The 57,671-nt window shown below is 37.5% G+C and carries 41 protein-coding genes (1 of these 41 cut by a window edge); 23 read left to right on the top strand and 18 right to left on the bottom strand.

Annotation, left to right across the window (positions count from 1 at the left end; all coding sequences use genetic code 11):
* Nucleotides 1-231: 231 nt before the first annotated feature.
* Entirely contained in the window at nt 232-2,166 is a 1,935-nt protein-coding gene (locus Q0976_RS04605) for an alkaline phosphatase D family protein (protein ID WP_299491461.1), read from the bottom strand.
* A 920-nt stretch (nt 2,167-3,086) separates the two neighbouring features.
* Between Q0976_RS04605 and Q0976_RS04600 the strand changes: the two genes are divergently transcribed.
* The 10 genes from Q0976_RS04600 (at nt 3,087) to Q0976_RS04555 (ending at nt 18,097) form a co-directional block, all read left to right on the top strand.
* Nucleotides 3,087-4,628: an aspartate aminotransferase family protein gene (locus tag Q0976_RS04600; RefSeq protein WP_299491459.1), complete on the top strand. Its 1,542-nt coding sequence runs from the start codon at nt 3,087-3,089 to the stop codon at nt 4,626-4,628.
* Between the two features lie 34 nt (nt 4,629-4,662).
* Nucleotides 4,663-6,039, top strand: a complete 1,377-nt coding sequence (locus tag Q0976_RS04595) for a SidA/IucD/PvdA family monooxygenase (protein WP_299491455.1) — start codon at nt 4,663-4,665, stop codon at nt 6,037-6,039.
* Complete coding sequence (locus Q0976_RS04590; RefSeq protein WP_299491453.1) at nt 6,036-7,211, top strand: MFS transporter; 1,176 nt, start codon at nt 6,036-6,038, stop codon at nt 7,209-7,211. The genes Q0976_RS04595 and Q0976_RS04590 overlap by 4 nt, the downstream gene beginning before the upstream one ends.
* Before the next feature lie 53 nt (nt 7,212-7,264).
* Entirely contained in the window at nt 7,265-7,831 is a 567-nt protein-coding gene (locus tag Q0976_RS04585; protein ID WP_299491450.1) for a GNAT family N-acetyltransferase, read from the top strand.
* Nucleotides 7,828-9,660, top strand: a complete 1,833-nt coding sequence (locus tag Q0976_RS04580) for an IucA/IucC family protein (protein WP_299491448.1) — start codon at nt 7,828-7,830, stop codon at nt 9,658-9,660. Before Q0976_RS04585 ends, Q0976_RS04580 begins: the two co-directional genes overlap by 4 nt.
* 80 nt (nt 9,661-9,740) lie before the next feature.
* A complete protein-coding gene (locus Q0976_RS04575) occupies nt 9,741-12,152 on the top strand; it encodes a GNAT family N-acetyltransferase (RefSeq protein WP_299491446.1) in 2,412 nt (803 codons plus the stop codon).
* Nucleotides 12,153-12,225: 73 nt separating this feature from the next.
* Nucleotides 12,226-12,972, top strand: a complete 747-nt coding sequence (locus Q0976_RS04570) for a siderophore ferric iron reductase (protein WP_299491443.1) — start codon at nt 12,226-12,228, stop codon at nt 12,970-12,972.
* A gap of 277 nt (nt 12,973-13,249) precedes the next feature.
* Nucleotides 13,250-14,335: a heparan-alpha-glucosaminide N-acetyltransferase domain-containing protein gene (locus Q0976_RS04565; RefSeq protein WP_299491441.1), complete on the top strand. Its 1,086-nt coding sequence runs from the start codon at nt 13,250-13,252 to the stop codon at nt 14,333-14,335.
* Between the two features lie 204 nt (nt 14,336-14,539).
* Complete coding sequence (locus Q0976_RS04560; protein ID WP_299491439.1) at nt 14,540-16,792, top strand: TonB-dependent siderophore receptor; 2,253 nt, start codon at nt 14,540-14,542, stop codon at nt 16,790-16,792.
* Between the two features lie 195 nt (nt 16,793-16,987).
* The gene (locus Q0976_RS04555; RefSeq protein ID WP_299491437.1) at nt 16,988-18,097 is read left to right on the top strand and encodes a PepSY-associated TM helix domain-containing protein; all 1,110 of its coding nucleotides are present in this window, start codon (nt 16,988-16,990) and stop codon (nt 18,095-18,097) included.
* Nucleotides 18,098-18,127: 30 nt separating this feature from the next.
* On the opposite strand, the gene Q0976_RS04550 is transcribed toward Q0976_RS04555, so the two are convergent.
* The 4 genes from Q0976_RS04550 to Q0976_RS04540 form a co-directional block, all read right to left on the bottom strand.
* The gene (locus Q0976_RS04550) at nt 18,128-18,544 is read right to left on the bottom strand and encodes an SET domain-containing protein-lysine N-methyltransferase (protein ID WP_299491435.1); all 417 of its coding nucleotides are present in this window, start codon (nt 18,542-18,544) and stop codon (nt 18,128-18,130) included.
* A 465-nt stretch (nt 18,545-19,009) separates the two neighbouring features.
* Entirely contained in the window at nt 19,010-19,402 is a 393-nt protein-coding gene (locus tag Q0976_RS24175) for an SET domain-containing protein (protein ID WP_366525066.1), read from the bottom strand.
* Nucleotides 19,403-19,420: 18 nt separating this feature from the next.
* The gene (locus tag Q0976_RS04545; protein ID WP_299491434.1) at nt 19,421-19,828 is read right to left on the bottom strand and encodes a hypothetical protein; all 408 of its coding nucleotides are present in this window, start codon (nt 19,826-19,828) and stop codon (nt 19,421-19,423) included.
* A gap of 294 nt (nt 19,829-20,122) precedes the next feature.
* Nucleotides 20,123-22,123, bottom strand: a complete 2,001-nt coding sequence (locus Q0976_RS04540) for a PKD domain-containing protein (protein ID WP_299491432.1) — start codon at nt 22,121-22,123, stop codon at nt 20,123-20,125.
* Nucleotides 22,124-22,400: 277 nt separating this feature from the next.
* Between Q0976_RS04540 and Q0976_RS04535 the strand changes: the two genes are divergently transcribed.
* Together Q0976_RS04535 and Q0976_RS04530 are read left to right on the top strand one after the other, a co-directional pair.
* A complete protein-coding gene (locus Q0976_RS04535; protein WP_299491499.1) occupies nt 22,401-23,711 on the top strand; it encodes an ATP-binding protein in 1,311 nt (436 codons plus the stop codon).
* Between the two features lie 59 nt (nt 23,712-23,770).
* Nucleotides 23,771-24,301, top strand: coding sequence for a response regulator (locus tag Q0976_RS04530; RefSeq protein ID WP_299491496.1), 531 nt, complete (start codon nt 23,771-23,773; stop codon nt 24,299-24,301).
* 559 nt (nt 24,302-24,860) lie between these two features.
* Here the strand turns inward: Q0976_RS04530 and mnmD are convergent.
* The 4 genes from mnmD to Q0976_RS04510 form a co-directional block, all read right to left on the bottom strand.
* A complete protein-coding gene (mnmD, locus tag Q0976_RS04525; protein ID WP_299491429.1) occupies nt 24,861-25,544 on the bottom strand; it encodes a tRNA (5-methylaminomethyl-2-thiouridine)(34)-methyltransferase MnmD in 684 nt (227 codons plus the stop codon).
* A 315-nt stretch (nt 25,545-25,859) separates the two neighbouring features.
* Nucleotides 25,860-28,055 carry a hypothetical protein gene (locus Q0976_RS04520; protein WP_299491426.1) on the bottom strand — a complete coding sequence of 732 codons (2,196 nt, stop codon included), beginning with the start codon at nt 28,053-28,055 and terminating at the stop codon, nt 25,860-25,862.
* Nucleotides 28,048-28,551 (bottom strand): CesT family type III secretion system chaperone, encoded by a 504-nt coding sequence (locus tag Q0976_RS04515; protein WP_299491424.1) that lies wholly within the window; start codon nt 28,549-28,551, stop codon nt 28,048-28,050. Before Q0976_RS04515 ends, Q0976_RS04520 begins: the two co-directional genes overlap by 8 nt.
* Nucleotides 28,552-28,830: 279 nt before the next feature.
* A complete protein-coding gene (locus Q0976_RS04510; protein WP_299491422.1) occupies nt 28,831-29,700 on the bottom strand; it encodes an SMP-30/gluconolactonase/LRE family protein in 870 nt (289 codons plus the stop codon).
* Between the two features lie 110 nt (nt 29,701-29,810).
* Here Q0976_RS04510 and Q0976_RS04505 point away from each other — a divergent pair, with 110 nt between their 5' ends.
* From Q0976_RS04505 to Q0976_RS04495, 3 genes are all read left to right on the top strand, one after another.
* Nucleotides 29,811-31,061 (top strand): MFS transporter, encoded by a 1,251-nt coding sequence (locus Q0976_RS04505; protein WP_299491420.1) that lies wholly within the window; start codon nt 29,811-29,813, stop codon nt 31,059-31,061.
* A gap of 242 nt (nt 31,062-31,303) precedes the next feature.
* Nucleotides 31,304-32,524 carry an MFS transporter gene (locus Q0976_RS04500; RefSeq protein WP_299491493.1) on the top strand — a complete coding sequence of 407 codons (1,221 nt, stop codon included), beginning with the start codon at nt 31,304-31,306 and terminating at the stop codon, nt 32,522-32,524.
* A gap of 120 nt (nt 32,525-32,644) precedes the next feature.
* Complete coding sequence (locus tag Q0976_RS04495) at nt 32,645-33,592, top strand: DMT family transporter (protein WP_299491417.1); 948 nt, start codon at nt 32,645-32,647, stop codon at nt 33,590-33,592.
* Nucleotides 33,593-33,678: 86 nt separating this feature from the next.
* Here the strand turns inward: Q0976_RS04495 and Q0976_RS04490 are convergent, their stop codons facing one another.
* The 3 genes from Q0976_RS04490 to Q0976_RS04480 form a co-directional block, all read right to left on the bottom strand.
* Entirely contained in the window at nt 33,679-35,751 is a 2,073-nt protein-coding gene (locus Q0976_RS04490) for a bifunctional 2',3'-cyclic-nucleotide 2'-phosphodiesterase/3'-nucleotidase (RefSeq protein WP_299491414.1), read from the bottom strand.
* A 235-nt stretch (nt 35,752-35,986) separates the two neighbouring features.
* A complete protein-coding gene (locus Q0976_RS04485) occupies nt 35,987-36,451 on the bottom strand; it encodes a hypothetical protein (RefSeq protein ID WP_299491412.1) in 465 nt (154 codons plus the stop codon).
* A gap of 296 nt (nt 36,452-36,747) precedes the next feature.
* Nucleotides 36,748-38,721 carry a TonB-dependent receptor gene (locus Q0976_RS04480; RefSeq protein WP_299491410.1) on the bottom strand — a complete coding sequence of 658 codons (1,974 nt, stop codon included), beginning with the start codon at nt 38,719-38,721 and terminating at the stop codon, nt 36,748-36,750.
* Nucleotides 38,722-39,099: 378 nt separating this feature from the next.
* Between Q0976_RS04480 and Q0976_RS04475 the strand changes: the two genes are divergently transcribed.
* Together Q0976_RS04475 and Q0976_RS04470 are read left to right on the top strand one after the other, a co-directional pair.
* On the top strand, nt 39,100-40,293 hold the full coding sequence (locus Q0976_RS04475; RefSeq protein ID WP_299491407.1) for a DUF3103 family protein: 1,194 nt from the start codon (nt 39,100-39,102) through the stop codon (nt 40,291-40,293).
* A gap of 380 nt (nt 40,294-40,673) precedes the next feature.
* Nucleotides 40,674-41,984: a polysaccharide biosynthesis C-terminal domain-containing protein gene (locus tag Q0976_RS04470; protein WP_299491405.1), complete on the top strand. Its 1,311-nt coding sequence runs from the start codon at nt 40,674-40,676 to the stop codon at nt 41,982-41,984.
* Nucleotides 41,985-42,027: 43 nt separating this feature from the next.
* Here the strand turns inward: Q0976_RS04470 and Q0976_RS04465 are convergent, their stop codons facing one another.
* Entirely contained in the window at nt 42,028-42,768 is a 741-nt protein-coding gene (locus Q0976_RS04465) for an SDR family oxidoreductase (RefSeq protein ID WP_299491403.1), read from the bottom strand.
* 184 nt (nt 42,769-42,952) lie between these two features.
* Here Q0976_RS04465 and Q0976_RS04460 point away from each other — a divergent pair, with 184 nt between their 5' ends.
* Both Q0976_RS04460 and Q0976_RS04455 read left to right on the top strand, forming a co-directional pair.
* Nucleotides 42,953-43,780, top strand: a complete 828-nt coding sequence (locus Q0976_RS04460) for a LysR family transcriptional regulator (RefSeq protein ID WP_299491400.1) — start codon at nt 42,953-42,955, stop codon at nt 43,778-43,780.
* 156 nt (nt 43,781-43,936) lie between these two features.
* Entirely contained in the window at nt 43,937-44,914 is a 978-nt protein-coding gene (locus Q0976_RS04455; RefSeq protein WP_299491397.1) for a hypothetical protein, read from the top strand.
* An 18-nt stretch (nt 44,915-44,932) separates the two neighbouring features.
* Here the strand turns inward: Q0976_RS04455 and Q0976_RS04450 are convergent, their stop codons facing one another.
* Nucleotides 44,933-45,661 (bottom strand): sulfite exporter TauE/SafE family protein, encoded by a 729-nt coding sequence (locus Q0976_RS04450; protein ID WP_299491395.1) that lies wholly within the window; start codon nt 45,659-45,661, stop codon nt 44,933-44,935.
* 310 nt (nt 45,662-45,971) lie between these two features.
* Here Q0976_RS04450 and Q0976_RS04445 point away from each other — a divergent pair, with 310 nt between their 5' ends.
* The gene (locus tag Q0976_RS04445; protein WP_299491393.1) at nt 45,972-48,236 is read left to right on the top strand and encodes a jacalin-like lectin; all 2,265 of its coding nucleotides are present in this window, start codon (nt 45,972-45,974) and stop codon (nt 48,234-48,236) included.
* An 88-nt stretch (nt 48,237-48,324) separates the two neighbouring features.
* Here Q0976_RS04445 and metJ read toward each other — a convergent pair whose 3' ends face one another.
* Nucleotides 48,325-48,639: a met regulon transcriptional regulator MetJ gene (gene metJ, locus Q0976_RS04440; protein WP_299491490.1), complete on the bottom strand. Its 315-nt coding sequence runs from the start codon at nt 48,637-48,639 to the stop codon at nt 48,325-48,327.
* A gap of 208 nt (nt 48,640-48,847) precedes the next feature.
* Between metJ and metB the strand changes: the two genes are divergently transcribed.
* Both metB and Q0976_RS04430 read left to right on the top strand, forming a co-directional pair.
* Entirely contained in the window at nt 48,848-50,008 is a 1,161-nt protein-coding gene (gene metB, locus Q0976_RS04435) for a cystathionine gamma-synthase (protein WP_299491390.1), read from the top strand.
* Nucleotides 50,009-50,134: 126 nt separating this feature from the next.
* On the top strand, nt 50,135-52,531 hold the full coding sequence (locus Q0976_RS04430) for a bifunctional aspartate kinase/homoserine dehydrogenase II (RefSeq protein ID WP_299491388.1): 2,397 nt from the start codon (nt 50,135-50,137) through the stop codon (nt 52,529-52,531).
* A 7-nt stretch (nt 52,532-52,538) separates the two neighbouring features.
* Here the strand turns inward: Q0976_RS04430 and Q0976_RS04425 are convergent, their stop codons facing one another.
* The 3 genes from Q0976_RS04425 to yegQ form a co-directional block, all read right to left on the bottom strand.
* Nucleotides 52,539-54,095: an APC family permease gene (locus tag Q0976_RS04425; RefSeq protein WP_299491386.1), complete on the bottom strand. Its 1,557-nt coding sequence runs from the start codon at nt 54,093-54,095 to the stop codon at nt 52,539-52,541.
* A 187-nt stretch (nt 54,096-54,282) separates the two neighbouring features.
* A complete protein-coding gene (locus Q0976_RS04420; RefSeq protein WP_299491383.1) occupies nt 54,283-54,534 on the bottom strand; it encodes a YfhL family 4Fe-4S dicluster ferredoxin in 252 nt (83 codons plus the stop codon).
* A gap of 2 nt (nt 54,535-54,536) precedes the next feature.
* The gene (gene yegQ, locus Q0976_RS04415) at nt 54,537-55,937 is read right to left on the bottom strand and encodes a tRNA 5-hydroxyuridine modification protein YegQ (RefSeq protein ID WP_299491381.1); all 1,401 of its coding nucleotides are present in this window, start codon (nt 55,935-55,937) and stop codon (nt 54,537-54,539) included.
* Nucleotides 55,938-56,558: 621 nt separating this feature from the next.
* Between yegQ and Q0976_RS04410 the strand changes: the two genes are divergently transcribed.
* A protein-coding gene (locus Q0976_RS04410) for a hypothetical protein (RefSeq protein ID WP_299491379.1) crosses the window boundary here: on the top strand, nt 56,559-57,671 show its 5' portion. It continues 1,188 nt past the right edge of the window; only the first 1,113 of its 2,301 coding nucleotides appear in the window; the start codon lies at nt 56,559-56,561; the stop codon falls past the right edge of the window.

Below are 57,671 nucleotides of genomic sequence, written 5' to 3'. Positions count from 1 at the left end.
ACCCCGTGTCGATTTCCCGCGACGAAAAAGTAAATACAGCGGCATATTATAGCAAAGTATTGTTATTGTTTACAACTGGTATATCGCCGTATTTTAGGGCGTTTAGGGCTTTTTATCCGTTTTTGAAGCAATAACTGCGCCAATTGAATGTTTATTATTCATTAATGGCTTAATGTTTAACTGTGAATGTTTTACCTTGATTTATACTGCTCGTTTGAAAATTGAATAATCTTAAAGAAGATCTTTCATTTCTTTTCGATGTTGACGGGGAGGATGGAAATCTGTCGTGCTCATATCGCTATGTAAGACAGAGATCTGAGTGGGAGAGCCTTTATCATTGAGGGCTAAATATCCTATACCGCTATTATTCACTAATCTTTGACTTGAATGACCATTAGGTCTTCGCCCACGAATCGATAGACGTTTACGCTTGGTGAGTAAGTTTAATGGAGAGAAATGTCCATATAACCAGCCGTTTAACTTATCAAAGGCACTCAGTAATCTATCGGGGAATTGATTTTTTATTCCACTACAAGTGATTTGATAAATATCTGGCCCACCTTTGCGAAATCGTAAGTGGATATCATAACTAAACGAATAATGTACATCGCCAGATAAAATAATAAATTGCTCTGGGGTTTTCTTATGCTGAAAGATACTTAATAAACTATTTGCTGTACCGGGATGGGCCATCCAGTTTTCAGCATCAACTAAGAGGGAGCCTCCGCATAACGTTGCCATTCGTTGGACTGCTTCAATGAGTTTCACACCAAACATAGGGGCGGCAGAGATAATGATGACTTTTGATTGATTTAATAATTCCTGCTGCAGATCCATGAGGGCCTCCCAGTCCATGAGTCCTGAAGGTTTTCCTAAGTTAGATTCACTGCGCCAGCGACGAGTGCGTGTATCGAGTACAATTAATTTGGGGGAGGTATTTAAGGTATAATGCCAATTTTCGAACTTTAACAATGTGTGTATCAAGTTATCTTGATATTCACTGTTTGGCTTCTCAAAATATTGATTGAGAAGCGGGATTATCTCTGCTTGGAATTTGTCAGGTGCATTTCCTAAGCCTTGAAATAAGGTATATCCAATAAGGGCATTACCAATAATGCGTTTCGAGAAAGCATGTTCATAAGCGGCGAGTTCCCATTTTGCGGTTAGATTCCAGTCATCGGTAACATCATGATCATCAAATATCATATAAGTAGGCAAATGGGCTAATAATCGGCGTACATTAGGCAGTCCTTTAATGAATTGTTTAATGTGTTTGAGTTCTTCTGCCCAGCGCTGTTGGTTAATAGGAAATAAACCTGTATTTTCTTCAGGAATATCGATAAAGCGCCAAAGTTCTGGTGACCATGTGAGCATGTATAAGCCAATAATTTCAGCTAGGCTGATAAGGTGGTTTTCGGCTATTGACGAGGTAAAAATGGGATGATTAATATACCAACGAGTGATGGCTGTTTTCGCTTTATATTGTGTGTTAGGTAATAATTGACTGTGGCGTTGATACATATCACAAGGGTTATATCGAAAATAGCTGCTATTCGGCACAGTGCCTTCGGTGAATGCTTCTTCATTGAGACCTAATATTTTGATAACTTTACCAATTGCAAAAAGCATGGGGCCGGCAATATCATCAACATAGACTTGATCGCCACTGAGCATTAAAAGTGCAGGTCGTTTATTTGCTGTTTGGTTATTTGCAATATGCTTATCGGCTCTTACAAGGCCATCATCACTGAAATGATGGGGATTACGGCAAGAGCCATGCAATAAATTATCAATATTAGGTTTAATCACAAATTGTGGCGTCTCGGTATTTGCATATAATAAATCGGCGATGCTGTTAAAAAGAGGGCCAAGTTCGTTATCGATTAATTTGTAACCAATTAAGACCTGCTGTGGAAGCAGCTTATTTTCATTGATTGTAATGAGGTATTGATAGGCATGCTGACCGAGTTGAATGCAATAAATTTCATCATCACAGAGTGTTCGATTAAAGGGGGTGTTGTCTAATTGTAATTGCAGTTGGTTTAATGGTATTTTGCTGACAAACCATAGAGTAAAGTGCGTTTCGTCACAATGGCGTAAAATGGGACCTGCCAATATAAGAGGGAGTTGATTGACGATATCTGTCTTCTTATTGGCTACAAGCATGGATCTACACACCCTTTTTATTCAAATTAATTCAATGGAAAGAATAAACAACTCTCCTTCTTTTTTAAAGAAAAAGAATATATACCTTTTGTATTATGACTTAAGTATATATGTAACGAATTGATTTTATTCTTTGTTTTGGTTTTTAAAGTGCTTTAACGCGTTTCTATCAGTGATGATGTGTTTGTGGACAGATGTCATCTAAAAGGGGAGGGGGAGTTTTGCTACTATTAAGTGATGTATAAGTAAGTGATAAATTTGTCAATAAGAGTGATTAAGATTGTCATATTTATTCTAACGCAGAATTAGACTCATTGCGCTTTACGAATAAAGGTCAGATTTTTTGAGGCGGGTATAGAGCATGCCTAGAGTGACGCTTTTTCACACATCCTGAAACCAGATATTGATTTTGCAGTATTACATGGACAAGCCTGCTGGCTTAAAAAGACAGATCTTAGCAGTTAATTTACATTTTTATTATCTTTTAGATATATTACGACGATACCAATAAAGTCTCATTGTTAGGGTGATCCTTACGATTTTTTACTTTTTATTCTTTCTCATAAAACCTTATTTTTTATTTAAAAATATTTATTTAATTTCAGTTAATTAAGTTTGACCTGTCTGCTATTTGAACTCAGTTTAGAGTTGATGCCGTGGTTTTTTTGTGAATTGTGAATGTTTTTTTTATGAATAGGATTGCAAATGATAATGGTTATCATTATAGTTAGCGTTTTCTTTGATTCTTTAGACTAAAGGTGTAGTTGGGAGCGTACAGAATCGTAAGGCGTGAACGATTGACTTTTAAGCATATTAATGAATAAAAGTGATTGTATTGAGTGTTATAAAATAGCTGATCCTAGTATTGGGATCCTTATTTCAATTTGACTGTTTTAATGTCGTTTAAGGGTAGAATAATAATGAGTAATACTGAAACATCCGTTGCTATTAATGTCCAGCCAGCAATGATCAATCACGAAGACAATCGTCAGTATATTTTTAATAGTGATAACTTAGCGGAATATGAAAAGGGCATATTACAAGGTCTATCATTAATTAATAAGCAATTGACTCATCTAGATGGTCCATTTACAGGGATTTTACCTCATGAATTAGCGCCTAAGTTTGACAATATTAATTTAGACATGCCATTTGAAAATATCTCTGATGCATTAAACGAATTAGAAAATGTTTATTTAAATGACGCTGTTTATTTTAATCACCCTAAATATATAGCTCATTTAAATTGTCCTATTGTTTACCCTGCTATTTTAGCTGAATTAATTTTATCTTCCATTAACTCTTCTCTGGATACTTGGGATCAAAGTGCAGGCGGCACGTTAATTGAACAAACATTATTAGACTGGACGGCTAAACGTATTGGTTTTGGTACTAATGGTGACGGTATCTTTACCAGTGGTGGGACCCAATCAAATTTAATGGCCATGTTGCTTGCGCGTGATGCATTTTGTTCTAATAGAGAGCCAGGTTATGAAATCAAAGAGCGTGGATTACCCAGTGATGCAAATAAATTCAGAATTTTTACGTCTGAAAGCAGTCACTTTAGTGTGCAAAAATCAGCGGCTATTTTAGGGTTAGGCTATGATGCCGTAGTATCCATTCCTGTTGATAACAAGTTCAAAATGGATACGAGAGTATTAGAAAGCCGTATTATTGATACATTAAAACAAGGTCTTATTCCTATTGCTGTCGTTGCCACAACGGGAACCACAGATTTTGGCAGTATTGATCCCATCAATCAAATTGCAGACTTATGTGAAAAATATGGTTTATGGATGCACGCTGATGCAGCCTATGGTTGTGGTTTATTAGTCACAGAAAATCATAGTCATTTATTAAATGGTATTGAAAGAGCAGACTCGGTCACTGTTGATTTTCATAAATCATTTTTTCAACCAGTGAGTTGTGGTGCGTTTTTTGTTAAAGATAAATCGAATTTATCGGTAGTGACTCATCATGCGGAATACTTAAACCCGCTAAGTCAGCAATTAGAAGGTACTCCGAACTTAGTTAATAAAAGTATTCAAACGACGCGCCGATTTGATTCTTTGAAGTTATGGTTAACCATGCGCATTATGGGTCCAAATAAAATAGGGGCTATTTTTGAACAAGTGATGGACATGGCTCAGCAAGCTTATGTGTTATATGAAGCTGATAGCAATATCGATGTGATCCATCAACCTGAAATCAGTACCTTAGTATTTCGCTATATTCCAGATCATGATGTATCACCTGAGAAAATCGATCGGGCAAATGAGCATATTCGTAAAGCCATATTCCGATCGGGTGAAGCTGTTGTTGCCAGTACTCAAGTGCACGGTCGACGTTATTTAAAATTTACCTTATTAAATCCGAGTACAAGGTTGTCGGATTTAGAAGATATTTTATTGTTAATTAAAGAACATGGTCGTCACTTCTTTAATTTACATGTACAAGCATGATTTTTTCTAATTATAAGAAAAATATAAGGAATACATGATGCAAGATCCTATTTATGATTTTATTGCCATTGGTTTAGGTCCGTTCAATTTAGGATTAGCGTGCCTTTCTGAGCCTATTGAAGATTTAAGTGGATTATTTTTAGATAAAAATGAAAGTTTTGATTGGCATCCAGGCATGATGATAGAGGGCGCCCACTTACAAACGCCTTTTATGGCTGATTTGGTTACTCTTGCTGATCCAACGAATCCTTTAAGTTTTCTTAATTACATAAAAAAACAAGGCAGAATGTATTCTTTTTATATTAAAGAAAGCTTTTTCTTAATGCGTCAAGAATATAATCATTATTGTCAATGGGCGACACAAGAATTGTCAAATGTACGATTTAATACCTGTGTGAATAAAGTGTCTTTTGATGAAGATGAGCAGCTTTATTTGCTAGAGGCAAATAATACAAAGACGAAAGAAATCATACTTTATAAGACAAAAAAATTAGTGCTAGGAACAGGGCCAGCCCCTTATGTTCCAGATGCTTGCGATAGTGTGATGCATGCTGCTAGTCACTCTTCTACGTATATGGAAGATAAGGCTAAATTACAGCAGCAAGAGTCGATTACCATTGTTGGCAGTGGACAAAGTGCAGCGGAAATTTTTTATGATCTACTGCAAGATATCGATACTTTTGGTTATCAATTGAACTGGGTAACGCGCGCGCCGCGTTATTATCCACTTGAATACTCAAAGTTAACTTTAGAAATGACTTCACCTGAATATGTTGATTACTTTCATGACTTACCGATGAAAAAACGCGATGAGCTAATGAAAAATCAAAAGCATTTGTATAAAGGAATTAATAGCTGTTTGATTAATGATATTTATGATCTTTTGTATATTAAACGCTTATCGGGTGAAGTGAATGTCAATATGCTCACCAATGCTAATCTTATTGGTGCAAAAATGGATGAACATCATGGCCATATTCAGCTTGAATTTCATCAAGAAGAGCAAGATAAGCATTATCATCTTTTGACGCAAGGGTTGGTTTTATCTACGGGCTACGCTTATCGATTGCCCGATTTTCTTGAAGGGATCACCCATCGTATTAAATGGGATCAACATGGCCGCTTTGATGTTAATCGTAATTACAGTATCGACCATCAGGGGCAGGATATTTTTGTTCAAAATGCCGAATTACATACTCATGGATTTGTCACGCCAGATTTAGGTATGGCAGCATATCGTAATTCCTATTTACTTCGTGAGATTACAGGTGTTGAACATTATAAAGTTGAGAGTCAAATTGCGTTTCAACAATTTAATACGCCGACATCGCCAATTAGCCCTTTTAAAAGTATGAGCGCCGAGCAAGATAGTTCAGCGACATTCATCTCTGCTGAGTCTGCTTTAACATGAATTTAAAATCTGCTTTAATTTTATTGACTTTGGTATCGGTTATTGCTGATACCATGTTATTACCTTTCTATCCGCAGTTTTTTGCTCGAGTATTTAATGTTGAGAGTAGTGAACATGTGGGGATATATATCGCTACTTGTTGTTTTACGGTTATGCTTGCTTTTCCAATTTGGGCAAGAGTAGCTAAGAAAATCAATGAATTGCATCTTTGGGTGTACACCCAAATTGCAGCCGCGATATTAGGGGTTGCTTGTTTTTATACTACAGATTTATTGGTTTTTTGGATTGTTTCTCAAACCATGCTTATCTTTAAAGCCAGCTACTTATTGATGTACCCATTTATTTTACGTTTGGAGGAGAAAAGCAACCATCTTAATTTAATTGGTATTTTTTCTGCATTGGTCCATCTTGGTGCGATTGGTGGTGCTGTGGTGGGGGGATTCATGCTAGAAATATTTGAGCCCCAAGATGTGTATTTAATTATGGCATCAACCGATATTTTACAAGTGATTGTATGTTTAGTCGTCATTCAGACAAGAAATGTTCCCTTTAAGGCTGAGGTTATTACGTCTGCTGAAAATCAATCGACGGGTCGATCAAAAAGTTTTGTTTATAAGATTGGTGTTATATCTGCATTATTTTATTTCAGTGCCTATACTATAAGCCCTTTCTTTTCATCTTACTGGAAGGAGGTGAGTCAAATTGATAATGATTTACTTGCCGGTATTGTTTATTCCATTCCAGGTTGGGTTGCACTATTTGTTTTGTACTATAACCATATGAATGGCCAGAGTAAATCACATTTAAAAGTCTGTTTTTTATCTTTGATGGCCGGCAGTATCGGACTTGCTTTGCAAGGAATAGAATTAAGTTGGTTAGTGATTTTTGGTCGAATTATTTTTGGCATATCATTGTTTCAAGTGACAGTACGATTAGAAGTGATTCTTTTTGAAATGAGTACACCAGATGCTTATGCATCCGATTTTAGTAAGGTTTACTTCATGCAAAATATTGGTTTAATTTTCTCGTCATTTATTTCAGGACTATTGGTTTTAGGGGATCAGTTGACCTTACCATTTTATGTGTCGAGTTTGGGCTTTTTAATAACACTGATTGTTCTCATGTCATTATTTAAATCAGAATATTATAACGAAAAAACTGTGGTGCTGTAGTTAGCAGTATTTGAATAGTTAACGAAATCGTTATTTAACATAGGTTATTTAAGATGAAGCATTATTCTCAACCTTTTAAAGGTATTGGTCGATTTTGTATTCAACTCATACAGTTTCCTGAAGATTTAGTGCATATTTATGAGTGGATTAATTTGCCATATGCTGAATTTTGGGGATTACAAGGAAAAAGTAAAAATCAAGTGGTAGAGGAGTATGCAAATATTATTGAGAGTGGCACTCAGGTCTTTATTGGGTGGCTAGATAATGAACCTCAGTTTTTGATTGAAGTTTATGATCCTAGAAATGATCCGCTAAGTCAGCATTATTCTGTATGTGATGGTGATATTGGGTTACATATTCTAGTTGCTCCACCCAATAAGTATGTTAAAAATTTTACTTTTTGTGTGTTTTGTTGCGTGCTTGAGTTTTTATTTAACCATTTTCAGGCCGTAAGAGTGGTTATTGAGCCTGATCACCGTAATAAAAAAATGCATAAATTAAGCGTTCGAGTTGGTTTCAGTTTTAATGACATTATTTACTTGAAGCATAAAAAATCTTATTTAGGCTTCTGCTCAAAAGAAATATTTTATCAGAAATTATCAATGGAAAATCTATTATGAACCAATTAACTAAGCAATTTTCATCGCATAATGATGCTGATTATGCTTTAAGTGCAATAGATCAAGAGACTTGGAAATTAGTTAATCGATTACATGTGAAAAAATGTATAGCAGAATTGGCTCATGAGCAAATTATTACTCCATGTTTATTATCTGAAGAGTCTTCACGTTTAGATGCATGGGCAGATTATCGTCTAGATGCAGATGAACCTAATGTGAGTTACCTTTTTAAAGCTAAAAAATTAACTTTAGAACATTGGTTTATTGATACACATTCCATCGAAAAAAGAATAAATGATGAGGTAGTCTCTTTAGATTCATTACTGTTTGTGGTCGAATTCCGAGAAAGTTTAGGCATTTCTGAAGTCAATCTGGCGACCTATATGGAAGAGATTAGTAGTACATTATACAGCAGTGCTTATAAATATACTCAGCCTAGATTATCATCTGCAGAGCTTGTGCATGCGGATTTACAACAAATAGAATCATCGATGAATGAAGGACATCCTTCTTTTATTGCAAATAATGGTCGCATAGGCTTTGATGCCGTTGATTATCATCAATATGCTCCTGAAGCTGGAGAAGAAGTTGCTTTAATTTATCTTGCAGCAAAAATTAATAAAGTTTTTTTCTCATCTTTAAAGGATTTAGATTACCAAACCTTGATTCATAATGAGCTTGATATAGATACAATTGATAAATTTGAAAAAAAATTAGTTGAGTTAGGCCATTCAATGAGTGATTATATGTTAATCCCAGTACATCCTTGGCAATGGTATAATAAAATTGTTAATGTATTTTCAGCTGACTTAGCTGAGGGGAGTTTAATCTATTTGGGGCGAAGTTCTGATAAATATCTTGCTCAACAATCTATTCGAACAATGTATAATAATACGGCACCTCATCGAAATTATATCAAAACAGCATTATCTATTTTGAATATGGGATATATTCGTGGTTTGTTTTCCCATGATATGGCTAATTTACCTAAAATCAATGATTGGTTATATAACCTAATTAATCATGATGAATTTTTAAAAACAACCAATTTTCATATGTTAAGAGAAGTGGCTGCTGTTGGTTATAAAAGTTGTGTGTATGATTATCAGTTCAAAGATTCAAATCCCTATAAAAAAATGCTGTCAGCATTGTGGAGAGAAAGTCCAGCGCATTTAATCGAGTCGAATGAGAAATCATTAACTATGGCTGCATTACTTCATGTTGATGTGAAAGGAGTTGCCTTATTACCATTGATGATAGAAGACTCTCCATTAAATCAAGAAGAATGGTTAATTCAGTATTTAAATGTTTATTTAACTCCCTTATTGCATTGTTTTTATGCTCACAACCTTGTGTTTATGCCTCATGGGGAAAACATTATTTTAGTGATGAAAGATAATGTGCCTGTGAAATGTATTATGAAAGATACAGGGGAAGAGGCTTATTTATTAAATTCAGATTTAGTGTTGGATCACCCAGTGAGTAAATTAGCGATTACTTTACCAACTGAATTAGAATTATTATCTATTTTTATAGATGTTTTTGATGGTTTCTTTAGACATTTAACAGTCATTTTATTTGAACATATGGGTATTAAAGATGATTATTTCTGGTCTCTTGTAGCAAATTGTGTTCGTGAATATCAATCTCTATTTCCTGAATTTTCAGAAAGATTTGAGAAACATGATTTGTTTAAAGATGATTTTTCATTATCTTGCTTAAACCGGCTGCAATTGCGAAATAACTTTGAAATGGTCAGCTTAACGGATCCTGCTGATGCATTGCAGTTTCAAGGTAAATTAATAAATCCATTATCGAAATTCAAGTAAATACCTGTTTTTATAAATAAATTAAATTCCACGTGGTTTACTTATTGTGAGCCATTGTGCATTATTATTAAGGGGATAAAATGGCACAGTTAAAAACTCATTATTTTCGAAATGTCGAAGGTATTGGGCAAATTGAAATCCGTGATTTGCACGTGCCAGAGGATTTAAGTTCAGTTCATCAATGGGTTAATTTACCCTATGCCAAATTTTGGGGAATGCAGGGACAAAGCTTAAATCAAGTCATTAAAGAGTATGATATAAAACCGGATCAATCTTGCCAGGTTTATATGGGGTGTGTAGATAATACCCCTAAATTTTTAATTGAACTATATGATCCTAAAGAAGATGTTCTTGGGCAGCATTATGATGTTTACAGTGGTGATATTGGTATGCACATTCTTATTGCTCCTGCTGATACACCTATCTCTGGCTTTACATTTGAAATTTTTTGTTCTGTGATGGATTGTATTTTTTCGACTTTTAATGCCAATAGAGTTGTGGTTGAGCCTAATCAGGATAATAAAAAAATATTACGTTTAAATAAAAAAGCAGGTTTCAATCATGAACGTTTGATCCAATTACCGGATAAAAAAGCTTATTTAGGTTTTTGTACTCGAGAACAATTTGAGCATGCAATTGATATTCAGTTAGCTAATAAACGTCAACTGACTGACATTAATAAATTCCAATGTTATCCAGAACAGGTCGTTAGTGCTATTAAACCGAGTGTATGGGCGTTAGTTAATCGTTTACATATAAAAAAATGCATTGCTGAATTGGCTCATGAGAAAGTCATTACACCTGTTTTAGTGTCAGATGCAACTCAAGCGACAGGTGTTTGGGGAAGTTATGAGCTGAGCGCTGATCAAGTAGGGATAAGTTATTTCTTTAAAGCACAAACGTTAGCGTTATCACATTGGTTAATTGATGAGAATTCCATTGAGAAACGCATTAATGATGAAGTATCTGAGTTAGATTCTTTGTTATTTATTATTGAGTTTTGTCGAAGCTTGAATATTGACTCAGATAAGTTACCGACTTATATGGAAGAAATTAGCAGCACCTTATGTGGTAGTGCATATAAATATACTAAAAATGCGTTAACTTCTCATGAATTAACCCAGGCTGATTTTCAACAGGTTGAGACAGCCATGAATGAAGGTCATCCTTCTTTTATTGCCAATAATGGCCGAATTGGGTTTGATGCTATTGATTATCGTGCCTATGCCCCCGAAGCTGCAGCCCCTGTTCAATTAATTTATTTAGCGGCTCATAAGCGTCGCGCTCACTTTTCATCTGCTCATGATTTGGATTATGAGACATTATTAAAAGAGGAAATGGATCGCGCCATGCTGGATAATTTTAATCAAATTATCCTTGATAAAGGACATAATCCTGATGACTATTTATTGATCCCCGTACATCCTTGGCAATGGTATAACAAGCTTACAACTGTGTTTTCGCCTGATATTGCCTGTGGTGATTTAATTTGCTTGGGGTTCGGCGATGATGCTTATTTAGCTCAGCAATCTATTCGTACTTTTTTTAATATTAGTCATAGCAAGAAGCGATATGTTAAAACGGCACTGTCAGTATTGAATATGGGCTTTATGCGTGGATTATCAGCTTATTATATGCGTACAACGCCTGCCATTAATGATTGGGTGAACGACTTAGTGAGTCAAGATGATTATCTACAATCAAAAAGGTTTCGTATTTTAAGGGAAGTGGCTGCAGTGGGTTATCGTAACCCTTATTATGAGAATGAGGCCATTAAAGATAGCCCTTATAAAAAAATGTTAGCAGCTTTATGGCGTGAAAATCCAACGCTTGGGTTAAACGATAATCAACGTTTAATGACCATGGCATCCTTACTGCACATCGATCCTAATGGAGATGCTTTGTTGCCAGCATTAATTGCTTCTTCGGGCATATCGACTGATGAATGGTTAACGCATTATTTTGATGTATATCTTACACCGTTATTACATTGTTTTTATCAGTACAGTTTAGTGTTTATGCCTCATGGTGAAAACTTGATATTACAATTTGAAAATAATGTGCCACATAAGGCCATTATGAAAGACATTGGTGAGGAAGTGTGTCTATTTGATACCGATATTGAATTGGATAAAAATGTAAAGCGTATTGCGACTGAAGCATCTGAAGATATGGAAATTTCTTTTATGTTTACTGATGTTTTTGATGGTTTTTTTCGTTTTATGTCTGCAATTTTAGTTGAGCAGTTAAATTATTCGGAACAAGTCTTTTGGCGTTTGGTGGCTGAATGTATTCACCGTTATCAAATGGACCATCCTGAGCTTGCCGCTAAGTTCAAACAATATGATATTTTTTGCGACAGCTTTGATCTTTGTTGTTTAAATCGTCTGCAATTGCATAATAATAAGCAAATGGTTGATTTAGAAAATCCGATAGACAGCTTGCAATTTCACGGCAAACTTAATAATCCAATTGCGGCATTTAAACCATAAACCATTATATAGAAAGGCGGCTCATTTTTTGATTCGCCTTGTTGGTAGCTGGATTGATATAGGAAAAATATATTTGAGTTCTATAGATGCGTTAGCTCGATTATCACCTCAATTACATGGTGCCTTGTGTTATCAAATTCCTAGCCAAAAAGATGTGTTGTTATCTGCTCATGTGGATGTTTGGCCACTGCGTCAATTGTATCAATTACACCTTGAACAATATCCCCAAGCAGGAAAAGTGTATGCAGCGACACGTACTTGGAGTTTAATGTATTGGCAACCGGTATTTTTAAGTGTGTTGAGCGTGCATGGGATCAAGATGGCACCTAAGTTAGACACGCTGAAACAACATGTACAAAATGGCAGTATTTATGGATATTTTTTAAGCCATGATGATATGGACGTTGGTCATCAAGATGCATTAATACAAATAGCTGGCAAAAGACTAAAAGCTTTGTGTGAAGGTTATTACCAAGCATTATCAAGCGTCGCTAAAATGCCTAAGCGAAATGCTTTTCGCTTACTTGCTGATAGTGTGTTATCTGCATTAAGTCGACTTGTAAGCATTTTACCCGTCACCAATCAGCAAGTGTTGGCTTGGTCTAAGTCTTGGCTTGAGGCATTAGGTTTGTCTTCACAAAGCCGATTAATGTTGATTGATATTAACGCGAAACAGCAGATCCTAGGGCTCGATCGTATTGCTTGCTGTATGCATTATTTACGAGATCCGAAGGATCTGTGTCGAACGTGCCCTAAACAATGTAAGGACACGCGTAAAGAGCGTATTAAATCTCATTACCTTAATGAGCTTATAGCGTAATGAACTTATATCTTATTGGGTTGAACAACAATAAATTTAATAAATAGGATTCATTTATTTTAAATTTTTTATTTTGAATGTCTTACTTTATATCAAAAAAATAACATTTTCATTTAAGTCGTCGTAGCGCATTTTTATATTTAAAAAATGTGTGCTAAGTCGTTGCCATAAATCATAGTGTAAAGACATGTTATTTGTGTCAGATATTTTCGGTATATAGATGTGAAGTAAATAATAAGAAGTATGGATATATTAATTATAAAATTAAGGAATAATAATGGAAATTGAGCAGAATCGATTACAGGCTATTGATGTTGCTAGAGGGTTGAGTGTGGTCGTCATGGTTATGGTACACACGTTGTGGATGTATGGGGATGTTGCAACACAAGGTGGAACAGTATTTGGTACGATTATTCATATTTTGGGTAAAGGGACGGCGGCTTTTTTAGTGGCTATGGGAATTTCTTATATATTGTCACGAGATCAATCAGTACTTGGTACATTAAAGCGTGGAGTCTATACCTTAGGGTTAGGGTATATGATGAACGCGCTTAAGTTTATTGTACCTATAAGTGTGTTTAATAGCATGCCTGAAAATTTTATTGCAGCATATTCATGGTCCTCACCACTGTCTTTATCTCAGTTAAATTATTTATTGTTTACGGGGGATATATTACAACTGGCAGGTTTCTCGCTTATTTTTATTGCTTTGATTGGTCATTTTATTAAAAATAAATGGGGCATTTTTGTACTTGCTTTGATGATGATATTTTCAAGTAAAGTGCTGAGTGGTTTGAGGCTTGATATATCCGGGGTTGATTATTTGCTCGATTTGCTGTGGGGGAACCAATATAACGTGTATTTCCCGTTATTTCCTTGGATGGCATGTGTGCTTTTTGGGTTGTTTATCGGTATGGCTTATAAAGAAAAAAACTATGATCAAGTTTTTTTGTATCAAAGCTTAGGCTTGTCTGGTGTGTGCATGATGCTCCTAGGGGCAGCTTTATGTTTTTATGATTTTGACTATCATTTTGCAGACTTTTTTCATTTAGGGCCAGGTGGGGCCATCTATTTAATCGGCTTCACGGCTGTTGCCTATTGGGGAATTGATTGGGTTATTCGGCATACAAAACCGAATCGATTTTATACATTACTGCAATACTGTTCACAAAGAGTGACGTCAATGTACATTATTCAATGGGTATTAATCTGTTGGGGGATGGGGGTATTTGGTTATCAAACGTTTTCAACTTTAGGTGTCATTGCACTTATGTTACTGTTTCTTTTGGTAACTTTATTAATTCAATACCTTAAAGATAAATTGCCTCAGCGGCATTATTGGTTCAGACGAAAAGCGGTATGATGTGGTTAATGTGCATGACAAGTTAATCGCCTTATTTCTGTTGTAATAAGTGATTTAATATTTACATTTTTTATTCTTTGTTTTTTATTTACGACTAAAGTATAAAAAATGTTATCAATCTTATTGCGAACGATTATCATTTGTAATATTATTGCTGCGTAATTCAGCATGTCGCAAATAATAATAAATTTAAGGTAAATAAAAATGTCTGCAGTAGATCATGGGGTCAGATTAACCAAATTAATGATCGCAATGAGTTTTTTTTGGGGGAGCAGCGTTATTGCCCAAGAGTCCGCATTAGAAAAAGAAGATGAAATTGAAATTATTACGGTTAACTCAACAGGGTTAATTGCTTATGATAGTGCGGGTGCATCAAAGTCTGATGTACCGATTATAGAAACACCCGCCTCTGTTTCTGTTATTACGGAGCAGAGAATGACTGACCTTGGTTCGCAGACAGTACAAGATGCCTTAGGGTATGTGGCAGGGCTATATAATGGGACATATGGTTATGATAGTCGAGGGGATTGGTCGACTATTCGTGGGGCGGCTCCAACCACTTACCTTGATGGCTTAAAGCTCATGTTTGGTAATTATAATAATACGCGCATGAATCCTTTCAGTTTAAGTCGAATTGAGGTAATAAAAGGACCGGCTTCGGTTTTATATGGTCAAGGCACCACAGGTGGTATTATTAATTTAGCCAGTAAGTTACCTGAAGTTGAAACCAGTGGACAAATTCAAGCGGAAGTGGGTAATAACGATCGTTATCAGTTGGCTGGCGATGTCACCGGTTCTTTAAACAGCGATGATTCAGTACTGTACCGCATGATTGGGCTGGTTCGTGATAGTGGAACACAAATTGACCATGTTGATGATAATGCTGTTATTTTATCCCCTTCGATGACTTTTTATATGGGAGATGCGACTGAATTGACATTATTGGGGAATTATCAAAAGTATGAAACGGGCTCTACAGGCCAGTTTTACCCCCATGAAGGTACGATTGTTCCCGTCAATGATATTACTTATGGCGATATTATGATTGGCAAAAGCCAGGGGGATTTATCCAGTACCACTTTTATTAGTGAGCCTGAATTTGATCGCTATGATACAGAGTCTTACTCGTTAACGGCAATGTTTAAGCATGAGTTCAATGATGTACTTAGTTTGCAAAGTTCGATGCGTTATATGGATAGTCAAGCCGATTATGACAGCATGTATTCGTTGTTTTCGCCGTCGCCGGCATTAGCAATGGATAATTCAAGTTTGCCTCGTACGGCATATGCCAGTGATGCGACGTCAAAAGCCTTTACTTCGGATACGCGTTTGTATGCCATTTTCGATACTGGTGTGATTGAGCATGAAGTTGTTTTTGGCTTTGATTATCAGAATGTTGAATATACCAATGTTTATGACTATGGCTATGGGGGGACGATTGACCCTTATGCGCCTGATTACAGTGACTTTAATGCGGCGACGGATATCACATGGTGGTCTCAAGATATTCCTTCAAAAGATGAAGCGAAGCAAACAGGGATATATTTACAAGATTCAATGAAAATTGCCGAGCGCATCATTGTGTCAGGGGCGTTACGTTATGATTATGTTGAACAAAAATCACTTTCTTATGACTTCGGGACTGGGACTGTTAATCAAACTGGTTGGGCTGATCAAGAAGCAGTTACCGGCCGTTTGGGTGTGATGTATTTGTTTGAAAACGGTATTTCACCTTATCTTAGTTATAGCCAGTCCTTTGAGCCCGTGAATGGTCAAGATCCCAGTGGATTAGCCCTTAAACCTGTAGAGGGTGAGCAGTATGAAGTTGGCGTAAAATATCAACCTCGTGGTACCGAACATCTTATTACCTTAAGTGCCTATGATATTGATCAAAAAAATCATATTGTTAATGGTGACGGCACAACACCGACTCAGGAAGATCAAATTGGTAAGGTGAATATTAAAGGCGTGGAGCTTGAAGCCCAGCTTGCATGGGAGCAAGTGGATATTTATGCCAGCTATGCCTTGACCGATTCTGAAGTGAAACAAGGCACTGATGATGAAGTTGGGCGTCCATTGGAGTCTACTCCTGATAGTCAAGCTGCTATTTGGGCAACGTATCGTCCTGCACAAATAGAAGGTTTTAAAATGGGTGCTGGTGTGCGTTATGTGGGTCATACCGATTTTTTATTACAAACCCGTGATACCGATGCTATGGTGGAAAATTATTTGGCAACTGAGGATGCAAGTTTGATTTTTAATGAGGGCGTTGCTTATCAAACTGATAGTTATACTTTATTTGACTTCATGATCGGCTATCAATATGACGATTACAGTATTGCATTGAATGTGAAAAATGTGACCGATAAAGAAGTGATCACCACTTGTATGAGTCGTGGTGATTGTTTTTATGGTCAAGGTCGAACGGTGATTGCGACATTAACCTATGATTTTTAGATATCATTTTACAGCGGGGTTTTTCAATTAAAATAACAAATAAAACAGTGGGTTAATTTATTTTGTTCGCATAAAGTGTCTAACGTATATTGTTAGACACTTTTTTGCATTTTCAGAGAGCGTTTATTGAAGTGCTATATCGCGTACGATGAATGCTTGTAAGAGACTAAAAGGATCAATGAGAGGCTGGGTAAGATGAGTAAGAAAAAGCTCTTTAAGTTACATTCATGGTTAGCTTTAGTGGCTATGATCCCTATTTTGGTGATCAGTTTGACGGGCAGTATTATTGTGTTTAAGCCTGAAATTGATGCTTGGTTGATGCCTGATAGTGTTTCATTGACGCAAGTCGCTTCTAAACGTCAAAGTTTAAATAGTCTCATTGATAACATTCATACTCAGTTACCGGGCTATGAACTGGGTACTTGGGAAGTCTTTGATGATAAAAAAACCGCTGATGCCGTGTATGTCATTAAGCAGGGTACCTTTGACTGGTTTAAAGTCTATTTAAACCCATACACCGGAATGGTGTTGAGTCAGCCTGAGGCATTAGATCATTATTTAACTGATTGGTTGGTTGAGTTACATTACACTTTTCTGTTAAAAGATGCGGGTGTGTTTGTCGGCTTGCTATCGGCAATTATCCTATTGTTTCTTGGTATTTCTGGGATTGTTATTTATCGTCAATTTTGGAAACGCTTTTTTACGTTACGTTGGGATAAACAGATGCGCGTATTTTTCAGTGATTTCCACAAAATGGTGGGAATTACAGCTTCTCCTGTATTGATTATTTTAGCGGTGACGGGAGGCTATTGGAACTTGGCTGAATTTGTTCATGAAGTGACTCATACAGCAGAAGAAAAAAGTTTTGTTTTGCAAGATAAGCGTTATAGTGACGGGATTTCTTTTGATGACTTATACATTAATACGATGGATAAAATTGACGGGTTCAAGTTAACTTATTTAGTCTTTCCCTATGAACCTGAAATGAATATTTCTTTTAGGGGGTGGGTACCCACAGGCAATCCTTTGATGAGTGATTATTCTAGTGGGGCAAACTATGATCGCATCAGTGGTGAGTTCATGATGAAGTGGGATATTCGTACTTCAGGTGTAGGGGCTAAAATTTTGGACAGCTTTATTCATTTACACTTTGGTTCTTTTGCTGGACTGACTTCTCGTGTGATATGGTCTATTTTAGGTGCAATGCCATTATTGTTATCTTTTACAGGTTTTTACCTCTGGTATACCCGTAGAGCTAAGCGTAATATATCTAAACGAAACCGCCAAGCTTTGAGCTACACTTAAGGTCAAGCAATGACTCAATTACAGGTTGAGTCATTGGCATTGCTTAGTGAATTGATTATCTTGCAAGTAGCGGTATTCATCTGGAAGGGGAATACCTTTTTCTTTGCATGCTTGAAGAAAGTTTATTGTGATTTCTTCATTAATGGTAATGGCTTTTTTAGCGATAAGGTAAACAATTTTTCCTTTTAGAACCAGCATGCAATTGGGATCATTTGAGTGATTAATATATTGGCTATTTTTAAGTCGGTAATAAGGATGGAAGCTGATTTCATGAAAAGGGAGCATGTCATCTTCAAACAATCCTCTGAGTGAATGATGATATAAAACTGGACCAAAATTAAACCCTTTGAGTAAGTCTATGCGAGCAAAGAGCCCCTCTTGTAAAGGTGATTTCGTTTTTTTTATAAGAACGCCATAATCGACATTTAAAATGTGCTTTTTATGCATAAAAGATAATAGATAAAGTTTGAATAAAGTATAAATTACTCTTCAGTTGAGCTTAGGGAAAATAAATAGTATGTCAAATTATGTCAAAATTTACATATATTGAAAAATATCAATCCTATTATTGTTGTTCATAAAGTATAACCGTATATTTACAAACAAGTTGACTCATAATATGAAATATACCTTAACTGTTTCTTTGTTTTTAGTTTGTATTATTTATGTTTGTGCATTGTTTGTATTTAGTGTTGCTCTCAGGCTTGTTACTGTGGTCTGAGCACAAAGTGGAAAAGTTGAGTGCGACAGAATATTGATTTAGCTATATGAGGCACTTTAATTGTTAATTCAAATAGGTGGACTCCTCACTTAATCCAAATGATATTTTTGAGTAACAATGGGTAAAATGACCTTAGTAATATTCGGCCTATTTTATTGCAAGAGATGTTCATTTCAGCATGTACAGCTAAATCAATTGTCCTTAATCAAAAGGTATTTTTGGGGGAGTGGTATTCCAATTGTGGCGCAAGCTTGATGGTAGTTTAAAGTGAGTTCTTCATTCTCGCCTATAGCATGTGAAGAGATGAGGTGTACTGAAGTGCTCCTCATGATAAAATGGCAGCTTGGATTTGTATCATGATTGATATATCTGACATTTTTTAATCTAACATAAGGGTCGATATCGATGTTATAATTGTTACATAGAATGTGAGGGTATTGGTTTTTAAAAGAGCGATGAAGTAGGGCAGGGCCATAATCAAACAATGCTGAGACATAAATATTATTGAATAATCCTTGCCCATGGATGGGAGAACTTCGTTTGGACACGACATGAGCATCATTGAGTAATAGGAAGGCATTCATATAAATAATGAATACTCATTACTCGTTTACTGATTTTTGTTTTAGGTGTTTATATTTTTCAGGAATTGGGATATTGATTTCTTTACAAGAAAGAGGAAAATTTAATGTGATTTCTTCATTTACCTGCAATGGTTTTGATGAGATTAAATGAACCATCTTTCCTTTTTTCATCAATATACAGCTTGGTGTGTCGGCATGATTGATATATTCAAAATTTTTGATTCGATGGAAAGGCTCTAGGCTCACATCATGTTTTAAATAGATATCATCTTCAAATAAGCAACTAATTGTTCGGTGATAGAGTACGGGGCCAAAATCAAAACCCGCAAGTAAATTTATTCTACAGAATAACCTTTCTTCATCATGGCTTATTTGTTTTTTTTCAATAACGCCATAGTTAGTGTTTAATATGTGTTTTTTAAACATAAGGGAATAATTAATGTGTCAGTCAATATGATATTCAATAATGTAAGTTAAAATAAACTTAATGTAGAGTTTGTTTGTATTTCAAAATATTTCAAACATGATTGTTTTTGATTTTTTTTCTGCTTTGAATTGATAAATAATGTTTTTTTATTATTTGTTTCCTTATTCATTATCAATAAATATTTTATTATTTGTTACATCTGTTTGTATTTAATTTATATTTGATAATTGTGCTATATAAGTGTTTCGGTTTTTTTGTGAAGATGTGACCCAAAAAAGTCATGCTTACTCTGTCTATTGACATAACCATAGATTATTACTGTGTTGGTAAACTATATCGTCACTTTGAGCATCAATGAATGTGGGTTCTTGCTCTGAACAGATGATGTTGTCAGTGATTTGAGTATCATTGGTTCCTTCATATAATCTAACAAAATCAATATGACCATACCCATTGGTAGTGTTTCCCTTAATCACGTTATTGTTAGCAGTTTGGGGTTCATTTTTTCCTTTAGCAATGCTGATAGCAGTCCAATAGTCGCTTAAAGGATGTTGTTGCATGTGATTGAAGCGTATAGTTGAATGATGGGCAGACAACATCATTGCAAATTGATTTTGACTCCCAGTGGCTTCTAGGGTGTTATTTTCAAATAAAATGTGATGTATTTGCTCACCTTGTTTACTTGTTCCAGGACCGATATTAACGATGATATCAGTGTTGGCTTTGAAAATATTATGGCGTAGTAATACCCAAGCTGTGGGGTAGTTGTCAGCAGATTGAACGGGATTGATATTGCAGTCGGAGATGATGGCACAATCACCTTGGTTGTGAAGTTTTAGTGCATGCTTATTATTGGAGGGGGTTTTTAAACTATTGTGCGAGATAACCGATTTGTAAGCTAAAGGAATACGTAATACATGTTCGGCCTTTTGAGTGATAGCGTCTTCCATTTCGTTCCCCATTATCATATGCCTGTGAGCGGGGAGGTAGGCAAGGTTACCACCACTTTTACATTGATTATTGATGGCTAATTGATAAAGTGCCACTTTGTAGGTTTGCCATTGTGTCTGCCAGAGTTCAAATGAGACTGGGGTCAGCTTATCACCTGTATGCCAGTTTGGGGTGATAGGAATATGACATTGATTTGAATAGTCATTCGTGCTCTTAGCCGCGCCCATTTGTTTAAAGTGAGAATTGAAAATACCAATGAGATCATGAGGCTGTTGTTGCCCATAGGTGCTGCCAGCGATGGCAGTATCAAATTTTTGGATCTGAAGTCGGTTGAACGTCATGGCATTGTTGCTGCCTTTGAGGCTAATTGCCCTATTTCGATCGCCACAGAGATGAGTCAATGAAAGATCACTAACATTGATATTATGGGTACTATCTGGAAAAACCAGTAAACCTTGATAACTGGCTGCACCGATGAAGTCAAGTTGAGGGGCATTATCACATAAAGTTTGATTATTATTTTCTTTCTCACATGTGCCGTAGGCGCCAATACTGCTGCCATGAGCTTCACCCAACATCAGGGGGCCAGTAAAAATAAAGCGTTCCCCTCGATGAAATAATAGCCTTATATTGGGGGTGAAAAAGGCGTTAATTTGCTCTGTCGTGAGTAGTTGTTCTTCATGCTCCTCAAGCGCAGAGAGACAGCTCCATTGTTGTTGATAATCGATATACTCAAATGTGTCGCTATGTGGCATATTCAGTACATATTCTTTGTAAGGGTTCCAGACTCGCAGTTGTTTTTGTTGGTTCGCTTGAAAGGGGTTGTTAAGGAGTATTTCAGTTAGGGAACTGGCGTTCAGTTGTACTTGCTGAGCGCCAAATGGGCAAGCTTCAAACTGATTATTCATTGATAAACAAATAGTATTGTTGCCAGGATAAATATCATTGGGATCTTGCACTTGGATCAAGATAGTTTTTATTACAGGAGTAAATGCACCTGTTGGGCTAGATACGGTTAAATCAACTTGATATTGCCCTGGTGATTCAAATAAGTGGGCAGTAATAAAGCCCTCATCAAGATTTTTAGCGTGATTATTTGTGGACCAATATGCTTGATTGTTATCATTAAACTGCCAATGGTAATGGACTTCACTAAAGGGATCTAGCTGCACTTGATTGAGAGCCACTTGTGATGCATCAAAATGGACATTGAAAGGTGCGACGCCGACCGTATTTGAAGTGTGTAAGTTAATTTGGACCTCATTTGTTGAGGCAGCAAAGGAGATTGCCAGAAAAAAGGATGTTATGGGTAATACAGATAAAAAGAATAGTAATGATTTCATGGGTCACTTCCTGTGTCATTTTACCCATTTATCGATGAGATAGAATGAATTTTCTCATCGAGAACATATCGTCATGTATTTTAAGTAGAGGTAAAAACTGGGTTAGAGCAGTAATTCACTCGTGTGTATCCTGTATAAATTATAGCTTAAAAGTGTTAAAAATCTGCCTGCTCGTCGATTTGTTGATAAATCCCTCATTTATTGTCTAACAAATGATATTCTTTGATTTATTGAGTGATAATCACCGTTGTTTTTTTAGATAGGATTTTTTGTGAGTTTGAGGCCATTATTACATCCCCAAAAGGTGTTTGATCAACTGATTATATTGCGAACACTGGGTTTAATCTTGAAAGTGGGGTTAACTTTTTTTGCATCGAGTACTTTTGGTTTGTCATTAGATAGGCCGGAACTCATTTGGATTTTATCGATTGAGGCCTTGTATTTATTGAGTCAGTTATTGCTCAGAAAAGGTGGCCAGTTTCGCTCTAAGACAATTTTCATGAGTTTATTATTTGATACCTTATTTTGGATTGCATGGTTATTTTTTTCTGGTGGTGCAACCAATGCTTTTATTTCATTGTTATTATTACCAATAGCTGTTGCTGCTGTGCTTTTACCTCGATGGGCTGCTTGGCGTCTTACTTTTGTGTCAACTTTAGCTTATACGCTAATGATTTTTTTTGAGCCCGAAAGAGCGATGCAAACTCAAGGGATGAACATGAGCTCTCATTATTGGGGTATGTGGTTTAATTTTGTTATTTCATCTTTAGTATTAACAACCAGTGTTGTCTTTATTGCTCAGAGGAATCGAGAAAAAGAAGCTGAATTAAGTGTGATGCGTGAGGCGCAATTACGTCAAGAGAAATTATTAGCTTTAGGGATGGCTTCCGCGCAAATGGCTCACCAACTCGCGACGCCTTTATCAAGTTTACATTTGTTAGCTGATGAAGTCAGTGATGCTTTACCTAACAAATCAATGGTTATCGATGAGATGAAAGTGGCATTAGGGCGCTGTGAAAACATACTAGCGGATTTACGGATGGCAACAGAATCTATTCGTCAGCAAAAAAGTGTGATTTTTAGTGTTGATGAACTTATTACACGTTTGCAGCAGCAATTACTGCTATGGTTACCCCAGCTTAGACTGAATATGGCATTAGGTGAAGAGGTTAACCTTCAGGATAATTTTAATGCTGATACGTGTTTACTGCCTGTATTGGTGGCATTAGTAGAAAATGCAGCGCACGCCAGTCAGAGCAAAGGCGATGATAAGATACAACAAACTGACAGTGTTAAATGTCTAGAGAGTCAAGGTGACGATGAAGCAACACAATGTGTCAATTTAACGATTTCATTTTTAGTGAAAGAGCAGGTTTTATCGATTGCCATTAGGGACTTTGGTGAGGGGATACCTGTGACCTTATTAGCGCAATTAGGGCATAAGATATTAAAAAGTCATCAAGGTATGGGGATTGCTTTATTGTTGAGTCATGCCAGTATTGAACGTTTAGGGGGGAGGTTATTGTTGTCGAATCATCCTGAGGGCGGGGCGGTGGCTGAAGTACAATTGCCTATAATGAGGTGCTAAGTTCAGATTGGGTAGTATATTAATGGTAGAGGTAAGGTGACGCAAAAAGTATGAGTGAGATACCAAGATTATTAATCATAGAAGATGATGGGCCTTTCGCTGCAACCTTGATGCGTCGGTTGAGCCAAAATGGTTTTGAATGTCAAACATGTCATTGCGCCAGTCAGGGATTATTGCAAGCACGTCAATTTAAGCCCACGCATATTTTGCTTGATATGAAACTGGAAAATGATAATGGCTTGAAATTAATCTCTCCTTTAAGGCAATATTTGCCGCAAGTGGTGATGGTGCTGCTGACAGGGTATGCGAGCATTGCTACGGCCGTTGAAGCCATTAGGCAAGGTGCAGATAATTATTTGGCTAAACCCGTTGATACACAAACCCTATTGAGCACTTTATTGCAAGATCCCATGCCTTTAACGCCTAATATTGTAGAAGAAGCACCACTGAACCCCAAAAGGCTGGAATGGGAGCACATTCAGCAGGTGTTGAATGCCAATAATGGTAATGTGTCAGCTACAGCCAGACAATTGGGTATGCACCGACGGACTCTACAGCGCAAACTAGAACGTAAACCTCAAGCTTGTTAATGTTGGGATTTTGAGTGAACCTATAAGTTAAGCATCACAGGATTAGCACCATAGGGTTAAAGCTTATCGAAGAAGCAACTTTCCATTGAATCCCAAAAGGCTGGAATGGGAGCACATTCAGCGGGTGTTGAATGCAACTCTTTATTCCTAAGAAGGGTAATGTGTCAGCTACAGCTAGACCGCTTGATATGGGGTGGGGCATGCATAGACGGACTCTACAATGTAAATTAGAACGTAAACCTCAAGCGTGTTGATGGTTGGGAGTTTGAGTGAACCTATAAGTTAAGCATCATAGGGTTAACTGGTTTTTTCTGCTTATGTTGTTTTTTTACGTCCTCAGAGGATTAGCACCATAGAGTTAAAGCTTATCGAAGAAGCTACTCTTCATAGAATCCCAAAAGGCTGGAATGGGAGCACATTCAGCGGGTGTTGAATGCAACTCTTTATACCTAAGAAGAGTCATTTGTCGGCAACAGCCAGACCGCTTGATATGGGTTGAGGCATGCATAGGCGGACTCTATAACGTAAATTAGAACGTAAACCTCAAGCGTGTTGAATGTTATTCTTTCCAAGCTCGGGTCATTTCACGACGCCCCAACGCGCCAGGATAGGCTTTCACTTTGAAACCTGCCGCTTTTAAATTGCGTTTAAATTGGCCATTGGCGCAATAAGACACTAACATTCCCTTTTTTTCCATTATCTTGAAAATGTTATCAAAGTTATTTTGTGTCCACAGCTCAGGTTGCTTACTGGGTGCAAAGGCGTCGTAATAGATTAAATTGAAATCATTTTGAGATGTTTTAAAGTTTTGCAACTCTCCATGAACTTTATGTAAGGTAAATCTGGGTATTATCTCGATATCACGATTCCATGGTGCACTGTGTAATAAATCAAATAAATGAGCAAGCTCAGGGGAGAGCCGATGTTTATAATTAAGTTGTTTGATGATATCCACTGAAAGTGGGTAGGCTTCGATACTGGTGTATTGAATGGGGCGTTCAATTTTTCCGCGGCTGTTTATTGCTTTTTGCAATGTCAAAATCGCGTTCATGCCTGAGCCAAAACCTAACTCTAATATATTCACTTGCTTAAAATGTGTGTCGAGGGCGTTAAAACCTGCATCAATATACACATGTTGAGATTCACTTATCGCACCATTATGGGCATGATAACTGTCATCAAACAGAGAGCTCATTAAGGTGTGAGAGCCATCTTTGGTTAATTGGACTGTTATTTCATTCATATCGCTTAAGGGGGAGGATTAATATCGAATCGATTTTAGCAAAACTAAAAAGAAAACTCACTTAACGGCACCTTTGAGTATCAAGCAGGTGCGGGCCATAGAGGAATGGTATGGATAGTAAGGTGCACGTTGAGCCTGTTAGGCTCAACGTGCTAGGTTTTAATTAATACTCTTTTTCAATGAGTTGTTGGGGGGGATCCATTTTAAAAGGCTTGCTTAGCAAGCCTTAATAGATGAGCTGAGCTTTTTCTATAGCTTGGTTTAATTGCATGAATAATCGATGTTTTTGATAACGATTAGGTTGTTTTAGTACCTTTATTCATGAATCGTGCTGTCAAGACTGATAGTGCTGCGGGTTGATGAGTCCTCACTGGGTTCGAAGTTGATACGGGGTCGCCTGGGCGATATTCCTGAATTGTCAAAATGGATTCGCTTAGCTAATTGCTCTCGTTTCATTTTCTCAATAGCTAGTTGAGTAATACCTGATTTATAGTTTCCATAATCACCTAAATTACCATACATTTCATCATTACTATTATTATGGTTTACATTACTTAGCCCAAAACTAATCATCGGCGCTTTTGATTCTTTTTTGGGTGGAGTCGGGTTTTTGTCTGAATAAAGATTGTCTGTTGCATACAACATTTGCATAAAAGGATTACAATGGCCTTTTAAGTTCCATATTAAGTTTCTGCCTTCATCAAAACCTGGAGCAGCAAGACCTGCGAGACGATAGGTTTTTCCTGCACTCAGGGGGACATCCCACCCAAGTACTTGTTTGGTGGCTTGCCCTAATAATCTGAGCCCATATTGAGTGGATAATGTATCGTGTTTATGGTTTAGCTGAATAATTTCAGTTTCTTTGGATTTAAGATAATTATAATGCATGCCGACGTATTTTTGTACGCCTTTGCCCATTTGTTCAGAGTTCGAACATACTGCTTTTGTTTCAGTTTTTAATGCTGCGGCTTGGGCCATTAACCCCCCTCTGGAGTGGCCAACATGGCTAAGCTTGATAGGTTGATCTGAAGATTTATTATAAGTATCAACGATATTTTTTAAAATATTACCCAAAGCGACAGCTTGCTTGATACTCGGTGGGACACCGCCAAACCAGTTTGCTGCATTACTGGCAGTTTGTTCGATACCAAATTTATTTTCTAAGAAATATATTTTCGCATTCAAGGTCTTTTGTATGCTAGCGGGCTCTTTTCTTTGTTTATTGAGAGAGCGCAAGTCTTTCTTCATCTTGTCTAAAAGTTGCTTATTTTTTTCTTGCTGTTTTATTTCTTCGAGAGTAGGTAATAGTTTTTTAAATGCTTTTAATTCGCCTTTTACGATGTCAAGCTTTGCTGAGTGATCTGATATCTCCTTTTCAATTTGTTTTTTGGGGATAGTATTATCTTTATCCTTCAGCGTATCATGCAATTCTTTTATAACCTGCTTTAGATCGGTTATTTCTTTTTCTAATGGGTAGTTTCGATTGAGGGCATTTTTTAAGTTAGCGATGTTTGTTTCTAGTTTTGTGATTTGGTCATCGATAAGTGCTAATTTTTTATCAATAGGATCAAGAAGTGCTTCTTGTTTTTCTAACTGTTTAATAACATGCTCTTGATTTGAATATTGATTATTACCTATACTTGTACCGCCATGAGAAACAATAAGCTCTTTATTTTTTGTATCATAAAGTAAGGCAAAAGTGTTGCCAGTATTTTCATCAATAAATTGACCACGAGTATCGAGCAATTTAGTTATTTCAATAGGGAGCGCTTTTATAATGGCTTGCAGTTCTTTAGGTGCTCCTTGTTGATTATCTATTGTTACTGGAATGAAGTTCCATTGTTGTTTTTGCTTTAACTCTAGTTGTTGAGTACTTTTTTGTAATTTTTCAATTTGTTGCTCAGGGAGCCCGAAGGATTTATGATTGGTAGCCAAATGTTCAGTACCACCGGATAAAGCTTGTTGATTGGACAGTAGGTAAGGTTCTCCATGGCCAACATATTGCATTGCAGCGGCGTAACGTAGGTTATCTTTTGCTAATTGTTTATCGCCAATTTCTGGTTTTAAGCACCTATCCATGGTGATATTAACCAGTTCTTTTGGAGTGGCGCTGAAACAGTTTGCTACTTTGTTAGCTAGCAGTGTTATACCTGTGCAAATGGCCCTAAGTAGTGGCTTTAACAATAAAGGTAATGGTATCATTGAATATGTATATTTAGCTGTATCTTTTAACCCTTCTTTAGTGGCGAAACAAGCGTAAGTTTTCTCTTTAAGATAACGAGAAAGTGTCATATCTTCATTGTTATTCGCTGTATTTTCTTTACCTATTTTATCAAACCATGCCAGATCTTCAGTGGATAAATCTGACGTAATGATATCTGTAGACGGATTTGACTCTAGGGGGGGAGATGTCAATGGATTGTGTGGAAGTGGGGGGGGTAATACAAAGCTAGTCATTGATATTCCAAAAAATAGTGAATTTAATTTATTTAATCGTTTTTTATCAAACAATTTTTAGAGCAGAGGCTAAATTCATCGGCGTTGATGCTTCTCTGAGGGGGGGCTGAAAAGGAAATTCAGTATCAAGTTTTTGGAGTTGATTACTGAGTCCTAAATGTTCACGAATTTGGGCTAACGCATAACGTGCTTTACCCAGTAAGCCTTCAATATCATTGGGTGTGAGTTGTGCGATATTGTAAAAATGGCAAAGCAATACAAGTTGTTTATCATCATCAATAGAAAGATTGCCATTTAGCGTCATTGGCTGTTCTTTATTGAGTTTTAGTATGTTTTCATATAATTGGTATTGTTCATTTTTGTCGTCTGGGATCGGACAGATTGGGGTTGCAACGAAAAATTGTTCACTGTCATCTAATACTTGAATCATGGTTAATTCATTATCGCTAAAAGGATAGATGAGTGTGTTATCGTCAAATACAAGTTTTGTATCATATTGTTTATTAAAACGATTAACCCATTCATGTAGGATGTTTTTAGCATTTAGCATTTGAAATCTCAGACCTATTGGTATTAAATTTTAGTGATGATTTCATATCACTTTAATTGGTTAATTAAAGTTAATCTTCATTAAAAGCGATAATTTATCGTTTTTATTATTTATTTTTATATTTTATTTTTTTCTTAAATTTATACAGTGAGTTATGCTGTTTTCTTTAAAGGTGCGTTGGTTAAGTCTATTTAGTTAATGTTTGGCTTATGTTTGTATTTAGTTGGTTTTGATAAAGGTGGGTTATACGAAATAAGAGGGTAATTTAAGGTCAGTAGACTACATAAAAAATCGATGTTCAATTATTCCAGGTGTGTCAACTCGCATTTTAAAAAGACAACCTGAATTGGGATATTGTGTTAACTCAGTTTTAGGCCTTTCACCTGCACTGGTAATGAATAAGGTTTTTAAATCTTCACCACCAAAGGCCACCATGGATGGGCAATGCACTGGAGTGGGAATTTCTTCCATTATTTTGCCTTGTGGGTTGAGTTTGACGAGTCGGCCGCCTTCAAATAATGCGCTCCAGTAATTACCGTAAATGTCGATAGCGCAGCCGTCGGGTCTTCCTTGTCCATGGGGAAATTCATGAAAAATGCGTTTATTAGAGACAGTGCCTGTTTTAATATTATAATCACATTGATAAATAATATGTTCAGGACTATTAGAATAATAGAAGATCTTGTTGTCTGGGCTAAAGCCAATGCCATTTGTGGTGAGTAAATTATCATAAACTAAGTTAGCTTCTAGTTGAGTATTGAGTTGCCACAAATTGGCTTCGCTATGATCTTTTGGAGGATAATAAGACCCCGCAAAGAATCGTCCGGCTGCATCACATCGACCATCATTTAAGCGATTATGTGTGAGGTGAGCTTCTGGATCGCAAATTTTTTCGATTTTTGTATGCCAGCCACTGGTTAAGTAAAACCCACTTCTCATGGCTAAAACAAAACCACCATAGGGACGCAAACTAAAACAGCCAATTTCTTCTTGAAAAGTGAGGTATTCATCTTGCTGAGAAATAGGATCAAAACGATGTAATTGGCACCGAGTAATATCTGTCCAATATAACACTTGGATTTTTTCATCCCACCTTGGACATTCTCCCAATGCTGCTTTTGTATTTAAAGCGATTTCGATGGTTCTCATTGTCGGCTTATTTGATTGGATAATGGTTTAAGGATAGTTCAAATATGGCTGGTTAATTTTTATGATTTATTTTCTATACTCTTATTAGTTTATAGCTTTAAGGTCGATTTATGTTGAATACGACATCGGTAGTATTGCAGCGATCTGTTTTGGATGCTTTGCTGATTTTTTCAGTGAGTCTGTGTTTGGTTGCTGTATATTCGGGGCTTATTCCCTATTCAAACTCACTTAGCGAAGTTTATAAGCACACGTTTCCGTTACCGGTGTCTGATGCTGTCATGATCTCAGTGGTCTATTTAGCCGCATACAGTATTGCTCTTATTCCTGCAGGGTTGCTCATTGATCGTATCGGCATACATTGGAGTATCTTCATTTCTGCTGTGTTGTTATCAGCTAGCTTAGTGCTTTTTTCTGTCTCATCAGATTTATCTACTTTTTTGATGTCTAGAGTATTGATGGGTGTCGCATCAAGCTTTACGTTTTTATTGGCTATTATGGTGGCTAAACTGTATTTTCATGGAAAATATCTCAGTATGTTAGTCGGTTTTGCTGAATTGATATTTTCTTTTTCACTAGCTGTTTCTCCTTTTGTAACAATGCGCTTTTCTGAATTACTTGATTGGCGACAGCAAACGATTATGTTTGCTATTTTTTTAATACTTCTTTGTTTACTCTATTTTATTTTTAGATTGCACAAATGCCATCCGGCTTATTTGATAACGAAAGGGAACGGTAAGAGAAGTCAGCAGCATGCACTGATACAATTGAAGTTTGCGATAACCAATCGGTGGTTTTGGTATGTATTATTAGTCACGGGACTTTTTAATACCCACTTTGCACTTTATGTACAAATTTATGCTCCGAGTTACATTCAAGTTTTATATCATGTTAATTATATTGATAGTATCTCATTAAATGATATTGCAATTACTGGCTATATGCTGAGTTGTTTAACGTTAGGTATCAGTAATAAATATTGTTCAACAAAAAAACTCTTTTTCTTTGCTGTGTTACTGTCATTATTTGTTTATTCTAGTAATTTATTTTTAAATGATTACTTACTTAATAGTTTTTTGTTAAGTGGTATCAATTATTTTTTATTAGGTTTTTTATCTGCTTATGCTTTACTGACATTTCGTTTATATGAAGAACTCAGTGGCCACCATTTAAATGCCAGTATCAGTGCAGGATTAAATATGTTTACTTTATTACCCCTTTGTTTTGCTTTTATTTATAACGGGTTGTTTTATCAAGACCCTTTGTATGAACGGGTTTTTATGTGGGGTGCTTATGCTGTTACTTTATTGTTGGTATTTCCTATTTTATGGCATAAAGAAAAACCGATGTTTGTTGCTTGTTAGCATTTATGGTTAACGAGGGCTTGTTTATTTTTCGTGATAAAATCATGTTCAAATAAACGTGTTTTAATCGTCATAAGAGCGATGACACCTAGCATTCTAAGCCCTTTTACTTAAACACAGAGGCTCTGAGCAAAGATCAATCGACTTTAGGCATTTACTTTTCATATTAAATAAACAAAAATATTTACTTAATGATGGGGGAAGACTATTCTATGGTGAAATAATGTCATGGATGTAAAGTGATGAAAGCGTATTTAGTGTTTGCTTCAGTTTTATTGGTCACCGTATTAAGCACAGCTGGGATTGCATTGCCTTATCCTATTTTAGCGCCACTCTTTATGGGGGAGCAACTCAATGAACTTAATCAGTTTATGGGAATTACGCCCGAGCTATTGTTGGGGTTTTCTTTAGCGATCTATCCATTGGGGATATTTTTGGGGGGCTCTTTTATAGGGGCTTTATCGGATAGTTATGGTAGAAAAAAATTGTTGGTTTATACCCTTTTTATCAGTGTTATTGGTTACTTTATCACGGCTTACGCCATTATGTCTCAGCAGTATTTATTGTTTATTTTTGCGCGCTTTTTGACGGGAGTATGTGAAGGAAATTTATCGATTGCGAGAGCGATTGCTTTAGATCTCGGTCACAAGATAGATAAGACGCGTGCTATGTCTCTGATTGCGGCAGCTTCATTTCTAGGTTGGCTAGTTGGCCCTTTGGCGGGAGGATATTTAGCGCAATATGGTGCAGAAGTGGCTTTTCAAATGGCGGGGATTGCCGTATTCCTTTGTATGATTTTTGTGATTATTGTCATTACAGAAACCCATGATGTGACTCAATCTCAGTCTTTTTTAGTGTTATTGAAATCGAATAATTCCCTTGTCTTACTAAAGCAACCAATAATACTGAACATATTTATATTTCAATTTATTTTTTGTTTGGGATTGAATGCTTTTTATGAATTTTATCCTGTTTGGTTAGTGGTCGAAAGGAACTATGAATCGAGTATGATAGGAGAAACGACGGCAATAATGACACTCAGTATGATGTTAGCCAGTGTACTATTGGTGACCAAGTTGAAGCGTTTTTTTGGCTTATTACCGACTATCGTCGTCACCTTGATATTGAGTGCTTTGTTTATGGGGATATTGCCTTTATTTTCAGGTACGATGATGATACTGTTTTTTGCTTTAACCGGCATCATGATAGCAATTTATAATGGCTTATTACCTGTTTATATGTCAGACATTAACAAGCATGTTGGCAATGGTGCGTTAATGGGTTTATTGACCGTAACTTTTTGTATTGCCAATGCTGTTATTGCTATTTTTGGAAGCTTAATGTTGGTTTTATCTGTGGCCCTTCCCTTGTATTTAGGTGCTGCTTTGATTGCTTTATCGAGTTTATTAGTGATTAAATTTGCCTATCAAAAAAATGTAGAGACTATTAAACAAGAGTGTTGATTTTTAATTTTTTATTTGTGTGTTTATGGTGTTGAATTGTCATTTTAAAATGTTATATGTGTTTTTAGTTGTCAATGAGTTCACAATAAGCTTGGGTTTTATTTTATAGAGGTAGGAAGGTTGAATTTACGTGACTTTAGACTAGGGTTTTTTTTTGCTTCTATTGCAGTCTTGTTTTGGGGGATTTTACCCATAGCATTAAAACTGTCAGTCAGTTTTATTGATCCTGTGACATTGACTTGGTTTCGTTTTTTTGTGGCTTTAGTGTTCAGTTTTTTACTGCAGTATTATGCGGGTAAATTGATAGAGTTTACGCAGTTAACGATGAAAGATTGGTTAATTCTCTCGATGACAGCTATTTTTTCAATCGGTAATTATGTTTCTATTGTATATTCTTTGGAATATTTATCTCCAGGAGAAGCTCAGCTTAACTTTCAAACAGCGCCATTTTTTTTGGCATTAGGTGGAGTTATTTTATTTAAGGAAAAACTAAAACCTATCCAAATGGTTTGTTTTATCACATTAGCTATTGGAATGGTGATGTTTTTCTATCAGCATCTTGATTTTTCAAAGGATAAAAATCTGCTTATCTGGTTTGGGATACTGATAGTGCAGTTTTCTGCTTTATCATGGTCTTGTTTTGCATTAATGCAAAAATTAATGCAAAACAAGTTATCTGCAAATAATACATTGCTGTTTGTTTATGGGTTTGGAACAGTGATCATGTTGCCATTTATTTCGATTGAATCGTTTAACCAAATGGGTTTAACTGATTGGTATGTGGCTATTTTTTGTGCCTTCAATACCGTGATTGCTTATGGATGTTTTGCACAAGCTATGCGATATTGGCCGGCTTCACAAGTGGGTCCAATGCTTGCTCTAACGCCTATTTTTAGTTTTTTAGCCACTTGGGTCGTGGTTGAGTTTGCTTGGTGGCCGACTATTTTTCAAAGTGACGATTTAGACATTATAGCTATTTTAGGTATTGGTTTAGTGATTGGATCGGTTGTTGCTATGCAATTGTTAGTGCGTTTTTTTTCTGGAAGATTACCGTTTAAAGCTCATTGAAAAAGATATCCACTACAATCAGATGAAGGAGTCATAAAATGGTTTTTCTGACTCCTTTTTCATGAATTTATTTGATGTGAGTGAGGTTACTCATCGGCGGTGTCTGTTGCTAAATCAATTTGGTAAATCGCAAATCCCAGTTCATCTGTATCGATTTTATGTAACTTGCGCTGTTGGTATTCGTTAATAAAGTTATCAGCCTCAGTGCTATCTTGGGTTTCAAAACGAATATCGAGTACAGCATCGGTTTTAATGGCTTTAAAGGACCAATTATTATCAGCAACAGAAGTGACCTCCCCAAAGGTGGCGGTTTGTTGAGTGATGTAGCGAGCAAGCACATCTCTATTTTCATCAGGCAGTTCTAAAACCACATTTTTTGCACCTGTTCCTGCAAATTTTTCACCAAATGCTCGATAGTTGTTAGTGGCGATAATAAATTCCATTGAAGCCAGTTCTTCTCCGGTATAGGGATCATTATTTTCATTTGTGTAAGTTAAGTTTATGATACGCTGTGTATTATCTTGACCTGAAATCAGCTGACAATCGCTGTTGTATTTACTGGGTTGGGTGACATCGATTTGATAAGTCACACCGTCAATAATATCAAAATTATAAGTCGGATGATTATCCCAATTGATTAGTTGTTGGGGGGCTTCATCATTTGGATTAATCTGATTAAACAGGTTGGCACTGCATTCAAGCCATTCTTTGACATCTGCCCCAGTGACTTTCAGTGCGACTAAGGTATTGGGATAGACATAAAGATCGGCTGCATTTTTATAGGTTAAATTGCCTTTATTAACTTGTACATATTGTTCACTATCACTGCTAGTAGCGTGTCTTCCACCTGCTTTAAAGGGGGCTGCAGCAGACAGTACGGGAAGGTGACTTAAGTCACTTAGATTAGTTATTTGTTCCTGTACTTTAGCCCGTTGGGAATCTGCGACAATTTGTATGCTGGGATCATCTTGAACAAGTGATAGGAAGCTATAGAAGTTATTAGAGGATTTGCCTATCGGTTGTTCAACAAACTCGAGTGTGCCGAGATGATCGATTTCAACTGCTTGACGAATATCAAGGTTGGCGTCTACGAGTGCCTGCTCTTGATAAATGGGCCTTGATTCAGATTGTGAATCTTCAACGGTCCATTTGTCATTCGTGCGTTTAAGCGTGAGATCGATTATTCCTAAATTATCCCCCCAACGGCCAGGCATAACGGCTGGGACATCATTTAAGGTCCCTTTAATAATATTGGTTTTATATAAACCGTCATATTGCTCGCTTGGGAAAACAGCATGACTGTGACCAAAAGCAATAGCATCAATACCATCGACATACGTTAACGCAAAAGTAGCATTTTCGATATCATTTTCGTTGATATCATAGACTGAGCCTATACCTGAATGAGGAATGGCAATAATAATATCGGCGCCTTCTTTTTTCATGATGGGAATGAATTTCTCAGCCGTTTTGACAATATCGTCAACACGGACTATGCCTTGCAAGTGTTGTGCATCCCATTGCATGATCTGTGGGGGAACAAAACCGATATAACCAATGTTGATGATTTGCTTATTACCTTTATTATCTAGTACTTGTTTTTCTTTTATGAGATAGGGAGTAAATAAATTATCTCCTTTTTGAACATTATCCCAGCACTCATAAGAGTCACAGTAAACATTGGCATTGATATAAGGAAAATCAGCACCTGCAATTGCAGTTTCAAGAAAGTCTAACCCATAATTAAATTCATGGTTACCGATATTACCGACCACGTAATCTAGTGTATTCATTGCTTTATAGGCTGGATGAACATCACCATTACCTAGCCCTTTTTTTGCAATATAATCACCCATTGGACTACCTTGCAATAGATCACCATTATCGACTAAGACAACATTATCACTTTCGTTACGTGCTTCATTAATTAAGCTGGCAGTTCTTGCTAAGCCTATGCTGGGATCTTCTGCGCCGAGATAATAATTGTAATCCATGATGTTACTGTGTAAATCACTGGTTTCTAAAATACGAAGGGTCACTTCAACTTGATTACTGCTTTCATTATCGTCATCATCACCGGTACTGTAATCATCCAAACCACAGCCACTCACAAAGAGGAGTGAAAAGGCGAGTATGGTCAGTTCTTTTTTATTGAACATATTCTTTGTTTATTCCTTGTTAATAGCAAAAGTGATGCACTTGTGCTTCCTTAATTGATACTCAATTGACCTGAAAATTAGAGTTTTCAAGTCGTTTTGGAGTCAGGATAAGAATATCAGGTTGATGCCTACAGTTCTTTAACTAATTGTTAATAGTGTATTTTGAAGGTGGTTCACAGAATGATGGAATAAAAAAGGAGCCTAAAGGCCCCTTTGGAGTGAGTGGAATACTCAACTATCCTTTTTTATCAAACCAAGTGATGGCTGCAAAAATGTCATTGTAGTCTTCATCAGTCCAATCTTCACCTGCAAATTGGAAGGTTTGACTGACAGTATTGCCCCAATCACTCGTGATAGTTGCTGTATCTGAAACAACTTCAATCATATTGGTGAAAATCACAGTATATCGGCCAGTGGTAGGTGCAACAAAATCCCCTGTACTTTTATTATTTAAGTCTTTGGAATAAACTGTTGTTTTTGCCATTAACTCACCATCTGGACTGATAATTTCAATGCCTGGATTACCTGCTGTTTGAGACGTTATGTACCAAGAAACGGCCCTACCTTCGACAATGGGTATTTCAAATGTACACGTTCTGCCTTCACAGAGACTTTCAATGCCAATATTAAGATCTTCAGCAAAAGAGTGGCTTGCTATAAAGAGTAAAGCTGCGGTTGATATACACGATAAAAGTTTCATAGTTAACATCCTTATTATTGACTCGATTGGTTGTTTGTACTGGGCAATGTTTATGGTCGCCACAGTGTTTTTTGTAGCGCTTTAATATCCTAGAAGGCTACGAGTCAATTTTAGTCGTTACTTTTTAATTTCGAATACTTATTGCATAGATTATTACGGAGTAATAGATTGCCATTTAGTGATAGAGGAGGAGAGAAAAAACCCAGAGCTTTGGAGGAAAGCCCTGGGAGGGAAAGGATCAGTCATTGAACTTCCCTAAATAAGCGACATATTTATATGTGTTGCTCAAGACAGTATTAAAACCTGTAAGCACCTGTTATCCAAGTTGAAAGTCCCATGCCAGGCATGCGAGAACCGACAGCAATATCAGAATTGTAGACGCGATTATAGCCTGCTAAATGATTTTCATATTCGGTATCAAACAGATTATTAATGCCTGCTCTGACGGTCCAACTTTCTACATCATAGCCGGCGGAGATGTTCATAATGGCATAGCCGGCAGTTGTTTCTTCAAGTTGGGTTTCAGAGACTTTGTTTTGGGCTGCATTTGCCACACCTTCTAATCTTCCTATCCAATTACCTTGTTGAAAGTTGAGTCCTAAATTGACTTTAAGTGGGGCGATACGATAAAGGTTATCATCAATGTCTCGACGTTCGCCTCTAACATAGCTGCTGAGTAAATCGATTTTCCAACGTGTGGATAATTGATAGCTTGCGGTGACATCCATACCATAAAGTAAGGCGTCTACATTACTAAATTGCATCGGATTGTCATCTCCCATCATGGCGGCGACGGCAATCACATTAGGATCCGTTGCAGGGGTTCCTTGAATATAGTTATCGATGCGGTTAACAAAAGCTCTCGGACTGAATTGCCATTTGTTGTGTTCAAAGTCGACACCCAACTCGAGTTGATATGCGGTTTCTAAATCAAGATCAACTTGACCGACATAGGTTCGACCATCTGCAAGTCCCCCTGTGGATTGCATCGGTAGCCATAAGTACCTTTCTTGATAACTGGCGCTATCTTGTTTGCGTGCAAGGCCAATAATACCTGTCCAAGCACTATTAAACTCATATTGACCATTAATGGTTAAATCCAATCCGGTTTGAACTTGTGAACGTTCGCTATTATTAAAATCATCAACAAGCGCTTGTACAGCAGTCATCGTGCTGGCCATTGATGTATTAATGGTACCAGCATCAGTGCGATAATTTTTAATTCGACTACCAAATTGCCAATTCCACTGACCAATATCCTGTTGCCATTGTGCAAATATGCTGTATACATCGTCTTGAACATCGTTAAAATTGTCGATATAAAAGCTGGCTGTTGTTGGATCGGTAATCAAAGAGTTATGTTGACTTAAACGTGCGTCTAAACCCAATAACCAAGCATCTTTTGCAATTGAAATTTCACTGTCAAAGCTATTACTATCAGCATGATTATATCGAGCACTTGTCGTATCGGGTTTATCTCGTAGGCTATAGTTATCCATACCATGTTTTGCATCGCTATAGGCCATATGCCAGTTGAGATCCCAGTTACTAATATCATGCTCCCCTTCGACTTTAAATCTGTGAGTACGAATAAAGTCAATATCCATGGGAAGAGCCGGTGTACCTGCATCATTTGTTTCTAAAAATTGATATCCAAAAGCAATCGATTCATCATTAATGTCATTTTGACTTAAATTCAGGCGATACTCACCCCCAGCCATGGTTTTTTCATAAGTGGTGGGTGTAATGGTGTCTCCATCTCCTGTAGTGACATTAGTATTACCTTCTAATTTTTCTGCATACAATAATACAGCTTGTTTTTTGCTACCTAAATTGGCTTTTCCTCCTAGATGGCCTCTATCACCGTTGGTTTGGTATTGACCTGAGAGCTCGCCGCTGGTTTCATCAAGTGTGGCTTTTGATTCAATGACTTCGATACTTCCTCCCAAGGTATCGATACCTGCTGATACGGGAGCAATACCACGGGTCATACTGACGCCTTCAGTTAAAATTAAACTGGCGTAGCTCAATGGGGTATCCATCGCATTGGGGCCTGCGCCAGCTAAAGAGACACCGTTTATTTGAGTATTGACTCTATCTCCATATAAGCCTCGATACTGTGCAATGCCAGTTAAAGGACCATTTCCATTGACGGCGGCGCCAGGTAATTTTTCAAGTAGGTCGCTGGCATCAATTTGTGGAATAGAGGTCGATGGTGAGGCAATACTATAATTTTCTTGTGGACGGCCTTTGACTTCGATGACCTCCATGTCTCCTTCGTCGGCAAATACAATTGTAGGCAATATTAGAACGGAAAAAATAGAAATGGATAAGGAAGATAGACGCAACATGTTAATTATATTTTTAGATAGTTGTTAAAGTGGAGCTATATTCTCAATCCGATCTCTTCTTGGCAAAGATTAATACGTTAAGTGCGACAAGCTGTCGCAGTTTTTTTGTACTTCTTTATCGAAAAAAGTGAACTTCTTTTGATTTTTAATGTCCGGATGTGACAATTAATTATCATATTAAGACAAAGGTCGAGTTGCCTATCAGGTATTGAGGATGCTAAAAATTATTTGTGGTTATCAGTTTGTTTAATTTGTTGTGATAATTGTTTTTTATTCATCCAATAAAAGGAAGTTGATATGAAATGTTTCTCTATTGCAGTATTTTCCGTGACTTTTAGCTTGAATATATTTTGTTTCAATGTTGGCGCGAATGAGCGAAACATCAACAGCGTTGATGACCTTTTTACGCATTCATTGACTTCACATTCTGTAGAAAAAAACAAAAGAGCAATTGCTCGGGCTTTGGCGCTTAATTACGTTCATATTGCAAAAGGTATTTCGTATTATATTACTGAGTACAACTTGAGCATGCCAGTTAATGAAATAGATGGATTACCTATAGCAACGGTGGCAAACATTGATGACTATAGTATTAATATTAATCAACTTAAAGGCATTAATTCACAAGCAAATGATAAGCCATCGGAAGTGGTTCAAATACGCTTGGCAGACGAGAGTATGCTCGTTCAATTACAAGCAGGGGAAGTGCCTTTATTTGTGTTTTCTTCGAACGATGAAGGTGATGGAAATATAGAAGCTTTCGGGGCTGATGGGCGAGTTGAATACCTCGATGCCTATCGCTTGCCAACTCAACCTGTTTTTATTGTAGAGCTTAATAAAGAGAAAACGATCAAGGCTGGGCTTGAAGCAATGAATGCTATTTTTGATCAAGTTGAAGGACAAATAACGTCAAGTGAGAGGAGGTTATTATCTAATCAGCCTACTTCTATGGTGGCTGAGCCTTTATCAATGACAGTGATTAAAAATATTGAAGTACAAAAAATAAAAGAGTCGTGGATCTCTGGCCCCGCTGAAGTCTATGCCATTATTACTGGAGTGAATGCCTCGGGAGATGAATTAACACCTAAAATAGACGTCGTTGAATTGCCTTATTTAGATAAAGCACAAAAAGAGTACACACCAAATCAAATTATCGTTCAATGGGATAATTACCGCTGGCAGGCAGTTGATATTTTACTGATGGAAAGTGATGACAATATTAATTATAAAGCATTAGCCACAGCCCTTTTGAATGTTGCGACTCAGGTATTACAATTTATTCCTGAAACTACAACACAAACTGCAGCGATCATTACTCGATTAACTAATGCGGTTATTCAAGCAATGCCGGATAGTTGGACGACGAATGAAGATGACTTCATTGATGTTTTTTATACTATTTTTGAGGGAGAAAGTTATAGCGAATATCAAGGAGCGAGCCAAAATGCCAAAATGACTTTAGCGCCTTTGGTGATCCGGCCAAGAGGCTAGTGTATGGCTATCTCCTAAGTTATTATTAGGAGATAGTCAATCATCTTGATGAGCAAATGATAAAGGTAATTTAAAGCGGAATAACCAATTTATTCTTATACTGAAGAGTGTTGATAGGCTGAAAAGCTAGGAATATTTGATGGGTAGGTATGTTAGGTATCGATTGACGTATTACTTAATGATATTAGGGTTATTTTGGAAGTGGACGGCCACTCAGCTTTTTTTCTTTTCCATTCCATTCCATTTTATTATTTCTGTTTATGTTCAGCATCCTTACATTCTATGAGAGCTTATACTGCACGACATGACAGTTTTTGTTCATATAATACAGCCCATTATAGTGAACTGAGATAGATAGAACCTAATGGTATGAATATTAAATGTTAAATGATGATGAACAAACTTATTTATTTAAGGCTTTTTTACTTGCTTTAGCATTCAGTATTATTGGTTTTTTTCTCACTCTTTTTTATAACATCGTTCTGTCTCGAATGATGTCACCAAAAAGCTATGGTAATTTTAAAACCGCTGAAACGTTTATTGGTTTAGCGCAAATGACAGTGTTGCTAGGGGGAAATTTTGCAACTTTTAGTGTTTTTCCCAAACTTATACAGAATAATCGTGATGTGATGGTTTGGGAGTATTTACGCTTTTACATGTTAATCGGTGTGATTGTGTCGTTTTGTGTCGGAGGTGTTATCCTTTTTATTGAATATGAGCAAACCGATGGACTCAAACATTACCACCCTATTTTACTGGCTGTTTTTGCTATCCCTTTTGCTGCAGCTTTAAGATTATTACGAGATACCGCTTTAATTAAAAAGCGACTCATTGTGGCTTATATCCCTAAGCAATGTATTTATCCTTTACTTATTTTACTTGCACTGAGTATTTTTTATTCTCTGAATATAGAGTTAACCTCTAATGTTGCGATGGTTATTGTCGTTTTGAGTTATGTTTTATTGACCGTTATTGTGTTTTCTATTATGAATCTTAAAGAGAGCGAGCCGAAAATACAACAAGATAGAAAGCACGTTTTTCATCGTCATTGGTTAAACTATGCCTTTCCAATGATGTTTGTTTTTGTGTTAAATATGTTGATGTCACAAATGTGTATTTATGTATTGGAGATTTTTGGCAGGGACGGGCAAATTGGTTACTTTGCGGCTTGTTTTACCATAGTGCAGATATTTATCGTCGTACAGTCCAGTGTTGCCGGTATTATTCAGCCACATATGTCCACGGCCCATGAAAGTGGATTAGCGCAAATGAGTAAGTTAAATGGTCAAGGTGTACGGCAGTTATTTTTTATCTCATTTTTACTGAGTGGTATGATTTTACTCTTTGGGAAGCCATTGCTCACTTTATTTGGTAAAGGGTACAGTGATTATTATTTATCATTAGTGATTATGGTGTTGGCTTATTTTTTACAATCAGTCTTTTTTTTACAGCAAGCTTGGTTACGCCACTCAGGTTTTGCAAAACCTGCATTATATGGGGCACTGAGTGCGGTGATCATTAATGTTCTTTTATTAATTTTGTCGATTCCAATCTATGGTGTCTTGGGGGTTGCACTGAGTGTACTGGTTTCATTTATTTTTATGCTATTGATAAATACCGTATTGATGAAAAAGTATCTAGGGTTTTATGGTTGGGCGTTACACTTACAAGATCTTCGATTTTCGTGTTGAAAACCAAGCCTCAATATAAGCATTGCGGCTTGGTTCATCATATTTAAGGTTGCTGGCGAGTGGCTGCAACAACGATTTCTCTGACACAGATATTTTGAGGTTGCTCATAGGCAAATAAGGCGGCTTCTGCAATCGTTTCTGGTGCTATGACTCCCCCCATTTCTTCTTTCCAGTCGTGATAGCCTGCTTTAATTTCGTTACTGGTGGTATGAGACAATAAGTCGGTTTCAACAGCACCTGGAGAGATGGTGATGACGCGAACATTATCCGTAGCAACTTCTTCTCGTATATTTTCAGTTAACCCATGAACGGCAAATTTAGTGGCACAATAAGCAGCATGGTTAGGAAAAGTTTTAAATCCTGCGATAGAACTAATATTAATGATGGTGCCCGTGTTGCGAGCTTTCATATCAGCCAATACGGCGTGGATCCCGTTGAGAACGCCCATTACATTAATGTTGAGCATATGGCTCCACTCGTTAGGATCTTGTGTATCGGCTTGTCCCAGTAGCATCGTCCCTGCGTTATTAATTAAGGCGCCTACTTTTCCATATTGGGCTTCTGCGGTGACAATGGCATTTTTGATTGATGCGGTGTCAGTGACATCAACGCTGATACAGAGACTATTATCAAGGTTGAGTGATTGCATAGGCTCTAGGCGCCTTGCTAATAAGAGTAAAGGGTGACCTTTAGTATGGAAGGCTTTTGCCATTGCGGCGCCAATACCAGATGATGCACCAGTGATCACGATAAGGGCTTTTTCTTGATTAAGTGTCTGAGTCATGATGTTTACCTACCTATAAAGACAAATATATATAAGGTTTTAATTTATATAATTAAAAATAATAATTTTAGTATAAGGGGTTTGAATGACACTGAGTATAGGCGCTTAATCTAAGGTTGAAAAATACTAATTATTACTGGATATGATAGGCTCAGCCTATGATGATTATTGAGGTGATGTTTTTATGATTGATTTACGTTTATTACGTTTTTTCATTGCGATTTTTGAAGAAAAAAATATCACCGCAGCAGCGCAGGCCTGCCATGTGAGTCAGCCTTCATTATCGGCAGGGTTAAAGCAATTAGAAGAAGAACTTGGTGGTCCCTTGTTTGCTCGCAGTAAAAAAGGGGTCCAAGCTTTAGACAGTGCATCATATCTTTATCCTTTAGCGGTAAAGTTGGTGGAAGAAGCTAAATTATTGCCGAGGTTATTTCAAGAAAAAGCCGCACGACAAAAACTGCGTATTGCGGTGATGCCAGATTTAAGTCAGGGACGCTTATCTCGTTTTTTGAAAACCTTAGCCAGTAAGTTAATGCGTCTTGATCTTGAATTGGTGGATTACCATAGTCCGGCCGACTGTCGATTGACTCTAGATGCATTGCGAGAAGAAGATGAAATTTTTTTCCCGCTGTGGGAAGAAGATTATGTATTATGCGTGCCTGTTGATCATGAACTGGCCAAGCAAAAAAGCATTAACGCTGCACAATTACATGGATATGACTTCATTGAATGTCCACCCTGTGAGGCTCATCAGCAAACGATTGGGCTACTGGCCTGCAATAACATGTCTCTGAATCTTGTGGCTAAAGCGGAATCTAAATCATTAGTGATGTCGTTAGTCCTTGCAGGCTTTGGGATCAGTTTTTTGCCTGATGGTTTGATAGAAGATGAACCTAGATTAAAACAAGTTGTATTTGATGGTCCCAGAATGTTTCGTCGTATTGGATTATGTTACCCCAGCCATCAAAGTATTGAACCTGTATTGGCTCTTTTATTAAGAGAGCTATCGTAATGAATTTAATTATTGTTGGTTGAATGACTTTTTTTCTCATTATGGTCTTTTTTGTCTAAAATTAAGATGCATGTTTAACACTCTCAAAAAATGCACCGTATAGGGAATGGATTGAGGACGTTGATATCTTTTGCATCAAAGAGCAGGGAAGACAAAATGAGAAAGTCTGGTCAATATGGAGTGTCATTCGGGTTTTTCTTGTGCTTTTTCTTAGTCAAGTTTTCATATGCTGAATCTCTTTTGGGTGAATCAACTGATCATTTCTTAACTGAAATTCAAGGTGATGAGTTATTGTTTCCTTCGTTTTTATCGTTAAGTTCAATTCATTTTCCTTTTTATCAAGGGGTCGCATTGCTAGGTAAACCAAAAGAGACATTACAGGTTAATCCTATTACATATCTATCGCCTTTATTGGATTTTGATTTACGTTTTTTTGCTTATGATTACGCGCGACCTAGCGCTCAATCATATGTGAACCTATTGGTAAATAACTCCGCGGACTTAGCGATTTCAACTCAGATAAGAGAAAGTGGTGTATTAATCAATGTGCCTTTATCTATTGTGAATATGCCCATTAATGTAGGGGTGACTTCTAAGATTGTACAATCACAGTTTCCCGTACTTTCTGATGATGCTTTATTAAAGCCTGCATCATTGCAAGAGCTGCAGGATTTACAACATCTGCAATCACTTAATATTAATATGCAACTGTCAATGGTATTAACAGAACATTTTCAGCTGGCGATTTCAGGTGATCATGTGCTTTCTCAGCCTCAGCCTTTAGTGACTCACTTTAATCAGGATCTTAGAAGTGAGAACAGTTCTACACTGACCGCTGGGGTTGTGTATGATTGGAACTCGATTCAGTTTTCAACCGATGTTGAGCTGTACCACCGAATAGAAGGGGGTGACAATAGCCGTTTGCAATTTTGGCATGTTGGAGGGGATTTGAATATGTTTAATTGGTTGGATATCAACTTGGATTATTATTATGATCCGACAAATCATCAAGAAAGCCTTTATTCTATGGGATCTGAGTTTAAATTAGGCAATAAATTTTCTGTCGATTTTTTAGGTGTCTATAGTCAGTCTAATCATATTCAAGGCCTATTAAGAACCTCGTATGATTTTTGAGAATGAATACAAATTTATCTAGTGTAATACTATTAATGATTCAATGATAATAATCAATGCGCTCACTGAACAGAGAATGTGTGTGGCGACTCGAATATGATTTTTATTGATATGTTGTGCGAGCTTTTTGGCTGTAACATGTCCTAATAATACTGCGGGTAGCAATAATAACGCTGTCATAATATGCGCTAATGTTACTAAGCCTGCAAAAGCTAATATAGCAATTGAAATCAATGAGCTAAAAATAAAAAATGCCGATAATGCCGCTCGAAATTGATTTGCTTCTTTATTGGCAAATAATATGGCCAGTGGGGGACCACCAATGGCGGCTACATTACCGAAAATACCCGAGAGTATTCCCGCAATAAATAAACTAAGACGGTTTATTGGGCAATGTAATTTAAGCATATTTAATCCAACTGCGATGACCACTATAAATCCAATGGCTATTCCTAAAATGGGTTTTGGGGCTACAAGTAATAATACTGTTCCCAATATTCCGCCAGGAATACGTCCAAGTAAGGCAAATTCTAAACCTTTAAATGCTAAGTGCTGCTTTGACTTGAGTAATGTTAAACAGGCAATGGTAAAGCCCATAAAGAGAACAGGTATTGGAACCATTGTCGGATCAATAAGATAAAGTAATGGACTCGCCACAATTGCCAAGCCAAACCCTATGAGACCTTGAGTGAGTGCGCCACAAAAAACAACAAATAAAGCGCTTAGTAACGTCAGTGTCTCAGGCATCTATAACTCACATCGATACTGTCAATAGGAAATGAGGATGAGTATTCTACGCCGAATACTAAGAGTTACCAGTTTATTTTTAGTACGTTAGTTTTATATTGATTTAGCTATACACTTTCAGTTAAACATATTGCACTGCGTTGTTTTTTGTTTTTTGTTTTTTGTTTTTTGTTTTTTGTTTTTTAAATGTTGTTTTTTTGTGGTTTATTAGTCGTTAACTCTGTTTATTATCAGTAAGTGTTTGAGACCGAACTGACATGGTTTCAGACCGTTAATGGTTTTTTACTGAATATAGAACAAGGAGTTCATTATGTATCATGTCATAAAAGATTACTTTCGACACTTTCTCTCACTGGTCAAATTGACACTAATTATTTGTATATCTTCATCTGCACTGGCTAATACTGAATCAGATGAAGATTTAGCTCATGCATCTAAAGCTCTTAAATTACAACAGCATTTAGATGCTTCACTTCCTTTATCACAATCATTTTGGCCCGGCGCGCACAATGCATATGCATCTGAGGATTGGGGTTATGTTAATGCTAATCAGCAATATCGACTCGAGCGATTATTAAATCATGGTATAAGGGAAATGAGTTTAGATATTTACCCTGCTTTAGTGGATTTTAAATATGAACCTTATTTGTGCCATAACTCTCTTGAAGAGGATGCGTATTGCACCGCAGGTAATCGAAGTTTGGCTGAAGGCTTGAGAGAAGTACGGGACTTTTTGGGTAATGAGGATAACGATCAATCTGTTATTATGCTGAAATTAGAGGTTTATCGCAGTCACGGCGATAATGGTCATTTAAGGAGGGTAAGGGAAAAAATTGAAGATGTGCTGGGTGATCATGTTTATAAACCCAAAGATTCTGCTGCAACCAATTATGGTGAGCATTGTGGAAGTTTACCTGTTGCCAGTATTTCTAAAAATGATGTATTAAGTGCTGGGAAAAATGTCATTGTGTTACTAACAAATGACAGTCATTCTTGTACTTATTATAAAGAAGGCAATTTACATCAATGGGTGTGGTACGGTGTTGATGAGTTTGATGCTACTTTACCGGGAAATGTGAGCTCTCATAATAAATTTACCAGTATTCAAGATATAGCGGATTGTAACAGTACTGATAATAATACTAAGCAATTTAGTATGCTTAGAGGAGTGGATGCAAAAACGGCTGATGGTGGTGGAGACTTATCACTGACAACAGCAAGCACGCCGGATTTAATGGCATGCGGATTGAATATTGCTGAAGCTGCACTCATTGGACATGGCGCTGGTGGCATTAAGACCCGTGATTTTATTTGGAGCTGGAATTTTGGTGAGCCTAATGATGCCGGTGGAGAAGATTGTGCTGAAATTTATGGCATTATAGGCAAATTTAATGATGCACAATGTAGCATAGTGCAGCGGTTTATTTGTCGTACACCCAGCAATGACTTTGCTATTTCTACATCGTCAGGGAGTTGGCATTATGGCGTAACAGCGTGTAGTGAAATAGGCGCTAGCTTTACGGTCCCAAAAAGTGCGATTGAAATGCGTGCAGTTAAAAATTTATTAAATCAATTGGATGTTAATAAAGTTTGGGCTAATTACCATGATCAGAGTGTCGAAGGTGACTGGCAAATTGATAATCCTGTGGTGAGAAAAGTAGAGAGTTTACCTATTCCGCCAGAAGGGGGTCCAGGTGGTGCCAGCTTCTTAAGTGAAGATATTCTTAATGCTTATATTTCCGGAGCATTAAATCGAATATCCACTATTACCATTCATGCGGGAGCGAGAGTGGATGCAGTTCAAGTCAATTATGATAATGGAATAGAGCAGTGGATTGGTGATATTGGCGGGGTGCCTAATGTATTAGCTTTACAAGCAAATGAATATATAACTGGGTATAAAACCTGTTATCACAAGAATAGTCATGTCGGTAGTCGGCGACTATTTTACTTGCGCTTAACCACATCTTCGGGGCGAACAATTGAAGGTGGCCAACAAGAAGGAACTTGCCGAGCGGATGTCTTCTTGACAAAAGGCCTGCTGGGATTCCATGGTAGAAGGGGTCATGATCCTGATGCATTAGGTTTCTATGTGACGCCTGTGACTGATCTTAGTCAAGTTCGTCAAGTAGGCTTGGTGAATGGCGGTGCCAATGGGAAATTTATGGCTGCTGAACTTGCAGGTGGTGACAATGTTGTAGTGAATCGAACTGCAAAGGGGCCTTGGGAAACCTTTAATATTCATTATGCTAGAGATATGAATAATGGCAGTAATGGATGCTTAGGTACTAATCAGTTTATTAAAATTCAAACCTTGGGAGGCTATTGGTTTAAGTCAACACCGGGTGGTAATTTAGATGCGTTAGCGACGAATGAGGCCGATGCCACAACGTTTGAAATCTTTAGCTTTAAATTTGGAGATGTGCCTGACGGGGAATGTGTCGCTAAAAATGGGGGGGTGTTTTTTAAAGCTGTGGAATCAAATTATTTTATCTCACAGCAAAATGATAATGCTGTCACGAATAAAATTGAGAATTCATTAAGTGGGTTCGAATTATTTTCCTTAGTTGAATAATACTTATAGCTAAGTCAATTTAGAATATGTAAGGATAGCTGAGACCTTACATATTCTGTTAAGGAGTTCGGGAATAATCTATTTGAGATTATTCCATTTCTTCCCATTCTATGCCCATTTCATTCATCAGACGTTTGACTTCGGCAGGAATACTATCCGGTTTTTCTTTGGATAAATCATCATCATTGGGTAGCGGCTGACCTGTATAAGCATGTAAAAATGCTTCGCAGAGTAATTCGCTGTTTGTAGCATGGCGAAGATTATTGACCTGACGACGTGTTCGTTCATCCGTTAATATTTTCAACACCTTTAGTGGGATTGAAACGGTAATTTTTTTTACCTGTTCATTCTTTTTGCCATGTTCGGCATAAGGGCTAATATAGTCGCCATTCCATTCAGTCATTAACTCACCTAAAATTTCATAATTCGGGGAAGATTTTAACCCTTTACTAAGCTCAGTCAAACTTTGCTTTTAATTTAGCGCAATTGAAGTTGGATTTCTACATGTTTAGACGTCTAAATGGCCGAAACTTGGTTGACGATAGCGATTAGCTTAGGTACATTTAGACGTCTAGACATCTTTAAAAATATTTGTTGAGCAGGAGTTGTACATGACAGACCAAAAGCTAGCCACATTAGCAGTGCGTCAGGGCATTGAATCTGACCAGCAGCACGGGGCTGTTGTCCCGCCTATTTACCTATCAACGAATTACTCTTTTGATGGTCATAAAAATCCGAGAGCATTTGATTATAGTCGCTCAGGTAATCCGACACGGACCGTATTAGGTGACGCGATTGCTAGCCTTGAAAAGGGCGAAAGTGGCGTGGTGACTTGTACTGGTATGGCGGCTATCACTCTCGTGGTGAGTTTACTCGGCCCTGAAGACTTGCTAGTGGTACCCCATGATTGTTATGGAGGCAGTTATCGTTTATTTACTAATTTGGCGAATAAGGGACAATTTAAATTATTAGTGGTGGATCAAACCAATGCTGAGGCGCTTAATGAGGCGATAGCTCAAAAACCGAAATTGGTTTGGTTAGAGACGCCTTCTAACCCCCTTTTACGTGTGGTTGATATCGAAGCGATAGCCATTGCCAGCCATAAAGTGGGGGCATTAGTTGCGGTGGATAATACGTTTTTGTCACCTATTTTACAGCAGCCATTATTATTGGGGGCTGATATTGTGGTTCATTCAACCACTAAATATATTAATGGTCACAGTGATATTGTTGGTGGTGCTGTCGTGGCCAAAACACCGGAATTGAGTGAAAAGCTGCATTGGTGGTCTAATACTCTAGGACTAACAGGTTCAGCACTTGATAGTTATTTCACACTGAGAGGTATTCGTACTTTAAGTGTGAGAGTGCGTGAGCATCAAGCTAATGCACAGCGTATTCTTGCTATATTGACGACAAGTGATGCTGTCTCTAAGGTGTATTATCCTGGTCTTGCTTCTCATCCAGGACATGACATTGCGGCAAAACAGCAAAAAGGGTTTGGGGCGATGCTCAGCTTTGAACTCAAAGGTGGAGAGGCTCAACTAGAAGCTTTCTTACAAAGCTTAACCTTATTTTCATTAGCTGAAAGTTTAGGTGGCGTTGAAAGTTTAGTTGCCGTGCCTGCTACAATGACTCATAGGGCCATGGACAGAGAAGCGCGTTTAGCAGCCGGAGTCAAAGATACGCTCATTAGGTTATCTGTGGGAATAGAAGATGCAGATGATTTAGTTGCTGATCTGCAAGCTGGTTTAGTGGCCGCTGCTGCTGTTTAACAGTATCACGACTATAGTGATATTTGATGATTTATATTGGTGATGAGATCTAAGTCACTGACAGGGTGTGTTTACTCTTTGTAGATTGTACGCCGTTTTTTTTAAGTTGTTGTAAAGGAGTTATCCATGGCACGTTGTCACTTACACAAATTTGGTGGCTCCAGTTTAGCGGATGCAGATTGCTATCGCCGTGTTGCGCATATTTTGCTCACTCATGGTCACAGTGATGATCTTATTGTGGTTTCTGCTGCAGGTAAAAGTACTAATTTTCTTTTTAAGTTATTGTCATTAAAGGCGAATGGGTTACTCTGGCAAGAAGAGTTACATGCTCTGATCCATTATCAGCAAGAATTGATTGAGCAATTGTTATCGAGTGGAGCGGCAAGAAGTTTACGAGAGCGTTTGTCGACTGATAAGGCGCAGTTAATGAGCTTACTTTCATTAGCTCAGTTAAGTGACTATCAAAGCCACCAAGTGGTGAGTTTTGGAGAGCGTTGGTCTGCCCGTTTATTAGCGGCATTACTTAGAGAGTCAAGAGTGGGAGCGATTGATGTGGATGCGCGAACCCTCTTGATTGCAGATGAGGGAGCGGTGCCACAAATTCAAGTGCCTGTATCGCGTCAACGTGTGCAGGCGTTATTGGAAGCGCATCCCAATGAGCGTATTGTGATAACAGGCTTTATATGTGCGAAAGAGACGGGAGAAACACTCTTATTGGGCCGCAATGGTTCTGATTACAGTGCAACCTTAATTGCCAGCCTAGCCGATATTGACCGAGTGACGATTTGGACGGATGTGGAAGGGGTATTTAATGCCGATCCCAATAAGATAAATGATGCGACATTATTAAAAAGCCTGTCACTTCATGAAGCGGATAGATTGGCACACTTAGGCTCCCCGGTATTACATAACCGTACTTTACAGCCGTTATTTGATACCCAAGTGAGCCTAGCAGTACGTTCTAGTTATGCGTCCCATACTGATTTTACATTAATCGCCCCTAAAAGCTCATCAGCCAGTGCCCCCGTCGTGACCAGTTTAAATAGTATTTCTCTGTTTAATATGACGTTTAAAGGGGACTTGCCTGCACTTTTGGATGAATTAAAACAAGCTGAGCTGGCGCCTTTAGCACATTGGTCTGTTAACATAAATAAACTTGAATTGGCTTTTACTCATGAAAATGAAAAGCAAGCTAAGGCGTTGTTTGAGCGTTTACAAGACGTTTATGATGTCAGCCATATTACGGTGAGAACCGATTTTGGTTTAGTGGCACTGGTGAGCGCAGATGCTCAACTGTATCGTCGAGGTTTTGCTCGATTATTAAGTCGTGACGCAAAAGCGTTGTTTAATGACGATTTAAGTCTAGTGACGTTAGTGCCCCATTCACAAGTTAACCTCCTGACTCAGAAGGTGCATCGACGTTGTGCGGGTCCTCGTAAGCGCATTTGTGTTGTATTGTTCGGGACGGGTAATATTGGCTCAGCTTGGATTGATTTATTTCATCAATCGAGAGAGAGCTTAAATAAGGAGTTAGAGGCCAGTGTGGAACTCATTGGCTTGGTGAGTTCTAAAAAAGCCCTGATCCAAAAAGAAAAAATAGAGTTAACACAATGGCAGGATTCATTTGAAAAACAAGCCATAGCTTGGGATTTTGAACATTTACTAACGGAATTGGATGCGGTTGAATGTGATGAATTAATTGCGTTAGATATGAGCGCCAGTATGGAACTCACTTTAAAATATTCGGCCCTGTTTGCTCGTGGCATTCATATTGTCAGTGCGAATAAATTAGCTGGTTCGGGACCGTTATCATTTTATCATGAATTAAAATCACAGCTGGGTAATCGCCGACTTTTTTGGCGTTATAATGCGAGCTGTGGTGCAGGCTTACCTATACAACATGCTTTGAATGATTTACATCACAATAGTGGCGACAGTATTCAAGCTATTGGTGGTATTTTCTCAGGTACCTTATGTTGGTTATTTGAATATTTTGATGGCGTGAAACCCTTTTCTCAACTCGTCTTAGAAGCAAAGGCATTAGGCTTGACTGAGCCTGATCCTAGGGATGATTTATCAGGGCGTGATATGCAGCGCAAGCTGCTGATATTGGCTCGTGAAATTGGCTTGCCATTAGAGCTTGATGATATTAAGTTGCATTCTCTTGTGCCTGAAGCGCTTGCGACTTTGCCTTTGGATGCATTTATTAAACGCATTCATGAATTGGATAATGGATTACAACAGCAATTTGAAGCAGCTAAAGAACAAAATCAAGTACTGCGATACGTTGCGACACTGGATGATGTGAGTGGCGCGTTGCAAGCCGAAGTGAGTCTTCAATGGGTTGATGCCAGTCATGCTTATGCGAATTTAACGCCTGGCGATAATGTTTTTGTGATCCGCAGTCAATTTTATCAGGACAACCCATTGATTATTAGAGGGCCTGGTGCTGGCCGAGCTGTCACTGCTGCTGCAGTACAATCAGATTTAGCGCATATTTGCCACGACCTGTTAAAAGAATAGACACGTTTTAAATTGAAGGGCCTGACGTTGGCCCTTTTTTTGTTGTATGTGGAATCGATTTTTGATTGACTAATAATATATAGAATATGATTGAAGCAATAATATAGATAATATAGTAGCTGAAATCATGTTGGACCCATGTTCCCACAAGGCTGTATAGCATCACAAATAGCATGTAGGCGAAGATAGTCCATGCTGAAGCAAGAGCTTGTAAGATTGAAAGTGTTTTATTATGGGGATGTATACTGCAAGCGTAACTGATAAAAAAGACGAAATGCAGTAAAAAGGCAACCGTGAGGTTTTTAATGCCGCACAGTAATAAAAAATAGGAAAGTATAATAAAAGTTAAACAAGAGAATACTTGTGAATAAGGTAATATTCTGACTGGAAAGCCTTCTGTTGACTGTAATAATTTTGAGTAAGTTATTGGGAGTGCAATGCAGGATATAATAATAAAAGTGGTTGTTAATCCTGCTATGAGCTGCCAATTTCGAAAGAAAAAAATTAATATTAATGAGCAAATAAAACTTAAAATAAGTGCTCGTCTTGAAAAAAGTACCTTTAGATCTCTTGTGCCAAAAAAGGCGGGCATTTGTTTATGTTTTACCATTTCATTGAGTTGGCGAGAGGCAATACCTAGATATAACAATCCTGTTCCAGTTGGGCTTATCACAGAATCTGTGTAAAGAATAATCACGATAAAATTGAGCCCAAGAATGGCAGCAAGTTGAGCGAGGGGAGATTCAAAATTTAAGTTTGTCCATCCCTGTGCAAGCATTTCTGTCGGTAATGCACCGATAAAAGCGACTTGCAGTAACAAATAAATGATTAATACAATAACGACACTACTGACAAGGGTGATGGGAATATTTCTTTTAGGCTTGTCTAGCTCGGCACAAAAAGACACTGCAGCTTGAAAGCCAAAAAAAGAATAAAAGATCCCACTGGATACGATAGCGGTTAATACACTATTAAAGTGATAAGGCATGAAACTATTTTGATAAGCCGTAAAGTTCTTTGTATCAAATGCTGTGATAATGAAAATAATCGCCACACTGGCAGGAACAATAATTTTAATCCAAGTAATGGCATTATTGACGCGAGCTAAAAAGTGGATCCCCCAATAATTAATCAGTAAATAAAATAACATAAACAGCGTTGTTAGACCCATTCCTAAGCTTGTAATCTCTCCATGATTAAATAAATAAGGGGTCCACATTGGGTTGACAGTAGCGACATATTGGGTGGAAGCCATGGCTTCAGAAGGCACAAGAATAAGGCCTAGTAACCAATTTGATATGCCAGTGACAAAGCCAAAATGCTGATTGTGCGATAAGCTAAGCAGTCGAGTAAATAAGCCATTTATGGGGTATTTGATGGCAATCTCAGATAATAACACAGCCATGATTAAAATAATGAGAGCACCGATTATCCAAGATAAAATGGATGCTGCACCAGCCACTTGAGATGAGTAATATGCGGCAAATAACCAGCCACTGCCTATCATAGTACCGATACTGAGAAAAATAGTCGAAAGTAAACCAGGGCGATTTTTTTGAGGCACTTTCGACTCCATGGCATGGTGTATAGTTGAAAGCAAGGTTACTGTAGGTATAAAACCTTTTTAATAAGTTAGCAAGGTTGGATTGTTGTTTTAATGATTAGGGTATGATGAATGCTGCGGGGAAAATAAGCATGGCCAATCGCATGACTGGTGTATCGTGCTCTATGGCTTTGAGCACGATAAAAAATTACGTCGTTAGGGTAATTAAATGATATTTTTCTAGTAACTCATCCGTTGATTCTAGATGGGCTGGATCGGGCACGATACAAGTGATAGGGCACACTGATTTGCAAGTCGGCTTATCATAATGTCCCACGCATTCTGTACAGAGTATGGGGTCAATTTCAAAAATGAACTCACCTAATGTGATGGCCTGATTGGGGCATTCAGGCTCACACATATCACAATTAATACATTTATCATTAATGAGTAATGCCATGTTCAAGCGCTCACTGTGTGCATTGGACTGTCTTGTGAGTGAGGTTGCCGAGTATTATGTCCTTGGGGTAAATTTCGAAGCAATATGGCATTGCGGAGCTGCATGGTTTTAGGTACGTTTAAAAACACAAAGTGACCTGAGCCTAAGCCGGAGGTAATGGTTTCCCCTTTTCGATTTAACAGTGTCTCAATCGTTAGGGTTAGGTTACCTTGTGGGGTCATTATTTCAATACTGTCACCGACTGAAAACTTATTTTTTACATCGACTTCTGCCATACCTAACTCATTATATTTTGCTGTGAATTCACCGACAAATTGCTGAGTATCACTGATTGAGTAACCATAATCATAGTTTTGGTATGCATCATGGGTGTGGCGGCGTAAAAAACCTTCAGTATAGCCGCGATGGGCTAAGCCTTCGAGGTTGTGCATTAATGTACGATTAAACTCTTTACCAGCGCTAGCATCATCAATGGCTTGGCGGTAGAGCTGTGCGGTGCGTGCTACATAATAAAACGATTTGGTTCGCCCCTCTATTTTTAATGAATCGATGCCTATTTTACTCAAGCGTTCAACGTGTTGAATGGCCCGGAGATCTTTTGAGTTCATGATGTAAGTGCCGTGTTCATCTTCAAAGGCTGGCATATATTCATTTGGTCGACCTGCTTCTTGCAGTAAGATAATGTCATTACTCGGCGCATGTATATGCTGGTTTTCAGTTAAATGCGGTGTATGTCGTTGCACCTCTGGTGCAGTGGCAATAATATTGCCTTCAGGCGTCTCTTGGGCTGGGTGAACGTCATACTTCCAGCGACAAGCATTAGTGCAAGTGCCTTGATTGGGATCCCGTTTGTTGATGTAACCCGATAACAAACAGCGGCCAGAGTAGGCCATGCACAGTGCACCATGAACAAAGACTTCAAGTTCAATATCGGGGCAACGTTGGCGAATTTCTTCAATTTCATTTAACGATAATTCACGGGATAGGATCACACGTTTAATGCCTTGTTGTTGCCAAAATTTAACCGAGGCCCAATTGACAGCGTTGGCTTGTACCGATAAATGGATTTCTTGTTCAGGAAAGACTTCTCTTACCATCATAATAAGCCCGGGGTCGGACATAATGAGTGCATCAGGCTGCATGGCAATAACAGGTTGTATGTCTTTAATGTAGGTTTTAAGCTTACCGTTATGGGGCGCAATATTACTGACAACATAGAGTTTTTTATTTAATGCATGGGCTTCTTGAATTCCGGCTTTTAAATTGTCTAAACTAAAATCATTATTACGGACCCTTAAGCTATATCGAGGCTGCCCAGCGTAGACGGCATCGGCGCCATAGGCAAAGGCATAACGCATGTTCTTTAATGTGCCAGCGGGTGATAATAACTCAGGTGTGAACATAATGACCTCAATGAAATAGCACTTGAAAAAGTAAACGAGAATGGGTTAACGGTAAAGTGGCGGGATCCTACTTTACCTTTGAGCAGAGAAGCAAATACTTCTGACGTTTATAAAAACGTAATTCGAATTTCTTTGATTGAGATCAATTAAGTGAGAGATTGTTTGATAATAAATAATGGTATCTATGGATGATGTTTCTGCTGTTATTCAAATATAGTTAGCATTAGGTGAGCCTTATAATGTATTTTAGCTTTATGTATTTAAGCCACTAATGACTTTAATTATGTCTAACAGTAAATATATGTAACTTAATATTGCTGTATCGACGTTCATTAACTTAATAAATGTTTAGCCTTCCTCGGAAAATGAAATAATGTTTTAAATAGTCATCTTTTGTTACAGTCATCGTTTGTTTTATTTTTATTTAATTATAGGTGGTTGCTGTTGAGTGAATAGTCTAACCTGAATTTTCACTTAATATATCATGTGAACTGATATTAATGTTGTTGACAATTAACTATCATTCTCTGTCTTATATTGCCTGATGAACTATTAACCACCGTGTCATAGCATTGTACATCACAGTTTAAATGAAAATTGAGTTGTTGAGGTTATTTCGAAATGAAAAAATATATATTTTCTCTAAGTACGTTGATTATGGGTATAGGGAGCTATCTACCTTCTATCGCTTCAGCGAGCCTTATGTCATGCTCTGCTTATAATACTGCTGGATTAGAATATGTGACTTGTCGTTTTGGTGATGAGAGTCATACTCGCCCTAATCAATTAAGCCTTAGAACGATTATTAAGTATGCTAATGAAGCTCGAAATAATAATGGAGGTGAAGTTATAACCGAGAATACCTTGTCATATTGGCAAGCCTGGGGAGCGAAAGGGGGTAATCAGGAGGATGGTAATGGAGGGCGTAGAGGTTATAGTGAATTTTTTACAACTTTGGCAACATTAGGTCAATATGAATACCAAGAAGGAATGTTTAAAGGACTCGACCAAAAAGTGAATATGTTATGGGGAAGAACTGGGAGCAATAAGCAAGGTGCATCTTCGACGATGTTTTGGTTACTCGATAATCCATTTACTATGGGAGGAGAGCCAGATTCGGACACGTTATTATTAATTGCTGCAGGTGGAGGAGGTGCGGCTTATGCAGATCTCGGTTCAAATAAAGATGGAGGTGATGGTGGACAAGTTTGTCGTTATCAATTAGATCAAAATAATGTGTCTTTTTGTGGTACTAAGCATGCGCTTGCTCTTAAAACCGATGAAGATAAAATTAAAGGAGTTTTTGCTAAAGGGAAAAGAGGCAATGGAGGTGGAGGTCATGGAGGCGGGGGACCTGAGTCTCAAGCCGGTTACGGAGGCTATTCTGGGTTTGGAGGTAAAGGAGGAGGCACTGACTGGGATAATAGTAAATATAGCTATACTGGTAGTGATGGTAAATCCGTTACGGATTATCGATTTTCTTTTGTGGAGGAATATACAGCAGGTAAAGGAGGGTTTGGATCCTACGGAAATGGTGGTGGCGGATTTGGAGGAGGGGGGAGAGGAACATCGAACGGAGAGGCAGGTGGTGGTGGTGGAAGTTTTGCTATAACAGGTATGAACCCAAGCACTAAAATAAAAATGTTACTACCTGATTTAAGAGTATCTAATCGTACATCTGGAAAAACAGGTGCTGAAGCGGCGATTACTTTTTTTATTGGCGAACGAGGAGAT

Source organism: uncultured Shewanella sp., assembly GCF_947501665.1.
In the GTDB taxonomy this organism is placed as follows: domain Bacteria; phylum Pseudomonadota; class Gammaproteobacteria; order Enterobacterales; family Shewanellaceae; genus Shewanella.
This window is presented reverse-complemented; position numbering and strand designations above follow the sequence as displayed.

Bases quoted from the DNA above. Each gene is read 5' to 3' on its own strand.
- Q0976_RS04605 (WP_299491461.1), bottom strand. From the start codon at position 2,166: ATGCTTGTAGCCAATAAGAAGACAGATATCGTCAATCAACTCCCTCTT.
- Q0976_RS04600 (WP_299491459.1), top strand. From the start codon at position 3,087: ATGAGTAATACTGAAACATCCGTTGCTATTAATGTCCAGCCAGCAATG.
- Q0976_RS04595 (WP_299491455.1), top strand. From the start codon at position 4,663: ATGATGCAAGATCCTATTTATGATTTTATTGCCATTGGTTTAGGTCCG.
- Q0976_RS04590 (WP_299491453.1), top strand. From the start codon at position 6,036: ATGAATTTAAAATCTGCTTTAATTTTATTGACTTTGGTATCGGTTATT.
- Q0976_RS04585 (WP_299491450.1), top strand. From the start codon at position 7,265: ATGAAGCATTATTCTCAACCTTTTAAAGGTATTGGTCGATTTTGTATT.
- Q0976_RS04580 (WP_299491448.1), top strand. From the start codon at position 7,828: ATGAACCAATTAACTAAGCAATTTTCATCGCATAATGATGCTGATTAT.
- Q0976_RS04575 (WP_299491446.1), top strand. From the start codon at position 9,741: ATGGCACAGTTAAAAACTCATTATTTTCGAAATGTCGAAGGTATTGGG.
- Q0976_RS04565 (WP_299491441.1), top strand. From the start codon at position 13,250: ATGGAAATTGAGCAGAATCGATTACAGGCTATTGATGTTGCTAGAGGG.
- Q0976_RS04560 (WP_299491439.1), top strand. From the start codon at position 14,540: ATGTCTGCAGTAGATCATGGGGTCAGATTAACCAAATTAATGATCGCA.
- Q0976_RS04555 (WP_299491437.1), top strand. From the start codon at position 16,988: ATGAGTAAGAAAAAGCTCTTTAAGTTACATTCATGGTTAGCTTTAGTG.
- Q0976_RS04550 (WP_299491435.1), bottom strand. From the start codon at position 18,544: ATGCATAAAAAGCACATTTTAAATGTCGATTATGGCGTTCTTATAAAA.
- Q0976_RS24175 (WP_366525066.1), bottom strand. From the start codon at position 19,402: ATGAATGCCTTCCTATTACTCAATGATGCTCATGTCGTGTCCAAACGA.
- Q0976_RS04545 (WP_299491434.1), bottom strand. From the start codon at position 19,828: ATGTTTAAAAAACACATATTAAACACTAACTATGGCGTTATTGAAAAA.
- Q0976_RS04540 (WP_299491432.1), bottom strand. From the start codon at position 22,123: ATGAAATCATTACTATTCTTTTTATCTGTATTACCCATAACATCCTTT.
- mnmD (WP_299491429.1), bottom strand. From the start codon at position 25,544: ATGAATGAAATAACAGTCCAATTAACCAAAGATGGCTCTCACACCTTA.
- Q0976_RS04515 (WP_299491424.1), bottom strand. From the start codon at position 28,551: ATGCTAAATGCTAAAAACATCCTACATGAATGGGTTAATCGTTTTAAT.
- Q0976_RS04510 (WP_299491422.1), bottom strand. From the start codon at position 29,700: ATGAGAACCATCGAAATCGCTTTAAATACAAAAGCAGCATTGGGAGAA.
- Q0976_RS04505 (WP_299491420.1), top strand. From the start codon at position 29,811: ATGTTGAATACGACATCGGTAGTATTGCAGCGATCTGTTTTGGATGCT.
- Q0976_RS04500 (WP_299491493.1), top strand. From the start codon at position 31,304: ATGAAAGCGTATTTAGTGTTTGCTTCAGTTTTATTGGTCACCGTATTA.
- Q0976_RS04490 (WP_299491414.1), bottom strand. From the start codon at position 35,751: ATGTTCAATAAAAAAGAACTGACCATACTCGCCTTTTCACTCCTCTTT.
- Q0976_RS04485 (WP_299491412.1), bottom strand. From the start codon at position 36,451: ATGAAACTTTTATCGTGTATATCAACCGCAGCTTTACTCTTTATAGCA.
- Q0976_RS04480 (WP_299491410.1), bottom strand. From the start codon at position 38,721: ATGGAGGTCATCGAAGTCAAAGGCCGTCCACAAGAAAATTATAGTATT.
- Q0976_RS04475 (WP_299491407.1), top strand. From the start codon at position 39,100: ATGAAATGTTTCTCTATTGCAGTATTTTCCGTGACTTTTAGCTTGAAT.
- Q0976_RS04470 (WP_299491405.1), top strand. From the start codon at position 40,674: ATGTTAAATGATGATGAACAAACTTATTTATTTAAGGCTTTTTTACTT.
- Q0976_RS04465 (WP_299491403.1), bottom strand. From the start codon at position 42,768: ATGACTCAGACACTTAATCAAGAAAAAGCCCTTATCGTGATCACTGGT.
- Q0976_RS04460 (WP_299491400.1), top strand. From the start codon at position 42,953: ATGATTGATTTACGTTTATTACGTTTTTTCATTGCGATTTTTGAAGAA.
- Q0976_RS04455 (WP_299491397.1), top strand. From the start codon at position 43,937: ATGAGAAAGTCTGGTCAATATGGAGTGTCATTCGGGTTTTTCTTGTGC.
- Q0976_RS04450 (WP_299491395.1), bottom strand. From the start codon at position 45,661: ATGCCTGAGACACTGACGTTACTAAGCGCTTTATTTGTTGTTTTTTGT.
- Q0976_RS04445 (WP_299491393.1), top strand. From the start codon at position 45,972: ATGTATCATGTCATAAAAGATTACTTTCGACACTTTCTCTCACTGGTC.
- metJ (WP_299491490.1), bottom strand. From the start codon at position 48,639: ATGACTGAATGGAATGGCGACTATATTAGCCCTTATGCCGAACATGGC.
- metB (WP_299491390.1), top strand. From the start codon at position 48,848: ATGACAGACCAAAAGCTAGCCACATTAGCAGTGCGTCAGGGCATTGAA.
- Q0976_RS04430 (WP_299491388.1), top strand. From the start codon at position 50,135: ATGGCACGTTGTCACTTACACAAATTTGGTGGCTCCAGTTTAGCGGAT.
- Q0976_RS04420 (WP_299491383.1), bottom strand. From the start codon at position 54,534: ATGGCATTACTCATTAATGATAAATGTATTAATTGTGATATGTGTGAG.
- yegQ (WP_299491381.1), bottom strand. From the start codon at position 55,937: ATGTTCACACCTGAGTTATTATCACCCGCTGGCACATTAAAGAACATG.